The sequence below is a fragment of the Pseudomonas sp. B21-059 genome, assembly GCF_026016285.1.
Classification (GTDB): Bacteria; Pseudomonadota; Gammaproteobacteria; order Pseudomonadales; family Pseudomonadaceae; genus Aquipseudomonas; species Aquipseudomonas danubii.
Window position 1 is genome coordinate 240344 of sequence record NZ_CP087201.1, and the last position, 55575, is coordinate 295918.

Sequence of the window (55575 nt, forward strand, 5' to 3'; positions counted from 1 at the left end):
TTAGCGTCCATGTCTTCTCCATTGTCCTGTGCTGAGTGGGGGACTCGTTGGCGCGGGTGGCGTCGGCGGCCGATCTTAGCCGGTCGAAAAGACGAATGGTTCTGTTGTGACACAAAGAAAGCCGCCTGCTGCGCTGGCAGGCGGTTGGTTTGAGGACCGCTGTCAGGCCGGTTGTGGCGCTGTGTCGAGCTGGGCCCTGGCCTGATAACTGGCCGGGCTGAAGATTCGCGTCAACAGCAGCATCGCCAGGACGCCGACGATCAACACCCACCAGGCGCTGACAAAGCTGCCGGTGACTTGCCGCAGCCAGCCGCTCAGCCACGGCGAGACGGCGTTGATCAGAAAGCCCACGCCCTGGACAAAAGCCGCCAGTTGCCCGGCTTCCCGGGGATCGCGGCGGTGATCCAGGGTCAGGATCAGGCTCAGGGCAAAGCACGCTCCGAGGCCGAAGCCGATCAGCGCTACCCACAGGTGCGGGCTCTGCAAGGGCCACAGCACCAGCCCGAGAAACCCTGCGGCCTGGGCCGCGAGGCTGATGCCCAGCAGCGGTCGGCGGTCGCTGCTGCGCTGGGCCAGGGCCGGCATCAGCAGGGCGGCGGTGACTTGGAAAATCGTCATGAAGGCCAGCAGCGAGCCGCTCTGGGTGGCGCTCCAACCCAGCTGCAGGTAGTAGGCCGGCAGCCACGCCACCATGCTCATGTAGCCGCAGTTCACCAAGCCGAAATACAACGCCAGCAGCCAGGCGCGGCGGTTGTTCCAGAGCCCGGCCCGGGGCGCCGGGGGGCCGTTGCGGCGTCCGGCGCCCAGGGGCAGGCACAGCCACAGCAGCAGGGCGGCCATGGCCGGCAGCACCCAGATGCCCAGCCCCATTTGCCAGTGGGCGAAGTGGCTGGCCACCTGCGGGCTGAGCAGGGCGGCGATGCCGCCACCGCCCATCAGCGAGGCCGAGTAGACGCCCATGGCCAGGGCCACGCGCTGTTGGAACTGGCGCTTGATCAGCGCTGGCACCAGGGCCTGGATCAGGGCCACTCCGGCGCCGCCGAGCAGGGCGGTGGCGAGCAAGGCCGCGGCCTGGCCGAAGAACAGCCGCACCAGGCAGGCCAGCAGCACCAGCACTAAACCCAGGGACACGCCGCGGCGTTCGCCGAGACGGGCTTCGATCCGTACCCCGAGCAAGGCCACCAGGCCCATGCAGATCACCGGCAGGCTGGTGAGCCAGGCGCTGCTCTGGAAGCTCATGCCGGTGGCGCCGCGAATCTCGTTGAGCAACGGGCTGACCGAGCTAAGGATGGGGCGCAGGTTCAGCCCCAGGCACACCAGCAGCGCCCAGCCGGCGACGGTCTTGAAGGCCGATTCAGTTCGCTGCATGGCGCGCCTGCCAGTCCTGGTAGAGGGCGGTCATGGCCGCCTGGGGCAGGTGCAGCAGCGGCAAGCGCTGTGCTTCCAGGGGCTGGCTCAGCTCTTGGTAGATGGCCGCGGTGGACAGGCCGAATGGCTCTGCTTGTTCATTGCTGGCGGCGAACACCGCGCGGGAAACGCCGCACAGGTACATGGCGGCCAGGCACATGGGGCACGGCTGGCCGCTGGCGTAGATCACGCAGTCGTCCAGGCGCGGGCCCAGTTGCTGGCTGGCGGCGCGGATGGCGAGCATTTCGGCGTGGGCGGTGGGGTCCTGGCTGAGGTGGATTTCATTCACCGCCTCGGCCAGCACCCGGCCGTTGCGCACCAGCAGCGCGCCGAACGGACGGCCGCCCTGTTCGACATTGCGCCGGGCCAGTGCCACGGCCTGTTGCAGGTAGTGCTGATCGTCGTGCATGGAGGGCTCCTTCAAAGGGGGGCAGGGTTACGCCGCGCCGGCATCGCGCAGCAGCTTGGCAATGGCGCTCTGGCCACGGCGCTCGGCCTGTTGCAGCGGGCTGATACCGGCACGATCCGGCAGGTTCAGGTCGGCGCCGGCGGCAATCAGCTGGGCGACGATCTGCTGGTGCGCCGGGCCGCCGTCGGACAGCACGATGGCTTCCATCAGGCAGGTCCAGCCCAGGTGGTTGACGTGGTTCAGGTCGACGCCGGCTTCGATCAGCAGACGCACGGTTTCCACGTGGCCGCGTTCGCAGGCCGGGATCAGGGCAGTACCGCCGTAGCGGTTGGTGCTCTTGAGGTCGGCGCCGTGGGCCAGGGTCAGCTTGAGGATTTCGTTGTGGCCGCTGGCGCCGGCCAGCAGGTAGGGGCTGTCCTGGATCAGGTTCTTGCGGTTGACGTCGGCCCCGGCTTCGATCAGCGCGCGGGCGATGTCGATGCGGTTGTCGCGGGTGGCCAGCAGCAGCGGGCTGCTGCCGTCCAGGCCACGATCATCGAAGGCTACGCCTTGCTGGATCAGCTGCTGTACCTGCTGTAACCGACCCTTGCGTACTGCATCCAGCAGCGAGTTGTCGCTGGCCATGACCACCCCCGCCGTTAACAGACTTATGGCCATCAGGCCGCGTTTGAAGGACCGCTTGAGCGGCATGGGAACCTCCCGTTCCTGCTGGTGAAAGGGGAGTATGGTGAAGCCCTTGGGTATTCTGAAATTAAATATAATCATGCCAATCAGTGGCTATCAGAATGGTGATGAGTAATGTTCGATCCCGTGTTGCTACGCAGTTTCGTGGCGGTTGCCGACTGCCAGAACTTCACCCGCGCGGCCGAGCGCCTGCACTTGACCCAGTCCACCGTGAGCCAGCAGGTGCGGCGCCTGGAGGAGAGCCTGGGCTGCCAGTTGCTTGACCGCGATCAGCGCCGGGTGGTGGCCACGGTGGAGGGCGAGCGCCTGCTGGCCTATGCCCGGCGCATCCTGGCTCTGCATGAGGAGGCCAGCGACGTCTTGATCAACCAGCGCGGCGAGGAAGTGCTGCGCCTGGGGGTGCCGGAAGACTTTGCCGCCGAGCGCCTGATGCCGATGCTCTCGCGCTTTGGCCGCGACTATCCGGCGGTGCGCCTGGAGGTCACCAGTGGTCTGGGACCGGAGTTGCTGCGCCAGTTCCGCCGTGGCGAGTTCGACCTGCTGCTGGTCAAGCAGATGGGCCACAGCGACGACTGCGTGGAATCCTGGCCCGAGCCTTTGTGCTGGGTCGACAGTCTGCGCCAGCCGGCCTTGGGCCGCGATCCGCTGCCGCTGGTGGCGTTCCCGGTGGGCGGTTTGTATCGCCAGGAAATGCTTCACCACCTGGAAGTCGGCGGCTGGCCGTGGCGCATCGCCTATTCCAGCGCCAGCCTGGCCAGTGTCTGCTCGGCGGTGGCGGCGGGCCTGGGCATCAGCCTGTTGCCGGTGCGGGTGCTGGGCAAGGGCCATCGGATGCTCGACGCCGCCAGCGGCTTGCCGGATATCCAGGGCGTGCGCCTGGCGCTGTATGCCGGCAGTGGCCTAAGTCGGGCCGGCAAGGCATTACAAGAGCAGTTGCGAGCAGTGGCCAGTGTCAAGCCGCAAGTTGAAAACACCGGGAAGTTATAAGTGCTTTTGTTTCGGTCATAACTTATAGAGAGCCGATTGCAGGCTATAGCTATTTAATTAGTTATTGCGCAAGTTTGTTTTGGACAGAGTTATAAACGCCGACCATGCTGGGTTTGTGAGTTCCAGGAGGAACTTGCTTCATTGGACGAAACATTCAACCGCATAAGGAAACCCGCATTATGTCGAGCATCAATGGAACCTATGTAAACTCCAACGCTGACGCCCGTCTGGTCGTGACCGACGGCAACGACTCCAACGGTTCGTTCAGCGGTGAGTTGACCCAGGCTGGGGTCAAGTACAGCGTCGCTGGGCATTACCACTTCCAGAACAGCACCGGGCAGCCGACCATCATCAATGTATCCGGCTACAACGATGGCTACGGTTACCAGGCCTGGGCGCTGTTCTCACCCGATCACAACTATTCCCGGTTGCGCGCCTCCGGTGCCCGCAGCAACTTCAGCGGCGATGTGGTCGGCCTGAGCGGCGAGTTCGTCAAGCAATAACAAGTTCGATAATAAACAGCCGCTGAATACGCGCTGCCTTATATAAGGTGGCGTGCCGGTTCAGCGGCTTTGTCGTGTCCGCTTGTAAAGTTAATTAAATACATGGGCGCTGAAGTTAGTTTCGAGTGCAATGGGGTTCTATTGTTTTTCTGCACTAACAGGCCTGTTTCGATGCTTTGCAGGAATATTTTCAATGCCTGCAAGGCATGGCGTTTTTCCCTCTTGGCTACAGCCCTTGAATCACGTGGCCTGAGCTGTTCCGGGTGAATTCAATATTCCGTTCCGATCTATCTATAACTTGAAAGATTACTTTAAGAGATAAGCGTGGGGCACTGATCATTGACCCCGCGGCACCGTTGCGTGGGGGGTGTTCAAACGCCGGTGCCGGGTTTTTCAAAAGATCGTAGGGAGTGAATCCATGGGCAATGTCCAGACCGCCGCCAGTGCACACGAGGTGCTGTGGCGCCAGGCACCGAGCGGCGAGTTGGTCGACCTCGGCCGGCCTCACCGCTTGCCGCTGGGCCAACTGCGTCTGCAACGCACGCCCAAGGGAATTTTGCGCCGCCGGGAGGCATTCATCCTTGGCGCGGCGGCGCTGCTGCTGCATGCGGCGGTGATCTACTGGCTGAGCCAGAAGCCGACCCCGGTGCTGCCGATCGTGCCGCCGGAAATCCCGCCCATGACCATCGAGTTCTCGCACCCGGCGCCGCCTGTAGTGGAGCCGCCTCCGCCTGTGCCGGTACAGCCAGTGGTGGAGCCACCACCTCCGGTGGAGGACGAGCTGGCGGTCAAGCCGCCACCGCCCAAGCCGGTGCCTAAACCCAAGCCTAAGCCCGTGCCCAAACCCGAGCCGAAGCCTGCACCCAAACCGGTGCAGCAGACGCCGGCACCGCCGCAGCCGGCCGCCCCGGTAGCCGCTCCGGCGCCACCCGCGCCACCGGCCCCGGCCCCTGTGACGCCGGCTTCGGCCAGTGCCGCGTACCTGAAGAACCCGGCGCCGGAATACCCGTCCCTGGCTCAGCGCCGGGGCTGGGAAGGCACGGTGCTGCTGCGGGTGCATGTGCTGGCCAGCGGCAAGCCGGGGGAGATCCAGATCCAGAAGAGCAGCGGTCGCCAGCAGCTCGACGATGCGGCCCTGGCTGCGGTCAAGCGCTGGAGTTTCGTTCCGGCCAAACAGGGCGACGTGGCCCAGGACGGCTGGGTCAGCGTACCCATCGACTTCAAGATTCATTGAGCCGCAAGGCCGATCAACCAACACGCGCTAAACGCTTACACAGAGGGAACACATCATGACGTTACTGGCATCTCCACTGGAATCCATCGAAAGCGCGGTGATCTGGCTGTTGGTGGTCTTCTCCGTCGCCACCTGGGGCCTGGCCCTGGTCAAGGGCGTGCAGTTCGCCCGCCTCAAGTCCCAGGATCGCAAGTTCCACAATCAGTTCTGGGCGGCGTCCAGCCTCGACTCCGCTGCCTCGTTGAGTGAAACCCAGCCCGGCGCGGCGGCCCGGGTGGCCCAGGCCGGCTATGCGGCGATCCAGGTCGGCGACGCCCCCCATGCAGCGGACCTGAGCCAGGCGATCAACCATCAGGACCGCCTCGAACGGGCCTTGCGCCAGCAGATCGTGCGCGAGCGCCGCTCCCTGGAAAGCGGCCTGGCGGTGGTCGCCAGTATCGGTAGCACCTCGCCCTTTATCGGCCTGTTCGGCACCGTGTGGGGGATCATGGAAGCCTTGAAAGGCATCAGCGCGGCGGGCTCGGCGAGCCTGGAAACCGTGGCCGGTCCCATCGGCGCCGCCCTGGTGGCCACCGGCGTGGGGATCGCCGTCGCAGTGCCGGCGGTGCTGGTCTACAACTACTTCCTGCGGCGCCTGAAGCTCACCGCAGCGGACCTGGACGACTTCGCCCACGACTTCTACAGCCTGGCGCAGAAGAACTCGTTCCGCGTGCTGATCCACCCGAGCGTGCACAAGGCTGCGGCCCAGGGCAGCCTGCAAAAAGTGCAGGAGGCGTCCTGATATGGCCTTCTCCACCCAAGACAGCGATGAGGTGCTGAGCGAGATCAACGTCACGCCATTGGTGGACGTGATGCTGGTACTGCTGGTGGTGTTCATCGTCACCGCGCCGCTGCTGACCAACGCCATCCCGATCAACCTGCCCAAGACCGAGGCCGTGGCCCCGGTGGAACAGAAAGACCCGCTGGTGGTGAGCATCGACGGCGCCGGCAAACTCTTTATCAACAAGGACGAGATCCAGCCGGACCTGCTGGAAACCAACTTGCAAGCGGCCAAGGCCAAGGACCCGCAAGTGCGGGTCCAGCTGCAGGCCGACGATGGCGTCAACTACGGGGAAGTGGCCCGGGCCATGGCGTCCATCGAGCGTGCGGGCATCACCAAGCTGTCGGTGATTACCGCGCGCTGACACCGAGCAACAAAGCCACGACTTTTCAGGCCGTCTCCTTGGCAGGGTGCGGCCTTTTTTTTGCCAGACACTTTTAGCGTCTTCCTGGGCGTGCCTGAGACCTCATGGTTTGCCAGCGATGCGTGTTCTGTCCCTGGTCAGCGTCAGGCTCAGTACCACCGCACTGAGGATGATGCCGCCGACGATGGCCAGCGACCAATGGACCGGCATATGGAACCAGGGCGCGGCCAGCATTTTGCTTCCGATAAACACCAGCACTATGGCCAGTCCGTACTTGAGCAGATGGAACCGCTCAGCCATGTCCGCGAGCAGGAAGTACAAGGCGCGCAGGCCCATGATGGCGAATATGTTGGAGGTGAACACGATGAAGGGATCGGTGGTCACGGCGAAAATCGCCGGGATGCTATCGACCGCAAAAATCAGGTCGCTGGCCTCGATCAGCACCAGCACCAGGAACATCGGCGTCGCCCAGCGCAGGCCATTGTGGATGACAAAAAAACGCTCGCCGTGAAACTCCTGGGTGACGCGCAAGTGCTTGCGCATCCAGCGCAGTATCGGGTTTTTGTCGAGGTCGGGTTGTTGCTCGGCAAAGATCAGCATCTTGATGCCCGTGACGACCAGCAGGACTCCGAAGACGTAGAGCAGCCAGGCGAACTCCTGTACCAGCCAGACGCCGGCGAGAATCATTGCTGCACGCATGACGATGGCACCGAGTACGCCGTACAGCAGCACGCGCCGCTGCAATGGCGGCGGTACGGCGAAATAGCTGAAGATCATCACGAAGACGAACATGTTGTCGATCGACAGTGACTGTTCGATCAGGTAGCCGGTGAGGAACTCAAGGGTTTTGCGCTGGGCGATTTGCGCACCCAGCGTATCGTTCAGATACCACCAGAGCAGACCGGCGAAGACCAATGCCAGGCTGGCCCAGGCTATGACCCAGGCCAGCGCCTCCCGGGCCGAAACCCGATGGGCCTTGCGCCCACCGAAGACAAACAGGTCAAGCGCCAGTACGGCGATGACGAAGACGATGAAAGCAGCCCACATCCAAGGTTCACCGATGTTCATCGCGGCCACGCCTCAAATGAGTTGAGGTTTATCCCCCGTGACAGTCTTGGAATGACGCACCCCGGGGGCGGATGGTTCTCATCCTAGCCAGCCGGTTTGATCAAGAAAAAGTCGTATATTTTTGGCCGATAGTTCGATGCCGACGAATTGTTTGCGCGCAGGCAAAAGGATTGAAGGAGGCAGGCCTTATATTCTTTTGAGGTATTAATAAATAGCTTCTTATTCCTTAACGAATATAAATCCCCTCCCTATACTCGTCCGGGAACAGACACGCAGCAGGAGAGTTCCCCATGCGCAACGAATCCATTCGCTACTTGATTGTGCCGGGCTGGCAAGGATCGCCAGAAGATCATTGGCAAACCCATTGGCAGAACAGCCTGCCCAACAGTGCGCGGGTGGAGCAGGCCGATTGGCTGACGCCGCGTCGTGAAGACTGGGTGGCGGCCCTGGCCGAAGCCATCGCCATCGACGACACCCCGGTGATCCTGATTGCCCACAGTCTGGGTTGCATCACCGTGGCCCATTGGGCGGCGCGCGCGCCCGCGGCAGCGCTGCGCCAGGTGCGCGGTGCGCTGCTGGTGGCGCCGGCGGATGTCGAGCGTGCGGCCTGCGCGCCGGCCCTGCGCAATTTCGCGCCGATTCCCCGGGACCTGCTGCCGTTCCCCAGCCAGGTGGTGAGTTCGGACAACGACAGCGCCGTCAGCGCGCCGCGTGCCCTGGAACTGGCCCGTGACTGGGGCGCCGAAGCCGGGATTCTGGCGGGAGCCGGGCATATCAACGTCAAGTCCGGCCACCAGCGCTGGGAGCAGGGATTCGCCTATCTCTATCGCCTGCAGAACCGCATGGAACAACACGCCTTGCGTCGTGCCTGACCGTATTTTCCCTGTTTAAACGCCCCCGTCCTCAGGCGGTTTTGGGCGGGAGTCTGCCATGAGTCCTCACACCCCTTTCGGCCAGCCGCTGCTGACCTTTCCCGATGCGGAAAAAAGTCCCCTGAGCATCCGCGCCAAGGCGCTGGTGTTCGTCGATCCACGTTCGCGACAACTGCGTGAAGAGCTGGAGCAACTGGCGCCCCGTGCGATCTCGGTGCTGATCCGTGGTGAAACCGGCACCGGCAAGGAGCTGCTGGCCCGACACATCCACCGTGCCAGCGACCGCAGCGGGCTGTTTGTCTCGGTCAACTGCGGCGCCATCAGCCCCACCTACGCCGACGCCGAACTATTCGGCTACGCCGCCGGCAGCTTCAGCGGCTCCGCCAGCAGCCGGGCCGGCTGGTTCGGTTCGGCCAATGGCGGAACCCTGTACCTGGACGAGATCGGCGACTTGCCGCTGCCGATCCAGACCAAGCTGCTGGCAGCCCTGGAGAACCACGAAGTGACCCGGGTCGGCGCCCAGCAACCGAGCCCGGTGGATGTGCGCCTGGTGGCGGCCACCAGCATCGACCTGGCCCAGGCGGTGGCGGCGGGCAAGTTTCATGAGCGCCTGTACCGCTACCTCAGCGAGGGCCAGTTGGAGCTGCCGGCGCTGCGCGAGCGGGTCGGGGATATCGAGTCCCTGGCCGAGTATTTCCTGGGGATCTACAGCCAGCGCCTGGACCTGCCGGTGCCGCTGATCAGCGAAGCCGCGCAACAGGCCCTGGAGCGCCACAGCTGGCCGGGCAATACCCGGGAGCTGGAGAACGTCATTCACTTTGCGCTGCTGGTCAGCAGCGGCGAGGAAATTCTTCCCGAGCACCTCAACCTGCCGCCGACGCGCTCGCCGCTGGAGCAGATCGAGCTGCTGCTGCGGCAGATCGCCGAGAGCGATTCAGACGCGGATCGCCAGGCCCTCAAGCGCCTGCTGGCGGTGTAGCCGCTGCCGCAGGCTGCGACCGGCTGCGCAGCAGACGCAAAGCCGTTCACCACGATCCTGCTGGAGAGCCCCGATGCCCCTGGCGCCGACTGCGTCGTCGTTCGCAGCCTGCGGCAGCGGCTACAGGGGAGTGCTAGGCCCTCAAGCGCCTGCGGCAGCGGCTACAGGGCGCGGTGGTGGGGCGGGATGTATGAACAAAATGGAATATGAACGTGAATAAAAGATATTGTTCGGGAATAAAAAATCTCGGTATTGTCCGCTTCACGCCAGCAGTGGCACATCACTGGCACCCAGATAAGCACCTCATTTGAAGCCGTCGTCGATCCCGACACCTAAGGACCTTGCATGAAAAAAGTTCTGTTGTTCACCGCACTGGCGGCAGCCCTGAGCGCCGGTATTGCCCAGGCCGGCGAGAAGCTGGTGGTTGCCGCGACCCCGGTGCCCCACGCCGAGATTCTCGAGCTGATCAAGCCCACCCTGGCCAAGGAAGGCGTGGACCTGGAAATCAAGGTTTTCACCGACTACGTGCAACCCAACGTACAGGTCGATCAGAAGCGTCTGGACGCCAACTACTTCCAGACCCTGCCGTACCTGAAGAACTTCAACGAGGGCAAGGGCACTCACCTGGAAACCGTGATCGGTGTGCACGTCGAACCCTTCGGCGGCTACTCGAAGAAGGTCAAGTCCCTGGCCGAGCTGAAAGATGGCGCCACCATTGCCATCCCCAACGAAGGAAGCAACAGCGGCCGTGCCCTGATCCTGCTGCACAAGGCCGGTCTGATCGAGCTCAAGGACCCGAAGAACGCCGTGTCCACGCCCAAGGACATCGCCAAGAACCCGCACAACTTCAAGTTCAAGGAGCTTGAGTCGGCCATGCTGCCACGGGTCCTGGATCAGGTTGACCTGGACATGATCAACACCAACTACGCCCTGGAAGCGGGCCTGAACCCGGCCAAGGATGCGCTGGTCATCGAAGGCGCCGATTCGCCTTACGTGAACTACCTGGTGGCGCGTCCGGACAACAAGGACAGCGCGGCGATCCAGAAGCTGGCCAAGGCCCTGACCAGCCCAGAGGTCAAAGCCTTCATCGAGAAGAAATACAGCGGCGCGGTCCTGCCGGCGTTCTGATGAACTAGGCTACTGAAGCGACAAACCCCTTCAAGGTTTGAACGCCGACGGCTATCACAGCGTCGGCGTTTTTTATTGCGTCGGCAAAAGCCGCAGGAGCCGGCCGGGCGGCGTTCTGCTTGCCGGCGAAGAGGTCCTCAGGCCGGGTACAAACCTGAAGGGCGCCTTCGCTGGCAAGCCAGCTCCTACACAAGCCAGCTCCTACACAAGCCAGCGCTTACACAAGTGGAGCGCTTTTGGCGGTGGCTTGGGTGGCGCGGCGCAACGCCGTCAGCCACTTCATCAGTTCATGGGGGGGCAGGGGTTGCGGGGGCTTTGTATCGGCCATGGTGGTCGTCCTTGAGGGGTGTAGCGTCCAGTGGAGGTGCGGGCGCGAAAGCTCCGTTCGACCCGGTTGAAAAGGTAGTAGCCCGGCGCCAGCCCGGCAAATCCGCGGGTTAGGTTTTTGGGTGATATCAATATGCTCTAACGGTATTTAAATTCTGCTTTTTATAGCTATAAAGTCGCGGCAGCCGGGCGGTTACCCACCGCCCCACGGACTGCACCACCGTCGCTGTACCCCAGCGGCGTTCAGGATGATTCATGACCCTCGATTACGCTTTTATCCTCAGCACCCTGCCGGCCTTTCTCAAAGCCGTGGGGGTGACCCTGCAGGTCGGCCTGATCGCCATCGGCACCTCGCTGCTGGTAGCCCTGATCAACGCCACTGTCCTGGTGTTTCGCACCCCTTACCTGCACCGCCTGATCGGCCTGTACGTGGAACTGGCGCGCAACACACCGCTGTTGATCCAGCTGTTCTTCGTCTACTTCGCCTTGCCGGCCCTGGGGATCAAGGTCTCGGGTTTTGCCGCGGCGATCATCACCATGACCTTTCTCGGTGGCGCCTACCTCACCGAAGTGCTGCGCGCCGGGGTGGAAGCCGTGCCCCAGGCGCAGTTGGAATCGGGGCGCTCCATCGGCCTGTCCCAGTGGCAGTTGCTGCGCTACGTGATCCTGCCCCAGGCCGGCATCCTCAGCCTGCCGTCGCTGTTCGCCAATTTCATTTTCCTGCTCAAGGAAACCACCGTGGTCTCGGCGGTGGCGGTGCCGGAGATTCTCTACACCACCAAGAGCTACATCGCCCTGTACTACAAGACCTACGAAATGCTCGCGGTGCTGACGCTGATCTGCGTGCTGTTGTTCTTGCCGCTGTCGCTGTTGCTCAGCCGTCTGGAAAGGAGGTTGCAACATGGCCAGTTCGGGTCTTGAGCTGTTGCTGGTGTCCTTGCCGCAACTGGCCCGGGGCGCTGCGCAGACTTTGTCGATTTCGCTTTTGAGCATTGCCTTCAGCACCCTGGGCGGGGTGCTCTACGGCGTGCTGCGCAGCCTGCAACGCAAGGTGCTGGATGTACCGTTGCGAATCTACCTGGAGCTGTTCCGGGCGATCCCGGTGCTGGTCTGGTTGTACCTGCTGTTCTTCGGCTTTCCGATCTTCTTCGGCCTCAGCATTCCCAGTTTCACCTGCGCGGTGCTGGTGCTGTCGCTGTGGGGCGCCAGCGAAGTCGGCGAGGTGGTGCGCGGGGCCCTGCAATCCCTGCCCCGGGGCCAGCGTGAAGCGGGCTTGTCCATCGGCCTCTCCGGTGCCCAGCTGTACGGCTACGTCTTGCTGCCCCAGGCGCTGAAGCGCATGACGCCGCCGACCATCAACGTCTACACGCGAATCATCAAGACCAGTTCCCTGGCGGTGCTGATCGGCGTGGTGGACGTGATCAAGGTCGGCCAGCAGATCATCGAGCGCACCTACGAATCGGTGCTGATCTACGGCGTTCTGTTCCTGTTTTTCTTCTTTATCTGCTACCCGTTGTCGGCCGCCTCCCGCGTGCTGGAGCGGCGCTGGACGCAAGCATGAGCGCATTGATCGAGTTCCAGGGTTTCAACAAATTCTTTGGCCCGCAGCAGGTGCTCAAGGAGGTCGACCTCAGCGTGGCCGCAGGGGAGGTGATCGTCATCCTAGGTCCCAGCGGCTGCGGCAAGAGCACTCTGCTGCGCTGCCTCAACGGCCTGGAAAGCGCCCACAGCGGCCATCTGCGTTTCGCCGGGCGCGAGCTGCTCAGCCCCGACACCGACTGGCGTCAGGTGCGCCAGCAGATCGGCATGGTGTTCCAGAGCTATCACCTGTTCCCCCACATGAACGTGCTGGACAACCTCCTCCTCGGGCCGCTCAAGGTGCAAAAGCGCGAGCCCCGCGAAGCCCGGGCCCAGGCCGAAGCGCTGCTGGAGCGGGTGGGCCTGCTGGACAAGCGCGAGGCCTTTCCCCGGCAGCTGTCCGGCGGCCAGCAGCAACGCATCGCCATCGTCCGCTCGTTGTGCATGAACCCCCAGGTGATGCTGTTCGATGAGGTCACCGCGGCCCTTGATCCGGAGATGGTCAAGGAAGTGCTGCAGGTGATCCAGGGCCTGGCCCGGGACGGCATGACCCTGTTGATCGTCACCCATGAAATGGCCTTCGCCCGGGCCGTGGCCGACCGCATCGTGTTCATGGATGGCGGGCGCATCGTGGAACAGAACACCCCCGAGGCTTTCTTCACCAACCCGCAGAGCGCACGCGCGCAGCAGTTCCTGGAGAAGTTCTCGTTCGTTGAAGCACTGCCCAAGAAAGCCCCTAAAAAGGAACTGGAGCTCTTATGAAAACTGCCAAGTCTTCGCTGTTGTTACTGCCGCTGTTCGGTCTGGCCCTGCTGGCCGGCTGCGATAAATCCAATGATGCACCCAAGCCTGCGGCCACCGCTGCCAGCGCCGCGCCGGCGGCCGGTTACCTGGACAAGATCAAGGCCCGGGACAAGCTGATCGTCGGGGTGTTCACCGACAAGCCGCCGTTCGGTTTCGTCGATGAAACCGGGCGCTATGTGGGCTTCGATACCGACATCGGCCGCCAGTTCGCCAAGGACCTGTTGGGGGACGAGAACAAAGTGGAGTTCGTCGCCGTGGAACCGGCCAGCCGCATTCCCTTCCTGCAGAGCGACAAGGTCGACCTGATCCTGGCCAACATGACCGTGACCCCGGAGCGCAAGCAAGCGGTGGAATTCACCAACCCCAACCTCAAGGTGGCGGTGCAGGCCCTGGTACCCGAAGGCAGCCCGGTGAAGAGCCTGGATGACCTGGCAAGCCGCACCACCATCGTCACCACCGGCACCACCGCAGACATCTGGCTGACCCAGAATCACCCGGACTGGAAGCTGCTCAAGTTCGAGAAAAACACCGAGTCCCTGCAAGCCCTGGCCAATGGCCGTGGCGACGCCTACGCCCAGGACAACCTGATCCTGTTCAGCTGGTCCAAGCAGAACCCGGGCTACCGCGTATTGCCCCAGACCCTGGGCGAGCAGGCACCGATTGCCCCGGCGGTGAAGAAGGGCAACATCGAATTGCGGGACTGGGTGAATGCCGAACTGGCCAAGCTGGGCGAAGAAAAATACCTGCTCAAGCTGTATGACCAGTACGTGCGCAAAGAGCTGAGCGATGACACCCCGCCTGAGAGCGTGATTGTCGAAGGCGGCAAATGGCAGGGCTGAGGCGTACTGTCGGCTGCTGAATCCACTGTGTAGCCGCTGCCGAAGGCTGCGAACGGCTCCGAAGGAGACGCCGCTCTTGAGGGCCTCGGAAGGTCCTGCGGACCTTATCGCAGCCTTCGGCAGCGGCTACAGGGTGTGGGAGGCGCGATTTTCAGTCGGGCCAGTACCAGGCCGGTTCGTCGAGCATGCGCTGGCCGACGATGCCGGTCTGGCCCAGCTCTTTCTCCAGCACGATGCAGTTGCATTCGGGGTCTTCCTGCAAGGCCGCGATCAGGCGCCGGGCGTGGGACACCACCCACACCTGGCACTGCTCTGAAGCCCTGATGATCAAGCGCGCCAGGGCCGGCAACAGGTCCGGGTGCAGGCTGGTCTCCGGTTCGTTGAGCACCATCAGGCTCGGCGGCCGCGGAGTCAGCAAGGCCGCTACCAGCAACAGGTAGCGCAAGGTGCCGTCCGACAGTTCCGCGGCCGACAGCGGTCGCAACAAGCCTTCCTGATAGAACTCGATGGCGAAGCGTCCACCCTGCAGCGGGGCGATGTTCAGGCGCGCGCCGGGGAAGGCGTCGCTGATGGCCGTCTGCAGCGCCTCGGGGTCGCCGATCTCGCGAATGGTCTGCAACGCCGCCGCCAGGTCGCGGCCATCGTGATGCAGCACCGGCGTGCGGGTGCCCAGTTGCGGCTGGCGCACCGGGGCTTCGCTGTCGCTGCGAAAGTGATCGTAGAAACGCCAGCGACGAATGAACTCGCGCATCTGCAGCACTTCCGGCGAGCCGCGCAGGCTGCCCACTTGATCGAACAGGCTGTCGAAGTCCGGCGTGTGCTGGGCCAGCACGTCCCAGCTGCGACCCTGGCGCGTGCGGATCAACGGGCCGGCACGGTCCACCAGCAGGCTGGCGGGACGGTAGAGCGGCCCGGACCAGATGCATTCCTTCTTGATCTGCGGGTCCAGGGCAAACGCCGAGTGACTGGGCTCCGGCAGACCCAGGGCGATGGCGTAGCTGAAGTCTTCTCCGGCAAAGCCCAGGCGCAGGCGCTTGCTGGAAGAGCGCACGCTGGCCTCGATCGGCACCTCGCCATTGCGCATGCGTCGGCTGAGGTTTTCCGGCCCGGCCCAGAAGGTCGATTCCAACCCGCCTTCCTTGGCCAGGGCATTGACCACGCCGCCCTGGGCGGTCTCTGCCAGCAGGCGCAGGGCCCGGTACAGATTGGACTTGCCGCTGCCATTGGCGCCGGTGATCAGGTTCAGTCGGCCGAGGGGCATCACCAGTTTGTTAATGGAGCGGTAATTGGCCACCGCCAGGGTCTTGAGCATGCCGGGTCTCCTGTTGCGTGGTGCGCAGTGTGCCTGATTTGTAGAGCGGGAGCTTGCTCGCCGCCGCTCCCGAAACCGCTGCTGTGTTTGCCCGGACAGGGTGCGCTGCAAGGCTGGCGACTACGGCGCCCAGGGGCGTCGGTCGGCCGAGCGGGAGCTGGCGTCCTCGCTACGAAAGCCCTGTTTATGAGACCTGCGTGCAAGGGTTGAACCCTGTTCTAAGCTCACAGTCGTAACGTCACTGGCGCGACGATCAAGCACAAGGAGCCTGCATGGCTGGTCTCAAATCGAGGTGGATAGTGGGGCTGAGTCTGCTGGCGCTGCTCGGCGGCTGCGGAGCGGAAAAGCCGACCGAGAAGGAACGCCCGCGGGTGCGTATCCAGCAAGTGCAGAGCAGCGATTTTGCCCCGTCGGTGACCCTCACCGGTGACGTCCAGGCCCGGGTGCAGACCGAGTTGTCGTTCCGCGTTGGCGGCAAGATCATCCAGCGTCTGGTGGATGTCGGCGACCGGGTTTCCGCCCAGCAAGTACTGGCCCGGCTCGATCCCAAGGACTTGCAGACCAACGTCGATTCCGCCGCTGCCGCAGTGTTTGCCGAACAGGCGCGGGTCAAGCAGGCCAGTGCCGCCTTCGTCCGCCAGCAGAAACTCTTGCCCAAGGGCTACACCAGCCAGAGCGAATACGATTCGGCCCAGGCCGCCCTGCGCAGCAGCCAGAGCGCCTTGAGCGCGGCTCAGGCGCAGTTGGCCAATGCCCGCGAGCAGTTGAGCTACACCGAACTGGTGGCCGAGGCGCCGGGGGTGATCACCGCGCGTCAGGCCGAGGTGGGCCAGGTGGTACAGGCCACCATGCCGATCTTCAGCCTGGCCCGGGACGGCGAGCGCGACGCGGTGTTCAACGTCTACGAATCGCTGCTGATGCAGCCGCCGGGCCAGGAAACCATCCACGTCAGCCTGCTGGACAACCCCAAGGTGACCACCACCGGCAAAGTCCGCGAGGTGACCCCGGTGGTCTCGGCCCAGAGCGGTACGGTGCAGGTCAAGGTGGTGCTCGATTCGCTGCCGGCGGGCATGGACCTGGGCTCGGTGGTCAGTGCCACCGCCCGGGCCCACGGCAAGGCCACGGTGGTGCTGCCTTGGTCGGCCTTGACCAAGAACCTCAGCGAACCGGCGGTGTGGCTGGTGGGCGAGGACGGCAAGACCGTGCTGCACAGCGTCAAGGTCGGGCGTTACCTGACCGGCCAGGTGATCATCAGCGACGGCCTCAAGGGCGGCGAGAACGTGGTGGTGGCCGGGGGGCAGTTGTTGCACCCGGGGATGTTGGTCGAGATTGCCGGGCCGACCAAGGAACAGGGAGCACAACCATGAAGCGCCTGCTGCCGTTGTTATGGGCCAGCCTCTTGCTGCTGGGCTGCTCCAAGGAAGAGCCGGCGCCGGAGCCGGTGCGTCCGGTGCTGTCGATCCAGGTGGCGCCGCAATCGGAGGAAAGCCTCGGGCGCTTTGCCGGCAACATCCAGGCCCGTTTTGAAACCAACCTGGGCTTTCGGGTGCCGGGGCGGATTGCCAGCCGCAATGTGGATGTCGGTGCCGAAGTGGGGCCCGGGGACTTGCTGGCGACCCTCGATCCCACCGACCAGCAGAACCAGCTGCGGGCCGCCCAGGGTGACCTGGCCAAGGTCGAGGCGCAGTGGATCAACGCCCAGGCCAACGCCCGGCGCCAGCAGGAACTGTTCGACCGTGGCGTCGGTGCCCAGGCGCAATTGGACATTGCCCAGACCGACCTGAAGACCACCGGCGCTTCCCTGGCTCAGGCCAAGGCGGCCGTGCGCCAGGCCCAGGACCAGCTCAACTACAGCCAACTGCGCAGCGATCACGGCGGCGTGGTCACCGCCTGGAATGCCGAAGCCGGACAGGTGGTGACCGCCGGCCAGCAGGTGGTGACCCTGGCCCGGCCGCAGATCAAGGAGGCGGTGATCGATCTGCCGGCGACCCTGGTGGATCAACTGCCGGCGGACGTGGAGTTCAAGGTCGCGGCCCAGCTCGACCCGAGCATCAGCACCACGGCCACCGTGCGCGAGATCGAGCCCCAGGCCCAGAGCGCGACCCGTACCCGTCGCGCCCGCCTGACCCTCAAGGACACTCCCGAGGCCTTTCGCCTGGGCACCGCCATCAGCGTGACCCTGAGCTCGGCCATCGAGCCGCGCACCGAGTTGCCCCTGACGGCCCTGCAAGAGGTGGATGGCCAGACCCGGATCTGGGTCATCGACCCGCAGAGCCAGACCGTCGCCCCCCGGGAGATCAAAGTGCTCAGCCGCGACAGCGATTCGGCGCTGATCAGCCAGGGGGTCAAGCCCGGCGAGCGCATCGTCAGCGCCGGGGTCAACAGCCTCAAGCCGGGGCAGAAAGTCAAAGTCGATGAGGGCCGCGCACAATGACGCCTGACAGCAAAGGGAGCTTCAACCTGTCCGAGTGGGCGATCAAGCATCAGTCCTTCGTCTGGTACCTGATGTTCGTCGCGCTGCTGATGGGGGTGTTTTCCTACCTGAACCTGGGGCGCGAGGAAGACCCGTCCTTCACCATCAAGACCATGGTCATCCAGACTCGCTGGCCCGGCGCGACCCAGGAAGAAACCCTGAAGCAGGTCACCGACCGCATCGAGAAAAAACTCGAAGAGCTGGACTCGCTCGACTACGTGAAAAGCTACACCCGCCCCGGCGAGTCGACGGTGTTCGTCAACCTGCGCGACACCACCAGTGCCAAGGACATTCCCGAGATTTGGTATCAGGTGCGCAAGAAGATCAACGACATCCGCGGCGATTTCCCCCAGGGCTTGCAGGGCCCGGGTTTCAACGATGAGTTCGGCGATGTGTTCGGTTCGATCTACGCCTTCACCGCCGACGGCCTGAGCATGCGCCAACTGCGTGACTACGTGGAGCAGGTGCGCGCCGAGATCCGCGAAGTGCCGAACCTGGGCAAGGTGGAGATGGTCGGTGAGCAGGACGAAGTCATCTACCTGAACTTTTCCACGCGCAAGCTGGCGGCCCTGGGTATCGACCAGCGCCAGGTCCTGCAAAGCCTGCAAGCGCAGAACGCGGTGACCCCGGCCGGGGTTATCGAGGCCGGGCCGGAGCGGATCTCGGTGCGCACCTCGGGGCAGTTCGCCTCGGAGAAGGACCTGGCCACGGTCAACCTGCGCCTCAACGACCGCTTCTATCGCCTGGCCGACATCGCCGACATCAGTCGCGGCTACGTCGACCCTGCCACACCGCTGTTCCGTTTCAATGGCCAGCCGGCCATCGGCCTGGCCATTGCCATGAAGAAGGGCGGCAACATCCAGGACTTCGGCAAGGCCCTGCATGCGCGCATGAATGAGCTGACCGCCGACCTGCCAATCGGTATCGGCGTGCACAAGGTCTCGGATCAGGCCGAGGTGGTGCAGGAGGCGGTGGGCGGTTTCACCAGCGCCTTGTTCGAGGCGGTGATCATCGTCCTGGTGGTGAGCTTCATCAGCCTTGGGATGCGCGCCGGGCTGGTGGTGGCCTGCTCGATTCCGCTGGTGCTGGCCATGGTCTTCGTGTTCATGGAGTACAGCGGCATCACCATGCAGCGGATCTCCCTGGGGGCCTTGATCATCGCCCTGGGGCTGCTGGTGGACGACGCCATGATCACCGTGGAAATGATGGTCACGCGCCTGGAGAAGGGCGAGAGCAAGGAGCAGGCGGCGACCTTTGCCTACACCTCCACCGCCTTCCCGATGCTCACCGGGACCCTGGTGACCGTGGCCGGCTTCGTACCTATCGGCCTCAACGCCAGCTCCGCTGGTGAGTACACCTTCACCCTGTTCGCGGTGATCGCCGTGGCCATGCTGGTGTCGTGGATCGTCGCGGTGCTGTTTGCCCCGGTGATCGGCATCCACATCCTCAGCACCAACGTCAAACCCCACTCCGAGGAGCCGGGGCGCGTCGGTCGCGCCTTCAATGGCGGCCTGCTGTGGGCCATGCGCAACCGCTGGTGGGCGATTGGCATCACCGTGCTGCTGTTTGTCGCGTCGGTGTTCGGCATGCGTTTTGTGCAGAACCAGTTCTTTCCGTCTTCCGACCGGCCGGAGATCCTGGTGGACCTCAACCTGCCGCAGAACGCCTCGATCGACGAGACCCGCATGGCCGTGGACCGGTTGGAAGCGACCCTCAAGGACGACCCGGACATCGAGCGCTGGAGCACTTACATCGGCGAAGGCGCGATCCGTTTCTACCTGCCCCTGGACCAGCAGTTGCAGAATCCGTATTACGCCCAGCTGGTGATCGTCAGCAAGGGCCTGGAGCAGCGCACGGCCCTGACCGAGCGTTTGCGCAAGCGCCTGCGCGAAGACTTCGTCGGCATCGGCAGCTATGTGCAGGCCCTGGAAATGGGCCCGCCGGTGGGGCGGCCGATCCAGTACCGGGTCAGCGGCAAGGACATCGACCAGGTGCGCAAGCACGCCATCGACCTGGCCACCGAACTGGACCGGAACCCGCACATCGGCGAGATCATCTACGACTGGAACGAGCCCGGCAAAGTGCTGCGCATCGACATCGCCCAGGACAAGGCGCGGCAACTGGGGCTGTCCTCGGAAGATGTGGCGCGACTGATGAACAGCATCGTCAGCGGTTCCACCGTGACCCAAGTGCATGACGACATCTACCTGATCAACGTGGTCGGCCGTGCCGACGACAGTGAGCGTGACTCACCGGAAACCCTGCAGAACCTGCAGATCGTCACCCCCAATGGCACCTCGATTCCGCTGCTGGCCTTCGCCACGGTGGGCTACGAACTGGAGCAGCCGCTGGTGTGGCGCCGCGACCGCAAACCCACCATCACCATCAAGGCGGCGGTGCGCGACGCGATCCAGCCCACCGACCTGGTCAAGCAATTGCAGCCGGACATCGACCAGTTTGCCGCGCAGTTGCCTGCCGGCTACTCGGTGGCCACCGGCGGCACCGTGGAGGAAAGCAGCAAGGCCCAGGGTCCGATTGCCAAGGTGGTGCCGCTGATGCTGTTCCTCATGGCGACCTTCCTGATGATCCAGTTGCACAGCGTGCAGAAGCTGTTCCTGGTGGCCAGCGTCGCGCCCCTGGGGCTGATTGGCGTGGTCCTGGCCCTGGTGCCCACCGGCACGCCCATGGGCTTTGTGGCGATCCTCGGGATTCTCGCGCTGATCGGCATCATCATTCGCAACTCGGTGATCCTGGTGACCCAGATCGACGAATACGAGCGCGAGGGTTATCACCCCTGGGACGCGGTGCTGGAAGCCACCCACCATCGGCGTCGACCTATCCTGCTGACCGCCGCCGCGGCCAGCCTGGGGATGATCCCGATTGCCCGGGAAGTGTTCTGGGGGCCGATGGCCTACGCCATGATTGGCGGCATCATCGTTGCCACCTTGCTGACCTTGCTGTTCCTCCCGGCGCTGTACGTGGCCTGGTACAAAATCAAGGAGCCGAGCCAAGACACTGACCGCACTCGCCCCACGGCCTCGTAGGAGCTGGCTTGCCAGCGAAGGGGCCCGGGAGGCGAGCGCTTGATCCGGAAACGCCTTCGCCGGCAAGCCGGCTCCTACAGGGTATGCGGCGTTGCAAAGGGCGTGGGCATCCCGCTGCCGTAGGAGCTGGCTTGCCAGCGAAGAGGCCCGGGAGGCGGGCGCCTGATCTGTGACTGCTTTCGCCGGCAAGCCGGCTCCTACGGAGGGAGTGTGGCGGGGGGCTCAGGCCTTGCGCCAGACGCTGGCCAGCCAGGGTTGCTGTTCCCGGGGCAGGCCGGCGGGACGGTAGTAATGCTCCAGCTCGACAAAGCCTGCCTCAGTCAGCAACGCCTGCCAGCTTGCGAGGTCGTGGTAGGCGCCATAGCGCGGGCCGTTCCAGCCTTCCTGGTTGTCGCCGCGCGGGTTGGAGCTGAACAGCACGCCGCCGTCCTTGAGGCTCGCATGCAGTTGCTTGAGCACCCGTGGCAGTTCCTGGCGGGGAATGTGGAACAGCACTGCGTTGGCGAAGATGCCGTCGAAGCGGGCCGCGGGCAGATCAAGCTTGAGAAAGTCTTGCTGCCAGACTTCGCAGCCGCTGTCGTCCCGGGCCATCTGGGCAAAGCGCTCGCAGCCGTCGAGGCCGATGGCGATATGGCCGAGGCGGGTGAAGGTTTGCAAGTCGCGCCCCGGGCCGCAGCCAAAATCCAGCACGCTGAAGGGCGCCGGGCCCTGTATATGCCGCAGCAGCGCGTCGATGTTCTGGCTGACGTCGTGGTCGCGGGTGCCTTCACGAAAGTCCTCGGCCACCTGCTGGTAGTGGCCGAGGGTGGTGGCGGTGATGGTGTCTAGGTCGTCTGGAGCAAGTTTCATGGCGGGCTGCATGGCGTGAAGAGGAATCGCCCGAATATACCCCATGCACCCTGTAGCCGCTGCCGAAGGCTGCGAGCGGCTCCGCAGGAGACGCCGCTCTTGAGGGCCTCGGAAGGTCCTGCGGACCTTGTCGCAGCCTGCGGCAGCGGCTACACGGGATGCCGCTAGCGCTTGTTCAGCACCCGCGCCAAACGGTCGCCGCCCAGCTGGATCGCCGCCACCAGGATCACCAGCAGCACGATCACCGTGAGCATGATCTGGCTGTCGAAACGCTGATAACCGTAGCGGTAGGCAATGTCCCCCAGCCCGCCCGCGCCAATCGCCCCGGCCATGGCCGAGGAGTTGATCATGGTCACCAGGGTGATGGTGAAACCGCCGACGATGCCCGGCAGCGCTTCAGGCAGCAGCACGTGCCAGACAATGTGCCAGCGTCGGCAGCCCATGGCCTGGGCGGCTTCGATCAGGCCGTGATCGACCTCCCGCAAGCTCACTTCGGCAATGCGCGCAAAGAACGGCGTGGCGGCGATGGTCAGCGGCACCACCGCCGCCCACACGCCGTAGGTGGTGCCGACGATCAGCCGGGTAAAGGGGATCAGCGCCACCATCAGGATCAGGAACGGAATCGAGCGAAACAGGTTCACAAAGGCCCCCAGCGCCCGGTTCAGGTTCGGCGCTTCATAGATCCCGCCCTTGCCGCTGGTGACCAGGATCACCGCCAGGGGAATCCCCGCCAGCAGGGCAATCAGCGAGGACACGCCGACCATCAGCAGGGTGTCGAGAATGCCCTGCAACAAGCGATCAAACCACATAGCCCAGTACCTCCACTTGTTGTGCCCATTGCCCGGCGCGCTGGCGCAGTTCCTCGGCGCTCAGGGACGAGCCCTGGACCGCCAGCAGCAGTTGTCCCAGGGCGTGGCCCTGGATGCGTTCCACGCCGCCTTGCAGCAGGCGCACGCGACCGCCCAGGGCGCCGAACAGCGCCGCCAGGTCCGGCTCTTCATGCTTGACGCCGGTGAAACGCAGGCTCAGCACCAGCGCCGCGTCGGCCGCCGTCGGCTGGCTGTGCAAACGGCTTTGCAGCTCTGGCGGCAGGCCGTGCTGCAAGGGCGCCAGCAGGGTCTTGCTGACCTCGTGTTGCGGGTGGCCGAAGACTTCCCAGACCGGTCCCTGTTCGACGATGCGTCCATGTTCCAGCACCACCACCCGGTCGCAGATCTCGCGAATCACCGCCATCTCGTGGGTGATGAGGATGATGGTCAGGCCCAGACGCTGATTGATCTCTTTCAGCAGGCCAAGGATCGACTGGGTGGTTTCCGGGTCCAGGGCCGAAGTGGCTTCGTCGCACAGCAGGATCTCGGGATCGTGGACCAGGGCCCGGGCGATCCCCACCCGTTGTTTCTGGCCGCCGGACAACTGCGCCGGGTAGGCCTGGTGCTTGTCCTTGAGCCCCACCAGTTCCAGCAGCTCGCGGACCTTGCGCTCGCGCTCGGCCTTGGGCACCCCGGCGACCTTCAGCGGCAGCTCGACGTTGTGCCACACGGTCTTGGCCGACATCAGGTTGAAGTGCTGGAAGATCATGCCGATGCGTCGGCGCAGGGCCACCAGGCGGTCTTCGTCGAAGTCGCCGATGTCCACCTGATCAATCAGCACCCGGCCGCTGCTGGGTTGCTCCAGGCGGTTGATGGTGCGGATCAGTGACGACTTGCCGGCGCCGCTGCGGCCGATGATGCCAAACACCTCACCGCGCTGGATCGAAAGGTCGATGCCGTGCAGGGCCTGCACCGGGCCCTGCTGGCCCTGGTAGGTCTTGCCCAGGCCGATAAAGCGCACCTGGGCGCGGTTCAGTTCGGGGTGCAGCTCGGTCTGCTCGGCGCTGTGGGGCGCGGGGTCGGCTAGCTTGCGCTGTAGCGTCGCGACACTCATTTCAACCTTCCCAGCCGGCTTGGTAGAGCTTGCCGTGGGCTTTATCCAGGGCAGCCCGAACGGCTGGCGAGTGCTGGTAGATATCGACGAACTTGATCAGCCGCGGGTCGTTCTTGCTTTTGGGCTGGATCACGAACTGGATCACGTACTCCTTGTGGTCCAGGCCGTCGAACAGCAGCGCCGAGCCGGCATCGAAGGTCTTGGCCAGACGGATGTAGGCCGGATAGCCCTGGACCAGATCGGCGTCGTCATAGGCGCGCACCAGTTGCACGGCTTCGACCTGGAGGATCTTGATCTTCTTTGGATTGCTGACGATGTCTTCTTCGGTGGCCTTGTAGCCCACGCCCGGCTTGAGGGTGATCAGCCCGGCCTTGGCCAGCAGTTGCAGGCCACGGCCGCTGTTGATCGGGTCGTTGGCGATGGCCACGCTGGCGCCTTGTGGCAGTTCGTCGAAGCTTTTGTATTTTTTCGAGTACAGGCCGACGTTGTTGATGATGCCCGGTGCGAAGGGCACCAGATCGAAACCGGCGGCGGCCTTGGCGTTTTCCAGGAACGGGATGTGCTGGAAGTAGTTCACGTCGATATCGCCGGCGGCGAGACTAACGTTGGGCGCGATCCAGTCGGTGAATTCCACCAGTTCGACTTTCAGGCCCTGCTTGCCGGCTTCGGCAACGGCCGCTTCCAGGGGAATGGCAAAGGCGGCGGTGGTGCCGACCTTGAGCGGTGCGTCGGCGGCGAAGACGGCGCTGCTGAACAGGCCGAGGGCGAGGGCCAGGGCTTTGACCGGGTGGCGCAGGAGCGTGGTTTTCATGATGGTTACTTCCAGTCAATCCGAATGAGGAGGTTGAACAATTGCGTTTGGGTGTGGCGAAGACCGCTGTCTGTGGCGAGGGAGCAAGCGCCCTCGCCACAAGAGTTCCAGCCACGGCGGCTCGGCAGAGCCACCTCGTCTCAGCGGCGGTAGGCCGCGCCGGTGTGTCGTTGCGGCAGTTTGCGGCCTTCGTGGAACAGTTTTTCCCGCAGGGTGCCGTCGTCGTAGGCGGTCTTGTAGGAACCGCGCCGTTGCAGCTCGGGGATCACCAGATCGATGAAGTCGACGTAGCTTTCCGGGGTGACGATGCGGGTCAGGTTGAAGCCGTCCAGGCCGGTTTCGGCGATCCAGGATTCCAGCTCGTCGGCCACCTGCTGCGGTGAGCCGACCACGGTGAAGTAGCGGCCGCCCAGGGCGTGCTGCTCCAGTAGCTTGCGCCGGGTCCAGTCGTTGTTTTGCAGGTGCTTGGTGGCCGACTGGATGGCGTTGCTCTTCACGTACTGGATGGGCTCGTCGATCTCGTACTGGGAAAAATCGATCCCGGTGGACGCGGAAAAATGCGCCACTCCGGCTTCGGCGCTGGCATGGCTGCGGTATTCGGCGTGCTTCTTCCAGGCCAGTTCCTCGGTCTCGCCGACGATCACGTTGAGGCCCATGAACACCTTGATGTCTTCAGGGTTGCGCCCGGCGGCCACGGCGCTGGCGCGGACCTTGTCCACCTGGGCCTTGGTCGCGGCCTTGTTCTGCCCACTGATGAACACGCACTCGGCGTGGCGCCCGGCGAACAGCAGGCCGCGATCCGAGCTGCCGGCCTGGAACAGCACCGGGGTGCGCTGCGGTGATGGCTCGCACAGGTGATAACCGCTGACCTGATAGAACTCGCCCTGGTGCTCGACCTTGTGCACTTTGTCCGGCTGGGCATAGATGCGCTGCTCGCGGTCGTTGAGGACCGCGTCGTCTTCCCAACTGCCTTCCCAGAGTTTGTACAGCACCTCCAGGTACTCGTCGGCCTGGTCGTAGCGACGGTCGTGCTCGATCTGCTCCTTCAGGCCCATGGCCTGGGCGGCGCTGTCCAGGTAGCCGGTGACGATGTTCCAGCCGACCCGGCCACGGCTCAGGTGGTCGAGGGTAGAAAGGCGCCGGGCGAACAGGTAGGGCGCCTCGTAGGTGAGGTTGGCGGTGAGGCCGAAGCCCAGGTTCTTGGTCACTGCCGCCATGGCCGAAACCAGCAGCAACGGGTCGTTGACCGGCAGCTGGATCGACTCCTTGAGGGGCACGTCCACCGAGTTCTGGTAGACGTCGTAGACCCCGACGATGTCGGCGATGAACAGCCCGTCGAACAGCCCACGCTCCAGCAACTGAGCCAGTTCGGTCCAGTACTCGAGGGTCTTGTACTGGGTCGAATTATCCCGCGGGTGGGTCCACAGGCCGTGGTTGATGTGCCCCACGCAGTTCATGTTGAAGGCGTTGAGCAGGATCTTTTTCTTGGCGGTTTCAGGTGCGGCCATCAGATGGTCCCCCGCAGCGGCGGGTTCTGCTGGTTGAGGTAGTAGTTGCCCACTGCGTGGTACTTCCAGCGCACCGGGTCGTGCAGGGTGTGCACCCGGGCGTTGCGCCAGTGGCGGTCCAGGCCGTGCTCGGCCAGGGTCGCCTGGCTGCCCGCCAGTTCGAACAGGGTGCTGCCGGCGGCCAGGGAGATTTCCGTGCTCAGGGCGCGGACCTCGGCCACGGCGATGGAGGCGGCGGCCACGGTATCGGCATTGGTCTCGGCCTGGGCCCGGTCGAGGAATTCCCCGGCGCGCTCCAGCAGCGCCTCGGTGGCGTGCAGACGGATGCTCAGGTGGCCGAAGCTCTTGAGGGTCAGCGGGTCTTGCGTGGCCTGGTCGTTGCCGGAATCGATCCAGGGCCGGGTCTTGGTCCGCACGAAGCGCAGGGCGTCTTCATAGGCGGCGCGGGCGATGCCGGTGTCGATGGCGGCGTGGAGGATCTGCGCCAGGGGACCGACCGGGGTCGGGCGTTCGAAGGCGCTCTGGAACGGCACCACATCGGCTTCGTCCACCGCGACGTTTTCAAAAAGCACCGAGCCGCTGCCGGTGGTGCGCTGGCCGAAGCCGCTCCAGTCGTCGATCACGCTCAGGCCCTCGGCGTCGGCGGGGACGAAGGCCAGTTGCTGCACGCCATGTTCATCCACCACCGAGGTGGGAATGCGCTGGGCGTAGATGGCGCCCGTGGCGTAGAACTTGCGCCCGTCGATGCGGTAGCCCTGGCCGCTGCTGTCGCGGCTCAGGCGGGTGGTGCGGTCGTGGGCGGTCTTGGTGCCCAGCTCGGCCAGGGCATTGCCGAAGCGGCGGCCGGCCAGGACTTCGGCGTACAACCGCTGCTTCTGCGGCTCGCTGCCGTTCACCCGCAGCACTTCCAGGGCGTAGAAATGGTTCTGCGGGATCTGCCCCAGGGAGGCGTCGGCCTCGGCGATCAGGGCGATGACCTTGGCCAGGGTGACGTTGGACACCCCGGCGCCGCCGTATTCCTTGGGCACGCTGATGCCCCACAGGCCGGAGCGGGTGAAGGCTTCCAGCTCGGGATGGGGCAGGCGCCGTTCACGGTCGCGCAGGGCGCTGTCGCGTTTGAAATCTTCCGCCAGGTCGCTGGCGACAATCAGGGCTTGTTCGTCGCTGGTGATGACCGCGACGTGTTGAGCAAGAGACATGTGTTTCTCCAGAGATCTGGTCAAAAGCGTTCTGGGCGGTTAAATCCAGGAATGCCGGGCCGGCAGCGTGCCGTTCAGGTGGTAGGCGCCGACGGCGTGGTACTTCCAGCGCACCGGGTCGTGCAGGGTGTGCACCCGGGCATTGCGCCAGTGACGATCGAGGTTGAATTCGGCGAGGGTGGCGCGGCTGCCAGCCAGCTCGAAGAGCTTTTCGCTGGCCAGCAGCGAGATCTCGGTGGTCAGCACCTTGGCTTCGGCCACGGCGATGGAAGCGCGGGCGGCGGACTCGGCGGTGATCGGCGCCGCGCTGACCTGATCCAGCACCTGGCCGGCCTTGCGCAGCAGAGCCTCGGCGGCGTGCAGTTCGATCTGCAGCTTGCCGATCTCGGCGATCACATACAGGTCGTCGCTGGCCCGCTCGACGTTGGCGTCGATCCACGGGCGGGCCCGTTCACGGACAAAGGCGATGGCGTCGGCCAAGGCTTCCCGGGCGATGCCGGCGTCGATGGCGGCCTGGATCAGTTGCGACACGGCGCCCTGGATATTCGGCGATTCGTTGATCCGCCAGTTGTCCAGCACCAGCTCGGACTCGACCCGCACATCGTTGAGCAGGATGGTGCCGCTGGCGGTGGTGCGTTGGCCGAAGCCGGACCAGTCGTCGACGATGCGCAAGCCTGGGGTGCCGCGGCGGACGAAGGCCAGCACCTGGCGGCCTTCCTCGTTGAGTGCCTTGACCGCTACCCAGTGGGCGAACAGGGCGCCGGTGGAGTAGAACTTCTGGCCGTTGATGACATGGCCGTCGGCGTCTTTGGTGATCCGCGCCTTGAGTTCCAGGGTGTTCTTGGTGCCGCGTTCCGGGCCGGCATTGCCGATGCGCCAGCCTTCCAGGACGCTCTGCAGCAGCTGTTTCTTCTGCCGCTCGCTGCCGCAGCCGAGAATCAGGCCGAGGATGCCGAACTGGTTCTGCGGGATCTGCCCCAGGGCCGGGTCGGCCGCGGAAATGATCGCGAAGACTTCGGCCAGGGTGACGAAGGACACCTGTGGCCCGCCGTAGGCGCGGGGGATGGAAATACTGCCCAGGCCGCTGCGGGTGAATTGTTCGATCTGCGCCCAGGGCAGCTTGCGCTGGCGGTCGCGTTGAGCGGCCTGCTGGCGGGCCGCGTCGGCCAGTTCATGGGCGGCTTGCAGGGCTTCGGCGTCGTTGCGCAGAACCCGTGCGGGCAACAAAAGGGGGGCAATATCCAGATCGCTCTGGACCTGTGCTTCAACCAGACTGGACATCAGCGCCACTCCTTGGCTGCACGCAATGCCCTGGCGATCTGCACTGGGGTGATTGTGTTCCGGACCATACCTACCTCACATCTTTTGGATAGGCCGCGTCATGCGGCGAAATCAGAATCAAGAATGTCCGGTGGTCCGGTGCATATACCCTAAGCGCGTATAAAAATTAAATAAACTAACTTTTAGGAATATGAATAGAAGGGTTGAATCCTGGCGGCGGTGCGCTTCTGTAGCCGCTGCCGAGCCTGCGAGGCTGCGAACGACCGCAGCGCGGGCGCAGGTTCTGAAGACCGCTGAAGGCCTGGCGGCCTTGTCGCAGCCTCGCAAGCTCGGCAGCGGCTACAGGGGGAGGTTTTGGGCGGGCAGTTTGGGCGCCTCAGGTCGAGGTGCCGAGAAACTTGCTGAGAAACTGTCGGGTGCGTTCTTGCTGAGGGTTGGCGAACAGCGCCTTGGCTTCGCCTTGTTCGACGATCACGCCCTTGTCGAAGAAGATCACCCGGTTGGCCACGTCCCGGGCGAAGCCCATTTCGTGGGTGACGATGACCATGGTGCGCTTCTCTTCGGCCAGGCTGCGGATGGTAGCGAGGACTTCGCCCACCAGTTCCGGGTCCAGGGCCGAGGTCGGTTCGTCGAACAGGATCACCCGGGGTTCCATGGCCAGGGCCCGGGCAATCGCCACGCGTTGCTGCTGGCCACCGGACAGGCGCCTGGGGTAGCTGTCTTCCTTGCCCGCCAGGCCGACCTTGGCCAGCAGCGCGCGACCCAGGGCGACGGCTTGCTCCCGTGGGGTTTTCTTCACCACCAGCGGGCCTTCGATGACGTTCTCCAGGGCGGTGCGGTGGGGGAACAGGTTGAAGTTCTGGAACACGAAACCCACTTGCTGGCGCAATTGGCGTATCCGGCTTTGTTGCTGGCTCAGTGGGATGCTGCTGTCGATGGCAATGTCGCCGATGCGGATGCGTCCGCTGGTCGGTTCTTCAAGAAAGTTCAGGCAGCGCAGGAAGGTGGTCTTGCCCGAACCGCTGGGGCCGATGATGGCAATCACTTCGCCTTCCTTGACCTGCAGGTCGATGCCATTGAGTACGGTCTGGCCCTTGAACTGCTTGGTCAGTTTTTCCACCACGATCATGGTTTCAAGACTCCTGGTCGTGCCGATTGACCCGCTGTTCCAGACGGTTCTGCAGGTGCGCGAGCACGCTGGCGAGAATCCAGTAGATCAGCGCGGCGGCAAGATACATGGTGAAAATTTCGAAGGTGCGGGCGGTGATCAGCTGCGCCTGGCGGAACAGTTCCGGCACCTGGATGGTGGCGGCCAGGGCCGTGTCCTTGACCAGGGAGATGAAGCTGTTGCCCAGCGGCGGTAAGGCGGTGCGCATGGCTTGCGGCAGGATCGCCCGGCGCAGGGTCTGGGCCCGGGTCATGCCGATGCTGGCGGCGGCTTCCCACTGGCCGCGTTCGATGGAGCCGATGGCGGCCCTGAGGATTTCACAGGCGTAGGCCGCCATGTTCAGGGAAAAGCCGATCAGCGCGGCGGGCAACGGGTCCAGTTCCAGCCCCAGTTGCGGCAGGCCGTAATAGATCACGAACAGTTGCACCAGCAGCGGCGTGCCGCGAAAGAACGACACGTAGACCCGGGCAATCCAGCTCACCAGCTTGAAGCGCGACAGCCGCATCAAGGCCAGGCCAAAGCCCAGCAGCAGTCCGAAGAACATGCCGCCGAGGCTGAGGATGACCGTGTAATACGCGCCCTTGAGGAGAAATGGCGCTGAATCCAGCGCCAGTTGCAGACCTGCTTCCATTATTGGGTGACGTCAGCGTTGAAGTATTTCTCCGAGAGTTTTTTCAGCGTGCCATCGGCCCGCAGTTCCTCGATGGCCTTGTTCACCGCGGCCAGCAGCTCGGGTTCGCCTTTGCGCAGGGCCACACCGGCTTCCTGGCGGGAGAAGGGTTCGCCGGAGACCACCAGGGTGTCCTTGGTTTTCTTGATCAGCTCGAAGGCGGCCAGACGGTCCACCAGGATGGCGTCGATACGGCCTACACGCAGGTCCTGGTACTTGGTCGGGTCATCGTCGTAGGTCTTGATGATGGCGGTCGGGACGTTGTCCTTGAGCCATTGCTCGTAGTTGGTGCCCAGGCCCACGCCGACCTTGTGGCCACCCAGGTCGGCGGCGGACTTGAACTTGCCGTCATCCTTTTTCTGGGTCAGGGCCTGGATCCCGGAGACGGTGTAGGGGGTGGAGAAATCGTATTTTTTCTTGCGCTCTTCAGAGATGGTCACCTGGTTGATCACCGCGTCCAGGCGCTTGGATTCCAGGGCCGCGAGGATGCCGTCCCACTTGGTTGGCTGCAGCTTGACCTTGACCCCGAGCTTGTTCGCCAGAGCTTCGGAGAATTCCACTTCGAAGCCGGCCAGCTTGCCGTTTTCGTCGACGAAGCTGAAAGGTGGATACGTGCCTTCCAGGCCAACGTTGATCACTCCCGCATCCTTGATTTTCTGCAGTTGCTCGCCGGCAACCGCTTGTCCCATCAGTCCGGCACCGAGGGCCAGGCCCAGTGTGCCGATCAGCAGATTGCGACGCAGTACGGAAAAATTCATGACAAGCCCCTGTGAGTTTTCTTATGCACGATGCGGGTGGGAGATGCAGGCCAATCGGTGAGCCGAGCGTGACGCTTTATCCTGCCTTAATGCAGCGTATGCGTCTTTGGGCAAATCAGCCTGCGGCGCGACTATAAAGCGGCGTTTATAGTTTTAAAAATAATATAAATTCACTTTGTTATTCTTTTTTGTTTGGTTGTCCACGAGCAATCTCCTCCCTCGTAGGAACTGGCTTGCCAGCGAAGGCGCCGTCGAGGACGGCGCAAGGCTTGTGGGCCTCTTCGCCGGCAAGCCGGCTCCTAGACAAAACTTCACTTCCTACGCGAAGGCCCCGGGGTAGGCGAACAGGGCCGGGGCGCCACCGGTGTGCAGGAAGATGATCGGGCCATCGTTGAAACGCTGGCGACCGACGCCGTCCAGCAGGCCGGCCATGGCCTTGCCGGTGTACACCGGGTCGAGCAACAGGCCTTCCTGGCTGGCCAGCAACTTGACCGCGGCCAGGGTGCCGGCATTGGGTTCGCCGTAGCGAGGGGCGAAGTATTCGTCCCACAGTTGCACGTTGAACGCCGCCGGCAGGTTCACCCCCAGCAGTTCGGCGGTGCGTTCGGCCAGGCCCTGGACCTTGGGCCGCTGATCCTCGTCGCTGCGCGAGACGGTCACGCCGATCACCGGCAACTGTGGCAGCACTTCGCTCAAGGCCAGGGCCAGGCCGCTGTGGGTGCCGGCGCTGCCGGAGGCCAGCACCACCGCGGCGAATTCCAGGCCGCTGTCCTCGATCTGCTGCGCCAGCTCCAGGCCGGCCCGCACGTAACCCAAGGCACCCAGGGCATTGGAGCCGCCGATGGGCACCAGGTAGGGGGTCTTGCCGTTGCTGCGCAGGCGCGCGGCCAGGGCGTGCAACTGTTCATCGGCCTGGTCGAGGTTCTCCACCAACTCGACCTTGGCGTCGAATAGATCCAGCAGCAGGCGGTTGCCGTTGCCCAGGTAGTTGGGGTCTTCGGTGCCGATGGGGTTTTCCAGCAGGGCCACGCAACCCAGCCCCAGCTTGGCGGCCAGGGCCGCGGTCTGGCGCACGTGGTTGGACTGGATGGCCCCGGCGGTGATCAGGGTGTCGGCGCCCTGGGCCAGGGCGTCGGCGGCCAGGTATTCGAGCTTGCGCAGCTTGTTGCCGCCCATGGCCAGAGGCGTGGTGTCGTCGCGTTTGACGTAGATATCGCGCCCGATCCAGGCCGACAGGCGTTCGAGTTTTTCCAGGGCGGTGGTAGACCCGAGCAGGTCCAGACGATTAAAGCGGGCAAGCTGTTGTTTGATCATGAGTCCGCACGGAACAGGGAAGGTGCAGGGACTATAGGCAGCGATATTTGCCCGGGCAACCGTCAATCGCTTATGCGAAAAAGTGCTGTGAGTCGAACAATTAGTTCTTAAACCTCGCCCTGGTGGGGCGTAAAGTGATCGCCGTTTGCGCGGCCCGATTGTCCGGCCGCCCGAGTAAGGAGTCTTATCGTGAGCGAGCGTTCCAGCCATTGGCAATTGCAGACCATCGTTGGCCAACTGCGTGATGCCCGTGATCAGTGGCGTAGCCGCAACGGTCGGGTCAGTGGTGAGCAGGGCGGGCGCGAACTGCCGTCGCGAGCGGCCATGGCAGAGATCCTTGAAGCCCTGTGCGGTGCGCTGTTCCCCATGCGCCTGGGGCCGGTGGATTTGCGCGAAGAGAGTGAAGACTTTTACGTCGGCCACACCCTGGACGCTGCACTCAACTCGTTGCTGGCCCAGGCGCGTCTTGAACTGCGTTATGTGGCCCGGCAGAACGGTGAGGCGGACGCCGAGGTCAACGCCAAGGCGATCCGCCTGATCCAGGATTTCGCCCTGGCCCTGCCGGGCCTGCGGGTGTTGCTGGACACCGACGTGCTGGCGGCCTACCACGGTGATCCGGCGGCCCGTAGCGTGGATGAAGTGCTGCTGTGCTACCCCGGCATCCTGGCGGTGATCCACCACCGCCTGGCGCACCATCTGTACCGTGCAGGTTTGCCGTTGCTGGCGCGGATCAGTTCGGAAATCGCCCACTCGGCCACCGGCATCGACATTCACCCCGGGGCGCAGATCGGCCGCAGCTTCTTCATCGACCACGGCACGGGTGTAGTGATCGGCGAGACCGCGATCATCGGCGAGCGGGTGCGCATCTACCAGGCGGTGACCCTGGGGGCCAAGCGCTTCCCGGCAGACGAAGACGGCCAGTTGCAGAAGGGCCACCCGCGTCACCCGATCGTCGAGGACGACGTGGTGATCTATGCCGGCGCGACCATCCTGGGGCGCATCACCATCGGCAAGGGCTCGACCATTGGCGGCAACGTCTGGCTGACCCGCAGCGTGCCGGCCGGTTGCAACCTGACCCAGGCCAACCTGCAGCACGACGACGGCTCGCAAAAGTAAGACAGGCCTTCTGTAGCCGCTGCCGAAGGCGGCGAACGAGCCGCAGCCTCGCCGGCGATTCCACCACCGCCGAGGCCCCTGCGGTGCCTGGCGCAGCCTGCGGCAGCGGCTACAGAGGCGCCCATGCCTCCCGCTGCACCAGCTTCTTGTAGCCGCTGCCGAGCCTGCGAGGCTGCGAAAAGGTCCGCAGGACCTTGCTTGTCGATGAGCCGCCGAATTTCAGCGGCTTCAATCTCTCCGCGCCGGTATGCCGCCCAAACCCCGCGCAGCCTGCGGCAGCGGCACCGCGTGCGGGCAGCGTTTTTTCTGCTGAACGATTTGCGTCCGACATACGTCATACCCTTCCCTGAGCTAGCGTACTGAACAGTACCGCTGAGCCCTGCGATTAGTCCTCGACCGCCTATCCATGTTTAACTTGAACGCTCGTTCAAGTTAAACCGGTGGTTCGCTGCCCGCTCACAACAGGAGGCTTGCCTTTGCTGAGTCCGTACATTTCAGCCGTGTTTCATCCCTTCGAGGTGCACCCTTCATGAGTGCGCCATCCAGCTCCGCGAATACTCTGATTCGCATGAACCCTCCGGTGTTCTACTTCGCCGCGAGCTTTATCCTGATCTTCGGCGTGGTGGTGATTTCCATGCCCGAGCAGGCCGGCGCCTGGCTCCTGGCGGCGCAAAACTGGGCGGCCAACACGGTCGGCTGGTACTACATGCTGGCGATGACCCTGTACCTGGTCTTCGTGGTGGTCACCGCCTTGTCCGGCTACGGCAAGATCAAGCTCGGTGCCGACCACGACGAACCCGAGTTCAGTTACCTGTCCTGGGCCGGCATGCTGTTCGCCGCCGGGATCAGCATCACCCTGTTCTTCTTCTGCGTCTCCGAGCCCCTGACCCACATGCTGCAACCGCCCCAGGGTGAGGCCGGCACTGCCGAGGCGGCGCGTCAGGGCATGCAGTTGCTGTTCCTGCACTGGGGCCTGCACGGCTGGGGGGTGTTCGCCTTCGTCGGCATGGCCCTGGCCTACTTCGCCTACCGGCATAACCTGCCGCTGGCCCTGCGTTCGGCGCTGTATCCGCTGATCGGCAAGCGCATCAACGGCCCCATCGGCTATGCGGTGGACGGCTTCGGCATCATCGCCACGGTGTTCGGCCTGGGTGCCGACATGGGCTTTGGCGTGCTGCACCTGAACTCCGGCCTCGACTACCTGTTCGGCATCGCTCACACCCAGTGGATTCAGGTCGGCCTGATCACCTTGATGATGGGCGCGGCGATCATTGTTGCGGTGTCGGGAGTCGACAAGGGCGTGCGGGTGATGTCCGACATCAACATGCTGCTGGCGGTGGCGCTGCTGCTGTTCGTGCTGTTCGCCGGCCCTACCCAGCACCTGCTCAACACCCTGATCCAGAACCTGGGGGACTACCTGGGCGCCTTGCCGACCAAGAGTTTCGACGTTTACGCCTACAACAAACCCAGCGACTGGCTAGGCGGTTGGACGGTGTTCTACTGGGCCTGGTGGATTGCCTGGTCGCCCTTCGTGGGGCTGTTCATCGCACGGATTTCCCGGGGCCGGACCATTCGTGAGTTCGTCTTCGGCGTGCTGCTGATTCCCCTGGGCTTCACCCTGGCGTGGATGTCGATCTTCGGTAACAGCGCCATCGACCAGGTGCTCAACCACGGCATGAGTGCCCTGGGCATGTCGGCCATCGACAACCCGTCGATGACCCTCTACCTGCTGCTGGAAACCTACCCCTGGAGCAAGACCGTGATCGCGGTCACGGTGTTCATCAGCTTCGTGTTCTTCGTCACCTCGGCGGACTCCGGCACCGTGGTGCTCTCGACCCTGTCGGCCAAGGGCGGCAACGCCGATGAAGACGGGCCGAAATGGCTGCGGGTGTTCTGGGGCGCGATGACCGCGCTGGTCACCAGTGCGTTGCTGTTCGCTGGCAGCATCGACTCGCTGAAGTCGGCGGTGGTGCTGACCTCGCTGCCGTTCTCGCTGATTCTGCTGTTGATGATGTGGGGGCTGCACAAGGCGTTCTACCTGGAATCGCAGCGGCGCATCGCCCAGCTGCATTCCCTGGCCCCGGTGGCGCCTTCGCGACGCGGTAAGGGTGGCTGGCGTCAGCGCTTGAGCCAGGCGGTGCATTTCCCGTCCCGGGACGAGGTGTATCGCTTCCTTGATCAGACGGTGCGCCCGGCCATTGAAGAGGTGACCGCGGTATTCGTCGAGAAAGGCCTGAACGTGGTGACCCAGCCCGACCCGGCCAACGACAGCGTGAGCCTGGAAATCGGCCATGGCGACCAGCATCCGTTCATCTATCAGGTGCAGATGCGTGGGTACTTCACCCCGTCCTTCGCCCGTGGTGGCATGGGCCCCAAAGAGCTGCGCAACCGCCGTTACTACCGGGCCGAGGTGCATCTGGCCGAGGGCAGTCAGGATTACGATCTGATGGGTTACACCAAGGAGCAGATCATCAACGACATCCTCGACCAGTACGAACGCCACATGCAGTTCCTGCATCTGGTGCGCTGAGCCAGACGCTCAGGCCCTGGTGAACAGCAAGTAGAGCACCAGGGCCAGCACTGGCACGGCAAACACCAGGCTGCCGACCATCAGTTCCGATCTCAGGGACTGATGGGCGGTGACCATCCCCACCGCGCCGTTGATCACCGTCAACGCCAGCCACAACCCAGTAAATCCATAGCCCAAGGTCTGTCGGGCAAAGCCCAGTCGTTCGCCGATAAACAGCACCAGCGCCAGCAGGATCAGGCCGAAGGTGATGATGATGGTGGTGTGCATGATGGGCATCTCCTTGCAGGAGCGGCCAGGCGGCGTACCGCTTGCCGGTGAATGGATTTACGGGCTTGTGTTTCGAGCATAGGCGTCAAACCCGCCCGCCATTGGCCTGCAGAATCTGTCCGTTGACCCAGGCCGCCGCCGGGCTTGCCAGGAAGCTGATGATGTCGGCGATATCCTCCGGCTGGCCGAGGCGCTCCAGGGGCGGCATTTTGGCGAAACTCGCCATTTGTTCCTCGCTCTAGCCCTTTACGAACAGCTCGCTAGCCACCGGCCCTGGCGCTACGGCATTGACCGTGATCTGGCGTCCGCGCAGTTCCTTGGCGAACACCTGGGCCAGGGATTCCACTGCAGCCTTGCTGGCGATGTACGGCGCATAGCCCGGCAGGTTGAGGCCCATGGTGCTGCTGGAAAAGTTGGCGATGCGGCCGCCCTCGCTGATTGCCCCGACGGGTGGCGAATTTGCAACAGGTGACTTGCGCCAGCCCGAGCTATTTGGCGCATCACGGTGAGCCGCGCAGCCTGGACGAGCTCGGAGCGCTTTGACCGGCTCCTACGGCGGGCTTTGGGTTGTCCCTTTTGCAGCATGAGCATGGAGTCATCCGTGCTCAGTTCCCCCCGCCATAACAAGTTCGGGACCTGTCTTATGGCTGTCGGTCAGCACCTTGCTGCCTGGCGTCATGCGTATATGCCGGCCCAGGCAAGACTGGGTTTTGCGGTCTATAAAGAACTGGCGCAGATCGCCGGAGCCATGTCGCTTCGATGCGCTGTTTGTCGCCGACAGCCTGGCAAGCGCCACAGACTCCATTGCCGAGCGCATGGCCCGCTCCACCTTCTTCGAACCCTTGGTTGTGCGCTGGGCCTTGGCGGCCGTGATCGAGAGAACGGGGCGTATTGCCACTAGTGCTAAGAACTATAACGTACCGTGCTACGTAGTACGTATATTGGTCTGAAGATCCTTCTTTCAGGGGGCGGAAGGGGTGGATCGGGAGAACTCCGACAATGCCGTCGAAGCGCGAATTTCGGTCGTGAGCAACATGTCGCACCTTATCGTCGGGCACGGAAGTTCTATCAGTCAGTGACCGGGTTTTGGGGCAATTGGCAGGGCGATGCCTGTGTCCGGGATAAGACGAGTGGTCACTGCGATAACCCGCAGTTACCGCATTTACTGGACGGTTTCGCGGCAATCTTCCCAATCAAAGGGCCGTTGAATGTGGCGCGGCCATCCCAGGGTTATCCCGTGATTGTCCAGTCCGGGTCTTCGAGAGCGGGCGCGATCTGGCGGTGCAAACCGCTGAGGTGGTGTTCACTGTGCGGTCCTCCCTGGTCTGCGCCCAGGACTTTTACGTCGACCTGAAAGGGTGTCTCGGGTAGTACGAATTTAGTATGTAATCCATGAAAGTCATGCCTGGCACGCTCGTTGTCATGGCTGACCGCAAGCGTCGTGCCCGGGAAAAATTTGAGTCCTCCGGCAGTGGGTATCGCATCGTCCGGCAGGGTTGCAGGATTTTGCGGCGCAGGAGATTCCGGAACTGCAGTGGCGCGGATTGTTCAGAGCAGAGTATGAAGGGCCGTACCCACGGTGGTGTGCCGGTGAGTAAGGCCGGCAATGTGTGTGCCGAGGTTAACCCTTCCAGATTGACCCCAACCCAAAGAGGATTCGATGACTTATCTAGCTGCCGAAAATCGCTACGACTCCATTCCCTATCGCCGTGTCGGACGCAGTGGCCTGGTGCTGCCGGCGCTGTCCCTGGGGCTTTGGCACAACTTTGGCGACAGCACGCCCATCGATACCCAACGCGCCTTGCTGCGCACGGCTTTCGACCTGGGCATCAATCACTTCGACCTGGCCAACAACTATGGCCCGCCCTATGGCAGTGCCGAGATCAATTTCGGCCGGCTGCTGCGGGAAGACTTCAAGGCCTATCGCGATGAGTTGATCATCTCCAGCAAGGCCGGTTGGGACATGTGGCCAGGGCCTTACGGCCAGGGCGGAGGCTCGCGCAAGTATGTGCTGGCCAGCCTGGACCAGAGCCTGCAGCGCCTGGGCCTGGACTATGTGGATATCTTTTATTCCCATCGTTTCGACCCGGATACCCCGCTGGAGGAAACCGCCAGCGCCCTGGCCAGCGCGGTGCAGCAGGGCAAGGCGCTGTACATCGGCATTTCTTCCTACTCCGGGGTGAAAACCCGGGAAATCGCCGCGCTGCTCAAGGAGTGGAAGGTGCCGTTGCTGATCCATCAGCCGGCCTACAACATGCTCAACCGCTGGGTGGAGAAGGACTTGCTGGATACCACCGACGAGCTTGGGGTCGGGGTCATCGCCTTTACGCCGCTGGCCCAGGGGCTGCTAACCGACAAATACCTCAATGGCATTCCCGAGGATGCGCGAGTCAATCGTCCGGGCGGTGGTTCGTTGCAGGCCGCTCATTTGTCCGAGGCCAATATCGCCCATGTGCGGGCCCTCAACGAGATCGCCAGGAATCGCGGCCAGAGCCTGGCGCAGTTGGCCCTGGCGTGGACCCTGCGCGACCCGCGGGTGACGTCGGCGCTGATTGGCGCGAGCCGACCGGAGCAGATCATCGAGAATGTCGGGGCGTTGCAGAACTTGAGTTTTACCGTAGAGGAGCTGGCGGAAATCGATCATTTCGCCAAAGAGGGGCGGATCAATCTGTGGGAAAGGCCATCGACGGCAGAGTAGGTCCTTCAGGCTCTGCACTGAGCAAACAGCCCCCAACAGAGTTATCTGTCGGGGGCTGTCTGGGCGCCTGGAGCGGGGCGCTGGGCGAAGCTGTTGCCGGCCCTGTCAGTGCGCCGGGGCGGCTGTGTTGGTGCTGACTTTCAGCGAGGTCTGGGTGCTGGCCACTGCGCGTTCCTGAGAGTCTCCCAGATCGACTTTGGCGGTCACCGACAGACCCGGCCGCAGGCGCTCGAGGCCCGGTTGGTCGGCGTTGAAGCGAATGCGCACCGGCACCCGCTGCACGATCTTGGTGAAGTTGCCGGTTCCCGGTTCAAAGGGCAGCAGGGCGAAGGTCGAACCTGAACCCGGCGCCAGGCTTTCCACGGTGCCGACGATACTCACGCCCGGCAAGGCATCGACCTTGATACGGGTGGATTGGCCTGGGTACATGTGCTGAGTCTGGGTTTCCTTGAAGTTGGCCAATACATAAAGGTCATGCAGCGGCACCAGGGTCAGCAGGCGTGAGCCCGGTTGCACATAGTCCCCCACTTGAATCTGCCGATTGCCCACGGTGCCATCCATCGGCGCATAGATAGTGGTGTGTCGCAGGTCCTGTTGCGCCAGTTCCAGTCGGGCTTTCGCCGTCACCACCTTGGCCTTGGCCATTTGCAACTGCGCCTGCAAGCGTTCGCGTTGGGCTGAAGTGACAGCAAGGTCGTTTTCCGCCACTTGCAGCATGGCTTGGGCATAGGCGAGACCTTGCTCTGCCGAGATCGCCTGAGTGCTGTATTTCTCGACTTCGTTGCGCGCCACAGCACCGGTAGTGACCAGGGTGTCGAAACGGTTACGTTCCGCCCCTGCGCGCTTGGACTCGGCCTGGTTGGTGCGGATTGAGGTGCGCGCCGCCAGCACCCGAGCGTTGGCCAGGCGCTGTTCGGCATCCTGGATCGTCAGGGCTGCTTCAGCCAGGGCGACCTGGGCTTGATTGTCGGCGAGATCGCCTTCGGCCAGGGCGACTCGGCTATCGAACTCTTCGCTGTTGATGCGCACCAGGGGTTGTCCGGCAGTGACGGTCTGGTGGTCCTTGACCAGGACTTCGGTCACCAGGCCATGAACCCGTGGTGCGACGGAGGTGGCATCGGCGGCGATGTAGGCGTCGTCGGTGGCTTCAGTTGAAGGCGCCATCAGCACCCAGGCCACTCCGACCGCCACCAAGGTCATGGCAATGGCACCCGCGATCAGAGGCCGTTTGGAGCGCTTGCGCGGCTTTTCCGTCTCTTGCGTGGCTTGCAGGATGGCGTTCTGAGTCTGGGTGCTCTGCTCCATGTTGAAGCTCCATGCTGTTTTGAATTACGATCATAATATTCATATGGTGGTCGCAATACTACAGGGAAGTACCTACCGTGACGACAAGCGTATCCGACCTCCCTGACGCGGGCGCCCAGCCTGGTCAACAGTCCACTCGACGCAAGTTTCTGGTCTTCACCATCATGGCCTTTGGCATGTTCATGGCGTTGATCGATATCCAGATCGTGGCGGCATCCCTGAACGATGTGCAGGCCGGACTCAGTGCCGGCCCTGATGAAGTGAGCTGGGTGCAGACCGCCTATCTGATCGCCGAACTGATCATGATTCCCTTCTCGGCATTCCTCGCCCAGGCGATTTCCACCCGCTGGCTGTTCTCTGTCAGTGCGGCATTTTTTACCTTGTTCAGCATTGGCTGCGGGATGGCCTGGAACATCGAGTCGATGATTGTATTGCGGGCCCTGCAAGGCTTCGCCGGCGGGGCCATGGTGCCTACGGTGTTTGCCGTGGGTTTCGTGCTATTCGAGGGCAAGCAGCGGGCGATGGTCCCGGCCATCCTCGGCATGACAGCGGTGCTGGCGCCGACGCTGGGCCCCACGGTGGGCGGGCTGGTGACCTTCTACCTGGACTGGCGCTGGATCTTCTTTATCAACGTGCTGCCGGGGCTGCTGATCTGCGTTGGTGCGGCGCTGCTGATCGATGTGGATCGCCCCGATCTGTCGATGTTGCGGCGAATCGACTGGCTGCACTTCGTGGCCATGGCCCTGGCACTGGGATGCTTCGAGTACGTGCTGGAAGAGGGGCCGCGCAAGGACTGGTTCAGCGATAGCGGGATTGTCATTGCCGCCTGGGTTTCCATTGTCTCCTTTGGTTTGTTTATCGAGCGTTCGCTGTATTCGAATAACCCGATTGTGTCGTTGGTGCCCTTTCGGGATCGGACCTTTTCCATCGCCTGCCTGCTGAACCTGGTGATTGGCTTTGGCCTGTATTCCTCGACTTATCTGGTCCCGGTGTTTCTCGGACGAGTGCGGGGTTTCGACAGCCTGGAAATCGGCACCACCGTTTTCGTCGTGGGAATCGGGCAACTGGTGAGTACGATTATTGCCGCCCGGGCTTCGGAGAAGGTTGATCGACGCTTGATCATTTCGGTGGGCTTTCTGGGCCTGGCGCTGAGCTTGTGGCTGACCTCCCGGGTCACGTCCAACTGGGGATTCGATGAGCTGCTGGTTCCTCAAGTTGCCCGCGGCCTGTTCCTGATGCTGTGCATCGTTCCCAGTGTGAACATGGCCTTGAGTTCATTCCAGGGCGTGGAATTGCGTCAGGCCTCCGGCCTGTTCAACCTGATGCGCAACCTGGGGGGCGCCATTGGCATTGCAACGGTCAACACCTGGCTGCAGGACGACGCCCGAACCCAGGGGCTGCGTCTGTCGGAATCCTTGGGTGCCAAGGCGGTTGCGGCCCAGGAACTGATGGGGCAGTTGGCCCTGAAGATCGCCGCCGATACGCCTGACTCCAGCCACGCATTCCTCATGGCCCAGGGCATTCTTGGCAGATTGGTGGGGCGTGAAGCCTTGACCCTGGCGTTTGGCGATGTATTCCGCCTGATGTCGATGATGTTCGTGGTGGCGCTGCTGCTGGTGCCGCTGTGCAAGGTTCCCCCGGCTGCGCCAGGCACGGCCGAGGATGACAAGTGATGGCTCCAGTGCGCGCTGATCAGATGATCGGCGGGCCGGACCTGGCCTTGCGCAACTGGCTCGGCGTGCAGCCCATGTTTTTCCACATCAATCGACGTAGTGCCGTCGCGTCGGAATAGCCTACTTTGAAGGCAACTTCTTCAATGCTCATGTTGGTAGTTTCCAATAAGCTTTGAACATGTTGCAGGCGAACTTTCTGAATGAAGGCCATGGGCGGCTTACCCGTGGCGCTACGGATTCTGCGCGATAAGGTCTTCTCGGTGATGCGCAAGTGCTCGGCAATGGTGCTCAATGGAGGAACGTTGGGCAGGCAGTCCTCGATGAACTTTTCCAGCATCAGCACTTCGCGATTTTCTGTTTGTAAGTTGGATAGGGCCATGTAGTGATATTGCGCAGGCCGACCATCTATCAGCAGATAGCGCATGGTCAGCTCGGCAATTTGATTACCCATCTTATTGCGCAGTACATAAAGCATCAGATCCATTTGCGACATGCCTGCGCCAGCAGTAATCATATTTCCGTCATGAATAAGCATGCGCTTTGTGTCGAGTATCGCCTCGGGATAACGCTGCTTGAAGGTCTCGTACAGTTGCCAGTGGGTGGTGACGGTGCGGCCCTCGAGAATCCCTGCCTCCCCCAGGACGAAAACCGCCGAGCAGGACGCCGCAGTCTGTCGCCCGCGCAGGTGGTGTTCTTGCACCAGCTTGCTCAGCTTGCGGATGTCGTTGTGCCCGAGCCGGGCTATGAGCTCGGTGGACTGACTGAGGCCCGGCTGCCGCTTTTCCCGGCGACAGCCAAAGAAATCCAGCTCCTGGGTGTTTTCCAGCCCCAGCCCCGGGATGACCAGCATGCTGCCTTCAATGGTCTGGGCGCTGTCCAGTGGCAGTGCATCCAGGCGCATGCCATTGCGCATTCGTACGGATTCACTGCTGCCGATGATCTTCCAGGTAATGGTGGGGCGTCCCATGACTTCGGCGATCTGGTTGGCAGTACGCAGCACATCCAAGGTGATCGCCACACTTGACCCCATGGCTCCTTCCAGCGCGATCAGCGTGAGCACATCCATGTCCATTTTCTCCCTGTAAGTGTCCATTTGTGCATTAGCAAAATATACAAGCTGGTGGCAGACTTCTCAACGCGTCCAAATCTAACTTTCTCTGCCCACGCTATTCCCAGTGGGACATATAAGAAAATAGGCATTCATTAAGTGAATGCTTCGCCCTGTCAATAAAATGACATCTTGTCTACTGCCTAGTAAGAGCTCCCCTCGTTAGGGGTGTTTGTTCGGTTCCTTAGTGCTGAAAATAATAAACGACCATTAGGTCAATATATGGCTCTCCATTTAAAAAGGATTTTGAATGAACTACGCCGTGCCTCGTGATTATCTAAATGATGTTAATCAGACCTTCTCAGCGCACTTAGCAGTTGATGATTTGTCGCTGGCCGGCACCCTGGGAATCGAATGTTTAAGTTCGGTTACCGAAGTACTGGCTTATCGCGCCTGGCTTCAACCTGATGCAACCGCCTTCATCCACTTGCTCGATGGCGAGCAAGAGGAGGCGGCCATCAGCTACGCCGAACTGTGGCAGCGTAGTCAACGATTGGCCGCGGCGCTGCAGATTTTCGAGCCCCGGGGAAAACGGGTGCTGATGCTGTTCGAGACCGGTATCGACTACATCGTTTCCCTGTTCGGTCTGTTCCTGGCCGGTGCGGTGGCGATTCCCGCTTTCCCGCCAGTGGGGACCCGAGGCCTGGAGCGCCTGGCGTTGATCTGCGCCGATGCCCATCCGCAAATCGTGCTGACCAGCTCGCGTTTCATGCGCTCCCAGGAACGGGTCAACGCCTTGTTGCAGGATGATGTACCCGCGCCGCAATGGGTCGATCCGCAAGAGCTGGCCACGGAGAATGCACCTTGGCAGGCGCAGGCTGTGACCCCCGGTCAATTGGCCCTGCTGCAATACACCTCAGGTTCTACCTCCGCGCCCAAGGGCGTGATGCTGACCCACGCCAACCTCTATAGCAATTGCCGCAGCGCCAGCCAGTGGATGGGCAAGGCCCAGGATCGCGTGGGTTGCAGCTGGCTGCCGCCCTATCACGACATGGGCCTGATGGGCGGCATATTGCAGCCGATCTACGACGCCTTTCCGACCGTGCTCATCAGCCCCGGGCATTTTGTCCAGCGGCCATTGCGCTGGCTGGATGCGGTGTCCAGGTATGGCGCCGACGTCACCATCGCGCCGAACTTCGCCTTTGATCTGTGTGTTGAAAACATCACCGATGACGAGCTGGCAGCCTTAGATCTGAGCAAGCTCAAGGCCATCTACTGCGGGGCCGAACCGGTCCGGCAAAGCACCCTGGCGCGCTTCTCCGAGCGCTTCGCTGCCGCCGGCTTCAACCCTGCGGCCCTGGGCCCCTGCTATGGACTGGCCGAGGCGACGGTGCTGGTCTCGGGCAAACCCCATGACCAACCGGCATTCAACACCCAGGTGGATCGGGACCAGCTCGCCATCGGAACCTTGGCCATTGTCGACGCCGAAGATGGGTTCGCGTTGCCATTGGTCAGCAGCGGGCGGGTGGCCCCGGGCTTGCGCCTGGCGATTGTCGATCCCGTCAGCCTGCAGCCGGTCGCCGACGGCCAGATCGGTGAGATCTGGGTCCAGGGCGATAACGTGGGTGCTGGTTACTGGGGCAAGGAGGCGCTGAGCGAGCAAGTGTTCCGCGCCCAGTTGCCGGGCGTCGACGGACATTTCATGCGCACCGGCGACCTGGGGGCCTTGTATCGGGATGAGCTGTTCGTCACCGGCCGCCTCAAGGATCTGATCATCATTGCCGGTCGCAACCTGTATCCCCAGGACCTGGAACTGGCGGTCGAGAGCGCGGACCCGCGCATCCGCAGCAATGGTTGCGTGGCGGTGGGCGTGGATAACGGCCAGCAGGAGCAGTTGGCGGTCGTGGTCGAGATCAAGCGCAGCGAAAAACTCGACGAAGCCCAGCAGGAACAACTGCGCCAGCTGATCACCAGCACCCTGGTCAGCCAGTTTGGCGTGTCCCCGGCGCGTATTCATCTGGCGCCCATGGGCGGCATCCCGCTGACCACCAGTGGCAAGGTCCAGCGCCAGGCCACCCGGCAGGCCCTGCTCAACGACAGCCTGGCGCGCTACGGCGCCGGACGTTCGGCCGCTGCGGCCTCGGCACAACCTCTTAAAACCCCTACGGATGCTCTGTCATGACGGCCATGAATCCTCATATCGACCGTACCGGTCATCGCGAGCGTCAACTGGCCTGGCTGACCGTCGGTGTGCCGGCGGTGGGCACCCTGGTCGCACTGGTCCTGGCCTGGCAGCAGGGCATTGGCTGGCTGGAGTTTGGTGCACTGGCCAGCATGTACCTGCTGACCGCCCTGGGGGTGGAAGTGGGGATGCACCGCTTCTTTTCCCACCATGCGTTCAAGGCCGGCCCGGTGGTCACTGCGTTTTTCGGTATCGCCGGTTCGATGGCAGCCCAGGGCCCGATCCTGTTCTGGGCGGCCACCCACCGCCAGCATCACGCCTTCACTGACAAGGAAGGCGACCCGCACTCGCCGCGTCCGCTCAAGGAAGGCTTTGTCGGCAATATCCAAGGCTGGTGGCACGCCCACCTGGGCTGGCTGTTCAGCCTGAGAAAGCAGAACTGGAGCCAGTTCGTTCCCGACCTGATTCGCGACCGGCTGATCATGCAGATCAACCAGCGCTACTACCTGTGGATCATCCTCGGCCTGCTGCTTCCGACCCTGGTGTGCGGGTTGATTGCCCGCAGTTGGGAAGGCGCCCTGAGTGGCCTGCTGTGGGGCGGCTTTGTGCGGATCTTCCTGGTGGACCACGCCACCTGGTGCATCAACTCCTTCGCCCATCGGGTCGGTGGCCGTGACCACCCGACCCGGGACACCAGCCGCAACGTGTTCTGGCTGGCGATTCCAACGGTCGGTGGCGGCTGGCACAACAACCACCACGCCTTTCCGGCGCTGGCCCACGCCGGGCTCAAGCCCTGGCAGCTGGATATCGGTGGCTGGTTCATCGAGTTGCTGGCCTTGTGCGGCCTGGCTTGGGACGTGAAGCGTCCTGGTGCGCCGGTTGCTGCAGAACCTACAGAAAGCTGATTGCCGGTCCTTACCTCACAGGAAGCTATTCATGGACGAGATCCTCACAACCACGGCGACTCCAGAGATCAGCGGTGTCGCGCAGCTGAGTCCGGCAGCCGCCAGAACCAAGGCCCGCATTGCGCTGGCGGTGATGCTGGTGCCCCTGTTCGGTGCCTTCGAGGCGATCCGCTTGTGGGTCACCGGTCAGGTGCACGCCCTGGACTTCATCCTCTTCGGGGTGTTCTACGCGATCCAGATGTTCGGCGTCTCCATGGGCTATCACCGCTACCTGGCCCATCGCGCGTTCAAGACCTCGCGTCTGATGAGCAGCCTGATGCTGATCGCCGGCTCCATGGCGGCCCAGGGGCCGATCCTGTTCTGGGTCACCACCCATCGCCGGCATCACACCTACAGCGACCAGCACGGTGATCCGCATTCGCCGAACCTGATGGGTCAGAGCCGCCTGGAGCGCGCCAAGGGCCTGTGGCATGCGCACATGCCGTGGATGCTGGCGCCGGACATGTCGAGCTGGAACTTCTTTGCCCCCGACATCCTGCGTGACCGTCGGCTGTTCTTCTACAACCAGACCTACCTGTTCTGGGTCGCCCTGGGCGTGGTGTTGCCGGGGATCATCGGCGGCCTGGTCACCCAGAGCTGGTCCGGTGCCTGGAGCGGCCTGATCTTCGGCGGCCTGGCGCGGATCTTCGTGGCCAACCAGGCGGCCTGGTGCGTGGGTTCCATCTGCCACCGCTATGGCGCCCGGCCGTTCGTGACCCACGACCAGAGCACCAACAACTGGATTGTCGCGTTCCTCACCTTTGGCGAGGGGCTGCAAAACAATCACCACGCATTCCCTGCCTGGTACCGGCATGGCGTGCATTGGTGGGAGCCCGACTTGTCGGGCTGGACACTGGCGTTAATGGGCAAGCTGAGACTGGTCTCAGACCTGCGTTCACCGTCCCAGGCAATGATCGACAAAGTCCGTAAGCGTCAGGCCGCATCCTGAACAACGGGATCGTCTGATCTGTAAACCACCCTACTCATCAAGGAAGATCCTATGTCCAACTTCATTTCCAATTTGCTGAGCACTCTGAGCTTCTCGGAGAAAAAACAGGCGGCGGTCGAACTCAACGAAGAGAGCATCAAGCATTGGCTGGTGCAGAAGATGGGCACGCTGCTGAAGATCGACCCGTCCCAGGTCGATACCGCCCGCAGCTTCGAGTCCTATGGCCTTGACTCGCTGGTGGCGGTGAAAGTGGCGGGCGACCTGGAGAAATTCATGGAGCAGCGCCTGTCCCCGGCCTTGCTGTTCGAATACTCCAGCATCGATGACTTGTCCAAATACCTGGCCAACGAACTGACCACATCCGAAGTTTGACTTCGCAGGAGCTTGGCCATGGCCATTGCACAGATGCCTTCGCAAAAAAACGATAAATTCAATGACCTGCTTCGACGCTCACAGGAGATCGAAGGCCTGCGCCTGACGGACGCAATCCCCAAGCACCTGTATCAGCCACGGGTCTGGCGCGGGATGCTCAGCTTCGTCGTCAGCTACATGCTCTACATCGGCGCGATAGTGGCGGTCGCCCACGTGCACTGGATGTTCTACCTGCCGCTGTGGCTGGTGGCCGGCTTGGGCGGCTGGGGCCTGTTCTGTGTGGCCCACGATTGCGGGCACAACTCGTTCTCGCGCAATCGCAGCTTCAACCACATTCTCGGGCATATCGCCTTGCTGCCGTTGCTGTACCCGTTCCACGGCTGGCGCCATATGCACAACATGCACCACGCCAACACCAACAACCTGGAAATGGACGTCGACTGGCGCCCGGTACTGCGCGTGCAGTACGACGCCATGCCCTGGTGGGACAAGCTGGTCTACAGCAGCACCCGCACCTGGCTGTTCTGGCTGGGCACGGTCAACTACCAGCGCCACTCTGGCTTCCGTCCGTCCATGTTCCACAAGCTCGAAGCGCGCAACGAAGTGCGTCGTTCGATCCTGTTCATGGTGGTGGCTGCGCTGATCTACCTGCCGACCCTGGTGTACTTCACCGGCTTCACCGGGCTGTTCCTGTACTTCGTTGCCCCGTGGCTGGCGACCCATGCCTGGTTCAGCCTGACCACCATGATGCACCACATCAGCGATGAGACTCCGTTCCTGACCAAGGAGCACTGGAGCTTCAACAGCAGCCGACTGCTGCTGACCACTGACTACATGTACCCCAAGTGGCTGCTGTTCCTGACCCACTACATTTCGGTGCACACCGCGCACCACGTGGCGCCGATCATTCCCCACTACAACCTGCCCGAAGCCCAGGCAGCGTTGAAGAACGCCTTCCCAGGGATGGTCAGGGAAAAACCCATGACCGTGCAGGATGTCTGGCACGTGGCGCGCAACTGTCACCTGTACGACCCGGTCAATGGCTTCTATGAGTCCTTTGACCGGCCGGCCCAGGCCGCCGAGGGGCAGAACACGCCGGGCGCCAAGGCGGCCAACAGTCCTCTGACCCTGAAGCAGCAGCTGCTGCGCAGCTACATGGGCATTCTGGGGTCGCTCTCGGTGGACAGCGCCGGTGCCAAGGCCACGGATCTGTTCGGCTACACCCGGGAATACATCAAGCAACCTGACAAGGAAATGAGCCCCCTGGGCGCCCAGCGTTTCCATATCAAGGGCATCGCCGGCGTTCCTCACGGCTATCAATGGGGCACGGGCGACCAGACCATCCTCCTGGTCCATGGCTGGGGCGCAGACAGTCGCAGCCTGTACTCCTTCACTCGCGTCCTGCAGCGCCAAGGCTTCAAGGTCGCGACCTTCGATGCACCGGCCCACGGCATCTCGCCGGGCTCCTTGAGCACCATGACCGAGTTCAAGGACGCGGTGAAAGCGGCCATCGTCGCCCTGGGTGACGTGGTGGGAATCGTCGCCCACTCCCTGGGCGGTATCGCCGCCACCGGGGCCCTGGCGGAGCTGGCCGAGACCCACCGGATCAAGGCCCTGTGCCTGCTGGGCTCGCCGGCCAACCTGCCGGTGGTGATCCAGCGCTGGGCCAACGGTTACCTCAAGCTCAAGCCGGCGGTGGTCCAGGCCATGCACCGTGAACTGTGGAAGCGCAACGGCGTGCCGGTCCAGCACTGGGACATCCCGGCCCTGGGCAACGGCCTGCAGTTGCCGACCCTGGTGCTGCACGACCTCAACGACCCGATCGTGCCGTTCTGCGAAGCGCAGCAGATCACCACGCTGATGCCTTGGGCGAAGCTGGAGCCAGTGTCCGGGCTCGGCCATGTGCGCATTCTCTCCGATGCCGCGGTGCTGGAGCAGGTGGCGCAGTTCCTTGTACAGAACATCAAGGTGGCCGAAGTGGCTCAGGCCAGCGCATGAGCACAACGCACAACCTTTTGACGATGGTTAACCACCCATGACGACCTATGCTGAAAGCGCCGTGACCGAGTCCGGCCTGTGGATGTGCCTGATCTGCGGCTGGATCTACGATCAACGGCTGGGCGATCCCGATTCGGGGGTGCCTCCGGGCACTGCCTGGGATGACATTGCCGAAGACTGGACCTGTCCGGAATGCGGCGTGAGCAAGTTGGATTTCAACATGGTGAAGCTGTAATCCAGCGCTGAACCCTGTAGTCGATGAGGAAGCAAGATGGCGACCCAAGAGCAAGCGTCGGCACCCGCCAAGGGCCGGCGTAGCAGCTTCAAGAAAATGCTCTTCAAGGGCATTTACAACGGGGTTCTGGGGCTGCTGCGTTGCAGCTTCTGGATGGAGTCGCGGCTGCTCCCTCGGCGTGCTGCAACGCGAGCGCTGAAGCTGTTCACCACGCCACAACGGCTGCGCCAGCATTTTCCGCTGACGCTGCCCAGCGCCACGGTGCAGGACCTGGAAACCGAGGAAGGGCGGCTGCGTTGTTTCCGCTGGACCCCGCAGCAGGTCCGGCGCCGGGTGGTGCTGGTGCATGGCTGGAGTGGCGCCAGTACCCAGTGGCAGTACCTGATTCCGCTGTTGCTGGAGGAGGGCTGTGAAGTGCTGTCCTTCGACTGCATCGGCCATGGCGGCAGCGGCGGTCGGCAAGCGTCGCTGCCGACCTTCGTCAGCATGCTGGATCAGGTGCAGCAACAGCTGGGGCCGTTCGACACGGTGATCGGGCACTCCCTGGGCGGGGCTGCCGCCGGGTATGCCTTGAGCACCCCGGTCGGCAAGGGTTTCGAGCGGGCGGTGCTGGTGGCTGCGCCGGCCGACATCGAAAACGTCGTTCGGCGTTTTGCGGCATTTCTGTGGATCAACGATGACGTCAGACAACGCATGCAACTTCTGGTTGAGCAACGCTATCAGAAGGACATGCGCAGCCTGGCGGTCAGTCGTTATGGCCACCAGGTGGATATCCCGGTGCTGCTGGTGCATGACCAGCAGGATCAGGAAGTCCCGGCAGATGACCTGCAATCCTTCGCTGAAGGCTTGCGTCACCGGCAAGTCCTGCAAACCCGCGGGCTTGGCCACCTGAAAATTCTCAAGGACAGGGCGACCATGGGAGCTGTGGTCGAGTTTGTCTGTGCAAAGGACGGCAATCTATGAGTGAACAATACGATGTGATCGTGATCGGCGCGGGTCCTGGCGGCTATGTCGCGGCGATCCGGGCGGCGCAGCTGGGACTGAAGACGGTCTGTATCGAGCGCTACAAGGGCAAGGACGGCAAGACCGCCCTGGGTGGCACCTGCCTCAATGTGGGCTGCATTCCTTCCAAGGCATTGCTGGACAGCTCTCATCACTATTACGAGGCGCGCAACGGTTTTGAAGTGCACGGCATTGGCATCCGCAATCCGCAGATGGATGTGCCGGCCATGCTGGCGCGCAAGGACAACGTGGTGCGCAATTTCAACGGCGGCATCGCCTCGTTGTTCAAGGCCAATGGCGTGGCCCTGCTGGAAGGTCACGGTAAGTTGCTGGCCAACAAGGAAGTGGAAGTCACCGCGGCCGACGGCAGCACCCAGCGCATCAGTGCCCCCAGCATCATCCTCGCCCCCGGCTCCCGCCCCATCGACATCGCCGCCGCACCGCTGACCGACAAGGTGATCGTCGACTCCACCGGAGCCCTGGAATTCACCCGCGTGCCCAAGCGCCTCGGGGTGATCGGCGCCGGCGTCATAGGCCTGGAACTGGGCTCGGTCTGGGCCCGCCTGGGCGCCGAAGTGACGGTACTCGAAGCCCTCGACAGCTTCCTGCCGGCAGTGGACGTGCAGATCGCCAAGGAGGCGCAGAAGATCTTTGGCAAGCAAGGCCTGGATATCCGCCTGGGGGCCCGGGTGACGGCATCCGAAGTGCAAGGCGACAGCGTCAAGGTCAGCCTCAGCGAGGGCGGCGAGGACAAGCAGCAGACCTTCGACCGCCTGATTGTCGCCGTGGGGCGCCGGCCCCTGACCACCGATCTGTTGGCGCCTGACAGCGGCGTACAGCTGGATGAGCGTGGCTTTATCCACGTCGACGGCCAGTGCCTGACCAGCGTGCCTGGGGTGTTCGCCATTGGCGACGTGGTACGCGGCCCGATGCTGGCGCACAAGGCTTCGGAAGAGGGGGTGATGGTGGCCGAGAGCCTTGCCGGGCATCACCATCCGCTCAATTACGACCTGATCCCGTCAGTGATCTACACCCACCCGGAAATCGCCTGGGTCGGCCAGACCGAGCAGGCCCTCAAGGCCCAGGGCATCGAGCTGAACATCGGCACCTTCCCGTTCTCCGCCAGCAGCCGCGCCATGGCGGCCAACGACACCGCCGGGTTGGTCAAGGTCATTGCCGATGCCGGCACCGACCGGGTACTTGGGGTGCATGTGATCGGCCCGGGCGCTGCGGAACTGGTCCAGGAAGGCGCGATCGGCATGGAGTTCGGCACCAGCGCCGAAGACCTGGGAATGATGGTGTTCTCCCACCCGACCCTGTCCGAAGCCCTGCATGAAGCCGCCTTGTCGGTGAATGGCCAGGCGATTCATATCGGCAATCGCAAGAAGAAAGCTCCCTCCAGCGTCAAATAGCCCGCTGTCCCCGGCTTCGCTCATTCAGCGGGGCCGGGGCCTGCTGCATCTCCCCGCGTTTCAGCGAAAGAACGGCACATCCCCCAGAATGGTCGCGCGCTGCATCACCCGGCGCTGTGGACGGTAGTCGTCCACGGCATAGTGCTGGGTCACGCGGTTGTCCCAGAACGCCACGTCGTTTTCCTGCCAGCGCCAGCGGATGGTGAACTCCGGGCGGGTGGCGTGGGCAAACAGCAGCTTGAGGATGGCCGCGCTTTCGCTCTCCGATAGTTCGTTGATCTTGGTGGTGAAGCCGTCGTTGACGAACAGCGACTGGCGGCCGCTCACCGGATGGGTACGGATCACCGGGTGCGACAGCGGCGGGTTCTTGCGCCGGGCTTCCTCCCAGCGCGCCAGGTCTTCGGGGGTGTTGCCGAAGCGTTCCAGAGGGAAGGACTTGATGAACTCGTGAGTGGCAGTCAGGCCCTGCAGCAGGTTCTTCAGCGGCTCGGACAAGGCTTCGTAGGCGGCGATGCCGCTGGCCCACAACGTGTCGCCGCCGAACGGCGGCAGCAGCTTGGCGCTGAGCACCGCGCCCAGGGCCGGGGTTGGCAGGAAGGTCACGTCGGTGTGCCAGATGGCGTTGTCGCGCACGTCGGTTTCAGCGGTGTCGAGGATCAGTATTTCCGGCTGTTCCGGCACATTGGGGTAGATCGGGTGAATGTGCAGGTCACCGAAGTGGGCGGCGAAGCGTGCTTGCTGCTGTGGGGTGATCGGCTGGTCGCGGAAGAACAGCACTTGATGCCTGAGCAGCGCCTGCTCGATGGCGTCGCGCTGTTCGACGCTGAGCGGTTGGCTGATATCGACGCCACTGATCTGGGCGCCGAGGGCGGAGCTTAAAGGGGTGATGGTCAGGCTCATGGTCGTTCTCTTGTTCGGCGCCCATTTGTTGGCGTGGTCGGATTCGGTTTATCTGCATCAAACTAAAAAACGGTTGCGCTGGCGGTGTCGTGACCCTGTAGCCGCTGTCGAGCCTTGGCGAGGCTGCGAACGGCGGCGCAGTAGATGCAAACCCATGCAACGAGGCCTTCCTCATCGATTGCTGCGAGCGCTACGCGCTCGGTCGCAGCCTCGCGAGGGCTCGGCAGCGGCTACAGGTGAACCGCGTGCGGGGCAGGCGGCGCACGCAGGTCAGTGGGATTGGCCGTGCCAGGGCACCAGCTTGCGTTGCAGGGCGCGCAGGCCCATCTCCATGGCGAAGGCGATCAGGGCAATCACCAGTATCCCCAGCAGCACCACATCGGTGACCAGGAACTGCGCCGCGGATTGCACCATGAAGCCCAGGCCGCTGGTGGCGGCAATCAGCTCCGCCGCCACCAGGGTCGACCAGCCCACGCCCAGGCCGATGCGCACGCCGGTGAGAATGTCCGGCAGGGCGCTGGGCAGGATCACGTGGCGAATCAGTTGCGCCCGGGTCGCGCCCAGGGACTGGGCGGCGCGCAGCTTGGCCGGGTCGACGGTGCGCACGCCGGTGGCGGTGGCGATGGCAATCGGGGCGAAGATCGCCAGATAAATCAGCAGCACCTTGGACAGCTCGCCAATGCCGCACCAGATGACGATCAGCGGCAGATAGGCCAGTGGCGGAATCGGCCGGTAGAACTCGATCAAAGGGTCGAGCACGCCCCGGGCGATGCGGTTGGCGCCAATGGCGATGCCCACCGGAATCGCCGTCAGCACGGCAAAGCCCAGGGCCAGGCCGATGCGCTGCAGGCTGGCTGCCAGGTGCTGCCAGAGGGTGGAGTCCATGTAGCCGCTGGTGGCCAGCAACCAGCCCTTTTGCAATACGGCGGCAGGGGGCGGCAGGAACAGCGGTTCGATCAGGCCGCTGGCAGTGACCGCCCACCACAGGGCCAGCAGGGCGATCAGAGTCAGCACGCTGATCCAGCGGGTGCTCAGGCTACGACGCACCGGCAGGGGCGCTTTCGGGTTGGCATCGCGGGTCGTGGTGGCGGGAATCTCGTAGCTGCTCATGGGCGCTCCTGCTGCTGGGTGGCGCTGCGTTGGGAGAACACCCGGGACAGCACGTGCTCGCGGGTTTCGATGAACAGCGGGTCGGACTTGATCGCCCGCGCCGACTCGCCGGCGGCGTAGCGCTGGCCGAAGTCCAGGTTCAGGCGCTCGACGATCTGCCCTGGGTTGGGCGCCAGGAGGATCAGGTCGGTGGCCAGGAACACTGCTTCCTCGATGTCGTGGGTGATCAGGAACACCGGCTTGGCGGTGCGCCGCCAGACTTGCAGCAACAGCTCCTGCATCTGCTCGCGGGTGAAGGCATCCAGGGCGCCGAAGGGTTCATCCATCAGCAGCACGCGCGGGTCGGCAGCCAGGGCGCGGGCCAGGCCCACGCGCTGTTTCTGTCCACCGGAGAGTTGCCAGATGCGGCGTTTGTCGAAGCCGGCCAGGTCCACCAGGGCGAGCATCTCCCGCGCCCGGGCTTCGCGTTGATCCCGGGCGATGCCGGCCAGTTCCAGGCCGAAGGCGACGTTGCCCAGCACGTCCTGCCAGGGCAGCAGGGCGTCGTCCTGGAACACCACGCCACGCTCGGCGCTGGGGCCCTTGACCGGCACGCCGTCGAGGCTGATGCGCCCGGCGCTGGGATCGACGAACCCGGCAATCAGGTTCAGCAGCGAGGTCTTGCCACTGCCGGAAGGCCCCAGGGCGACCAGCAGTTGCTGTGGCCCCAGGGTCAGGGAAATATCCGCCAGCACCGGTTCGGCGGCGCCGGGGTACTGTGCGCTGATGCGCTCCAGTTGTAGCAAGGCCATGACGGCTATCTCCTGTCCGGTCGCGGGTTATTCAGGGATGAACTTGGCGCTGACGTAGGGGGCGTAGTCCGGCAGTACCGCGTCGACCTTGCCTTGTTCCTTGAGGAACACCGCGGTGTCGGTGATGGCCTTGGTGGTCGGGGCGCCGAGGCTGAGCACCTGGTCGGCGGCCAGTGGGTAGACGTTGCCTTGCAGCAGCAGCGGGATATCGCTGGCCTTGGCCCCGGAGAGCTTGACCAGCTTGTCGACGTTGCCCTGGTTGGCCAGCCAGGCTTGTGGGTCCTTGCGGTACTGGGTGTAGGCCTCCAGGGTCACCTTGGCGAAGGCGCTGACGATTTGTGGGTGCTTCTCGGCAAAATCCTTGCGCACGATCCAGGCGTCGAAAGTCGGTGCGCCGAACTTGGCCAGTTCACCGGAGGTGATCAGCACCTTGCCGTTTTCCTTGGCCACGCCCAGGGCCGGGTCCCAGACGTAGGTGGCATCGATATCGCCGCGCTTCCAGGCAGCGATGATCGCCGGTGGCGCGAGGTTGAGGATCTGCACTTTCGAGGGGTCGATGTTCCAGTGCTTCAGCGCCGCCAGCAGGCTGTAGTGGCCGGTGGAAACGAAGGGCACGGCGACTTTTTTACCGATCAGGTCCTGAGGGCTGTTGATCGCGGAACCGTCGCGGGCCACCAGGGCTTCAGCGGCGCCGATCTGGGTGGCGATGAGGAAGGTTTGCACCGGCACC

At 63.4% G+C, this 55575-nt stretch carries 51 protein-coding genes and 2 pseudogenes (2 of these 53 only partly in view); 28 read left to right on the forward strand and 25 right to left on the reverse strand.

The window, feature by feature from the left end; translation table 11 throughout:
* From LOY69_RS01090 to LOY69_RS01105, 4 genes are all read right to left on the reverse strand, one after another.
* Window positions 1-11: the 5' end (the start) of a DUF6392 family protein gene (locus tag LOY69_RS01090; RefSeq protein ID WP_265074022.1), read on the reverse strand. The gene continues 466 nt to the left of window position 1, outside the view; only the first 11 of its 477 coding nucleotides appear in the window; it begins with the start codon at window positions 9-11; its stop codon lies beyond the left edge, outside the window.
* Between the two features lie 151 nt (window positions 12-162).
* Entirely contained in the window at window positions 163-1368 is a 1206-nt protein-coding gene (locus LOY69_RS01095) for a CynX/NimT family MFS transporter (RefSeq protein ID WP_265074023.1), read from the reverse strand.
* A complete protein-coding gene (locus LOY69_RS01100; protein ID WP_265074024.1) occupies window positions 1355-1816 on the reverse strand; it encodes a nucleoside deaminase in 462 nt (153 codons plus the stop codon). Before LOY69_RS01100 ends, LOY69_RS01095 begins: the two co-directional genes overlap by 14 nt.
* Window positions 1817-1843: 27 nt before the next feature.
* A complete protein-coding gene (locus LOY69_RS01105) occupies window positions 1844-2506 on the reverse strand; it encodes an ankyrin repeat domain-containing protein (protein ID WP_372840122.1) in 663 nt (220 codons plus the stop codon).
* A gap of 108 nt (window positions 2507-2614) precedes the next feature.
* Between LOY69_RS01105 and LOY69_RS01110 the strand changes: the two genes are divergently transcribed.
* The 5 genes from LOY69_RS01110 to LOY69_RS01130 all read left to right on the forward strand — a co-directional run bounded on the left by LOY69_RS01110 (window position 2615) and on the right by LOY69_RS01130 (window position 6408).
* Window positions 2615-3487, forward strand: a complete 873-nt coding sequence (locus LOY69_RS01110; RefSeq protein ID WP_265074025.1) for a LysR family transcriptional regulator — start codon at window positions 2615-2617, stop codon at window positions 3485-3487.
* A gap of 179 nt (window positions 3488-3666) precedes the next feature.
* A complete protein-coding gene (locus tag LOY69_RS01115; RefSeq protein WP_016963092.1) occupies window positions 3667-3990 on the forward strand; it encodes a hypothetical protein in 324 nt (107 codons plus the stop codon).
* Between the two features lie 418 nt (window positions 3991-4408).
* Window positions 4409-5224 (forward strand): energy transducer TonB, encoded by an 816-nt coding sequence (locus tag LOY69_RS01120; RefSeq protein WP_110651186.1) that lies wholly within the window; start codon window positions 4409-4411, stop codon window positions 5222-5224.
* Window positions 5225-5279: 55 nt separating this feature from the next.
* Complete coding sequence (locus tag LOY69_RS01125; protein ID WP_265074026.1) at window positions 5280-6005, forward strand: MotA/TolQ/ExbB proton channel family protein; 726 nt, start codon at window positions 5280-5282, stop codon at window positions 6003-6005.
* Window position 6006: 1 nt separating this feature from the next.
* Window positions 6007-6408: an ExbD/TolR family protein gene (locus tag LOY69_RS01130; RefSeq protein WP_011058607.1), complete on the forward strand. Its 402-nt coding sequence runs from the start codon at window positions 6007-6009 to the stop codon at window positions 6406-6408.
* A 102-nt stretch (window positions 6409-6510) separates the two neighbouring features.
* Here LOY69_RS01130 and LOY69_RS01135 read toward each other — a convergent pair whose 3' ends face one another.
* Entirely contained in the window at window positions 6511-7476 is a 966-nt protein-coding gene (locus tag LOY69_RS01135) for a TerC family protein (protein ID WP_265074027.1), read from the reverse strand.
* A 290-nt stretch (window positions 7477-7766) separates the two neighbouring features.
* Here LOY69_RS01135 and LOY69_RS01140 point away from each other — a divergent pair, with 290 nt between their 5' ends.
* The 7 genes from LOY69_RS01140 (at window position 7767) to LOY69_RS01170 (ending at window position 14003) form a co-directional block, all read left to right on the forward strand.
* Complete coding sequence (locus LOY69_RS01140) at window positions 7767-8348, forward strand: alpha/beta hydrolase (RefSeq protein ID WP_102862617.1); 582 nt, start codon at window positions 7767-7769, stop codon at window positions 8346-8348.
* Window positions 8349-8406: 58 nt separating this feature from the next.
* A complete protein-coding gene (locus tag LOY69_RS01145; RefSeq protein WP_102862618.1) occupies window positions 8407-9327 on the forward strand; it encodes a sigma 54-interacting transcriptional regulator in 921 nt (306 codons plus the stop codon).
* A 345-nt stretch (window positions 9328-9672) separates the two neighbouring features.
* On the forward strand, window positions 9673-10455 hold the full coding sequence (locus LOY69_RS01150; RefSeq protein WP_102882719.1) for a MetQ/NlpA family ABC transporter substrate-binding protein: 783 nt from the start codon (window positions 9673-9675) through the stop codon (window positions 10453-10455).
* A gap of 582 nt (window positions 10456-11037) precedes the next feature.
* On the forward strand, window positions 11038-11703 hold the full coding sequence (locus LOY69_RS01155) for an amino acid ABC transporter permease (protein WP_102862620.1): 666 nt from the start codon (window positions 11038-11040) through the stop codon (window positions 11701-11703).
* Window positions 11684-12343 (forward strand): amino acid ABC transporter permease, encoded by a 660-nt coding sequence (locus tag LOY69_RS01160; protein WP_011058612.1) that lies wholly within the window; start codon window positions 11684-11686, stop codon window positions 12341-12343. Before LOY69_RS01155 ends, LOY69_RS01160 begins: the two co-directional genes overlap by 20 nt.
* Window positions 12340-13122, forward strand: coding sequence for an amino acid ABC transporter ATP-binding protein (locus LOY69_RS01165; RefSeq protein ID WP_102882721.1), 783 nt, complete (start codon window positions 12340-12342; stop codon window positions 13120-13122). Before LOY69_RS01160 ends, LOY69_RS01165 begins: the two co-directional genes overlap by 4 nt.
* The gene (locus LOY69_RS01170; protein WP_102882722.1) at window positions 13119-14003 is read left to right on the forward strand and encodes a transporter substrate-binding domain-containing protein; all 885 of its coding nucleotides are present in this window, start codon (window positions 13119-13121) and stop codon (window positions 14001-14003) included. Before LOY69_RS01165 ends, LOY69_RS01170 begins: the two co-directional genes overlap by 4 nt.
* A gap of 151 nt (window positions 14004-14154) precedes the next feature.
* On the opposite strand, the gene LOY69_RS01175 is transcribed toward LOY69_RS01170, so the two are convergent.
* Window positions 14155-15315, reverse strand: coding sequence for an AAA family ATPase (locus LOY69_RS01175; protein WP_265074028.1), 1161 nt, complete (start codon window positions 15313-15315; stop codon window positions 14155-14157).
* 272 nt (window positions 15316-15587) lie between these two features.
* Between LOY69_RS01175 and LOY69_RS01180 the strand changes: the two genes are divergently transcribed.
* From LOY69_RS01180 to LOY69_RS01190, 3 genes are read left to right on the forward strand one after another with little or no spacing between them, the layout of a single operon-like run.
* Window positions 15588-16682 (forward strand): efflux RND transporter periplasmic adaptor subunit, encoded by a 1095-nt coding sequence (locus LOY69_RS01180; RefSeq protein WP_102882724.1) that lies wholly within the window; start codon window positions 15588-15590, stop codon window positions 16680-16682.
* A complete protein-coding gene (locus LOY69_RS01185) occupies window positions 16679-17749 on the forward strand; it encodes an efflux RND transporter periplasmic adaptor subunit (RefSeq protein WP_102862624.1) in 1071 nt (356 codons plus the stop codon). The genes LOY69_RS01180 and LOY69_RS01185 overlap by 4 nt, the downstream gene beginning before the upstream one ends.
* Window positions 17746-20832, forward strand: a complete 3087-nt coding sequence (locus LOY69_RS01190) for an efflux RND transporter permease subunit (RefSeq protein WP_265074029.1) — start codon at window positions 17746-17748, stop codon at window positions 20830-20832. Before LOY69_RS01185 ends, LOY69_RS01190 begins: the two co-directional genes overlap by 4 nt.
* Before the next feature lie 222 nt (window positions 20833-21054).
* On the opposite strand, the gene LOY69_RS01195 is transcribed toward LOY69_RS01190, so the two are convergent.
* From LOY69_RS01195 to LOY69_RS01245, 11 genes are all read right to left on the reverse strand, one after another.
* Window positions 21055-21681 (reverse strand): class I SAM-dependent methyltransferase, encoded by a 627-nt coding sequence (locus LOY69_RS01195; protein WP_102882726.1) that lies wholly within the window; start codon window positions 21679-21681, stop codon window positions 21055-21057.
* 164 nt (window positions 21682-21845) lie between these two features.
* Window positions 21846-22490 (reverse strand): methionine ABC transporter permease, encoded by a 645-nt coding sequence (locus LOY69_RS01200; RefSeq protein ID WP_011058620.1) that lies wholly within the window; start codon window positions 22488-22490, stop codon window positions 21846-21848.
* Window positions 22480-23604, reverse strand: coding sequence for a methionine ABC transporter ATP-binding protein (locus LOY69_RS01205; RefSeq protein WP_265074030.1), 1125 nt, complete (start codon window positions 23602-23604; stop codon window positions 22480-22482). Before LOY69_RS01205 ends, LOY69_RS01200 begins: the two co-directional genes overlap by 11 nt.
* Before the next feature lies 1 nt (window position 23605).
* The gene (locus LOY69_RS01210) at window positions 23606-24415 is read right to left on the reverse strand and encodes a MetQ/NlpA family ABC transporter substrate-binding protein (protein WP_110595303.1); all 810 of its coding nucleotides are present in this window, start codon (window positions 24413-24415) and stop codon (window positions 23606-23608) included.
* A 140-nt stretch (window positions 24416-24555) separates the two neighbouring features.
* Complete coding sequence (locus LOY69_RS01215) at window positions 24556-25923, reverse strand: LLM class flavin-dependent oxidoreductase (RefSeq protein ID WP_265074031.1); 1368 nt, start codon at window positions 25921-25923, stop codon at window positions 24556-24558.
* On the reverse strand, window positions 25923-27122 hold the full coding sequence (locus LOY69_RS01220; protein WP_265074032.1) for an SfnB family sulfur acquisition oxidoreductase: 1200 nt from the start codon (window positions 27120-27122) through the stop codon (window positions 25923-25925). The genes LOY69_RS01215 and LOY69_RS01220 overlap by 1 nt, the downstream gene beginning before the upstream one ends.
* A 39-nt stretch (window positions 27123-27161) precedes the next feature.
* Window positions 27162-28403 carry an SfnB family sulfur acquisition oxidoreductase gene (locus tag LOY69_RS01225; protein WP_213664548.1) on the reverse strand — a complete coding sequence of 414 codons (1242 nt, stop codon included), beginning with the start codon at window positions 28401-28403 and terminating at the stop codon, window positions 27162-27164.
* Window positions 28404-28779: 376 nt separating this feature from the next.
* Complete coding sequence (gene tcyN, locus LOY69_RS01230) at window positions 28780-29532, reverse strand: L-cystine ABC transporter ATP-binding protein TcyN (protein WP_110595307.1); 753 nt, start codon at window positions 29530-29532, stop codon at window positions 28780-28782.
* A 4-nt stretch (window positions 29533-29536) separates the two neighbouring features.
* Window positions 29537-30202: a cystine ABC transporter permease gene (gene tcyL / locus LOY69_RS01235; RefSeq protein WP_092318582.1), complete on the reverse strand. Its 666-nt coding sequence runs from the start codon at window positions 30200-30202 to the stop codon at window positions 29537-29539.
* Window positions 30202-30999: a cystine ABC transporter substrate-binding protein gene (tcyJ, locus tag LOY69_RS01240; RefSeq protein WP_110651173.1), complete on the reverse strand. Its 798-nt coding sequence runs from the start codon at window positions 30997-30999 to the stop codon at window positions 30202-30204. Before tcyJ ends, tcyL begins: the two co-directional genes overlap by 1 nt.
* Window positions 31000-31317: 318 nt before the next feature.
* Entirely contained in the window at window positions 31318-32313 is a 996-nt protein-coding gene (locus LOY69_RS01245) for a D-cysteine desulfhydrase (protein WP_265074033.1), read from the reverse strand.
* Between the two features lie 189 nt (window positions 32314-32502).
* Between LOY69_RS01245 and epsC the strand changes: the two genes are divergently transcribed.
* Complete coding sequence (gene epsC, locus LOY69_RS01250) at window positions 32503-33429, forward strand: serine O-acetyltransferase EpsC (RefSeq protein WP_265074034.1); 927 nt, start codon at window positions 32503-32505, stop codon at window positions 33427-33429.
* Window positions 33430-33997: 568 nt separating this feature from the next.
* Complete coding sequence (betT, locus tag LOY69_RS01255) at window positions 33998-35959, forward strand: choline transporter BetT (RefSeq protein ID WP_161466434.1); 1962 nt, start codon at window positions 33998-34000, stop codon at window positions 35957-35959.
* Between the two features lie 9 nt (window positions 35960-35968).
* Here betT and LOY69_RS01260 read toward each other — a convergent pair whose 3' ends face one another.
* Window positions 35969-36226, reverse strand: coding sequence for a hypothetical protein (locus LOY69_RS01260; protein ID WP_253084392.1), 258 nt, complete (start codon window positions 36224-36226; stop codon window positions 35969-35971).
* Window positions 36227-36311: 85 nt separating this feature from the next.
* A pseudogene (locus LOY69_RS01265) lies at window positions 36312-36665 on the reverse strand (SDR family oxidoreductase); the annotation flags it as partial.
* 5 nt (window positions 36666-36670) lie between these two features.
* Here LOY69_RS01265 and LOY69_RS01270 point away from each other — a divergent pair.
* Together LOY69_RS01270 and mgrA are read left to right on the forward strand one after the other, a co-directional pair.
* Window positions 36671-36757 (forward strand): annotated as a pseudogene (locus LOY69_RS01270) (LysR family transcriptional regulator); the annotation flags it as partial.
* Window positions 36758-37886: 1129 nt separating this feature from the next.
* Window positions 37887-38924, forward strand: coding sequence for an L-glyceraldehyde 3-phosphate reductase (gene mgrA / locus LOY69_RS01275; protein WP_102862639.1), 1038 nt, complete (start codon window positions 37887-37889; stop codon window positions 38922-38924).
* A gap of 105 nt (window positions 38925-39029) precedes the next feature.
* Here the strand turns inward: mgrA and LOY69_RS01280 are convergent, their stop codons facing one another.
* A complete protein-coding gene (locus LOY69_RS01280; RefSeq protein WP_265074035.1) occupies window positions 39030-40229 on the reverse strand; it encodes an HlyD family secretion protein in 1200 nt (399 codons plus the stop codon).
* Between the two features lie 77 nt (window positions 40230-40306).
* Here LOY69_RS01280 and LOY69_RS01285 point away from each other — a divergent pair, with 77 nt between their 5' ends.
* The gene (locus LOY69_RS01285; protein ID WP_265074036.1) at window positions 40307-41902 is read left to right on the forward strand and encodes a DHA2 family efflux MFS transporter permease subunit; all 1596 of its coding nucleotides are present in this window, start codon (window positions 40307-40309) and stop codon (window positions 41900-41902) included.
* A gap of 19 nt (window positions 41903-41921) precedes the next feature.
* Here the strand turns inward: LOY69_RS01285 and LOY69_RS01290 are convergent, their stop codons facing one another.
* Complete coding sequence (locus tag LOY69_RS01290; protein WP_249735458.1) at window positions 41922-42968, reverse strand: GlxA family transcriptional regulator; 1047 nt, start codon at window positions 42966-42968, stop codon at window positions 41922-41924.
* Window positions 42969-43335: 367 nt separating this feature from the next.
* Between LOY69_RS01290 and LOY69_RS01295 the strand changes: the two genes are divergently transcribed.
* The 8 genes from LOY69_RS01295 to lpdA are packed head-to-tail and all read left to right on the forward strand — an operon-like array spanning window position 43336 to window position 52044.
* On the forward strand, window positions 43336-45132 hold the full coding sequence (locus LOY69_RS01295) for a fatty acyl-AMP ligase (RefSeq protein WP_265074037.1): 1797 nt from the start codon (window positions 43336-43338) through the stop codon (window positions 45130-45132).
* The gene (locus tag LOY69_RS01300) at window positions 45129-46037 is read left to right on the forward strand and encodes an acyl-CoA desaturase (protein WP_265074038.1); all 909 of its coding nucleotides are present in this window, start codon (window positions 45129-45131) and stop codon (window positions 46035-46037) included. Before LOY69_RS01295 ends, LOY69_RS01300 begins: the two co-directional genes overlap by 4 nt.
* A gap of 31 nt (window positions 46038-46068) precedes the next feature.
* Complete coding sequence (locus LOY69_RS01305; protein WP_102862645.1) at window positions 46069-47025, forward strand: acyl-CoA desaturase; 957 nt, start codon at window positions 46069-46071, stop codon at window positions 47023-47025.
* A 51-nt stretch (window positions 47026-47076) separates the two neighbouring features.
* Window positions 47077-47397: an acyl carrier protein gene (locus LOY69_RS01310; RefSeq protein WP_102862646.1), complete on the forward strand. Its 321-nt coding sequence runs from the start codon at window positions 47077-47079 to the stop codon at window positions 47395-47397.
* Window positions 47398-47415: 18 nt separating this feature from the next.
* Window positions 47416-49395 carry an alpha/beta fold hydrolase gene (locus LOY69_RS01315; protein ID WP_170001983.1) on the forward strand — a complete coding sequence of 660 codons (1980 nt, stop codon included), beginning with the start codon at window positions 47416-47418 and terminating at the stop codon, window positions 49393-49395.
* Window positions 49396-49432: 37 nt separating this feature from the next.
* Window positions 49433-49630 (forward strand): rubredoxin, encoded by a 198-nt coding sequence (locus LOY69_RS01320; protein ID WP_102862648.1) that lies wholly within the window; start codon window positions 49433-49435, stop codon window positions 49628-49630.
* Window positions 49631-49666: 36 nt separating this feature from the next.
* A complete protein-coding gene (locus tag LOY69_RS01325; protein WP_170001985.1) occupies window positions 49667-50593 on the forward strand; it encodes an alpha/beta hydrolase in 927 nt (308 codons plus the stop codon).
* Window positions 50590-52044, forward strand: a complete 1455-nt coding sequence (lpdA, locus tag LOY69_RS01330) for a dihydrolipoyl dehydrogenase (protein ID WP_265074039.1) — start codon at window positions 50590-50592, stop codon at window positions 52042-52044. The genes LOY69_RS01325 and lpdA overlap by 4 nt, the downstream gene beginning before the upstream one ends.
* A 60-nt stretch (window positions 52045-52104) precedes the next feature.
* Here lpdA and tauD read toward each other — a convergent pair whose 3' ends face one another.
* The 4 genes from tauD to tauA form a co-directional block, all read right to left on the reverse strand.
* Window positions 52105-52944, reverse strand: a complete 840-nt coding sequence (gene tauD / locus LOY69_RS01335) for a taurine dioxygenase (RefSeq protein WP_102882186.1) — start codon at window positions 52942-52944, stop codon at window positions 52105-52107.
* 270 nt (window positions 52945-53214) lie between these two features.
* Complete coding sequence (gene tauC, locus LOY69_RS01340; RefSeq protein WP_102882185.1) at window positions 53215-54054, reverse strand: taurine ABC transporter permease TauC; 840 nt, start codon at window positions 54052-54054, stop codon at window positions 53215-53217.
* Window positions 54051-54845, reverse strand: a complete 795-nt coding sequence (tauB, locus tag LOY69_RS01345; protein WP_110595315.1) for a taurine ABC transporter ATP-binding subunit — start codon at window positions 54843-54845, stop codon at window positions 54051-54053. The genes tauC and tauB overlap by 4 nt, the downstream gene beginning before the upstream one ends.
* 27 nt (window positions 54846-54872) lie before the next feature.
* Window positions 54873-55575: the 3' portion of a taurine ABC transporter substrate-binding protein gene (gene tauA / locus LOY69_RS01350; RefSeq protein ID WP_123391789.1), read on the reverse strand. Its footprint extends 275 nt past the window's final position; the window shows 703 of its 978 coding nt (coding positions 276-978); the start codon falls outside the window, past its right edge; it ends in the stop codon at window positions 54873-54875.

Excerpts from the sequence above, each read along its gene's own strand:
- LOY69_RS01300 (WP_265074038.1), top strand. The coding sequence starts at position 45,129 with ATGACGGCCATGAATCCTCATATCGACCGTACCGGTCATCGCGAGCGT.
- LOY69_RS01325 (WP_170001985.1), top strand. The coding sequence starts at position 49,667 with ATGGCGACCCAAGAGCAAGCGTCGGCACCCGCCAAGGGCCGGCGTAGC.
- tauC (WP_102882185.1), bottom strand. The coding sequence starts at position 54,054 with ATGAGCAGCTACGAGATTCCCGCCACCACGACCCGCGATGCCAACCCG.
- LOY69_RS01205 (WP_265074030.1), bottom strand. The coding sequence starts at position 23,604 with ATGAGTGTCGCGACGCTACAGCGCAAGCTAGCCGACCCCGCGCCCCAC.
- LOY69_RS01245 (WP_265074033.1), bottom strand. The coding sequence starts at position 32,313 with ATGATCAAACAACAGCTTGCCCGCTTTAATCGTCTGGACCTGCTCGGG.
- LOY69_RS01170 (WP_102882722.1), top strand. The coding sequence starts at position 13,119 with ATGAAAACTGCCAAGTCTTCGCTGTTGTTACTGCCGCTGTTCGGTCTG.
- LOY69_RS01315 (WP_170001983.1), top strand. The coding sequence starts at position 47,416 with ATGGCCATTGCACAGATGCCTTCGCAAAAAAACGATAAATTCAATGAC.
- tcyJ (WP_110651173.1), bottom strand. The coding sequence starts at position 30,999 with ATGAATTTTTCCGTACTGCGTCGCAATCTGCTGATCGGCACACTGGGC.
- LOY69_RS01210 (WP_110595303.1), bottom strand. The coding sequence starts at position 24,415 with ATGAAAACCACGCTCCTGCGCCACCCGGTCAAAGCCCTGGCCCTCGCC.
- LOY69_RS01150 (WP_102882719.1), top strand. The coding sequence starts at position 9,673 with ATGAAAAAAGTTCTGTTGTTCACCGCACTGGCGGCAGCCCTGAGCGCC.
- LOY69_RS01165 (WP_102882721.1), top strand. The coding sequence starts at position 12,340 with ATGAGCGCATTGATCGAGTTCCAGGGTTTCAACAAATTCTTTGGCCCG.
- LOY69_RS01305 (WP_102862645.1), top strand. The coding sequence starts at position 46,069 with ATGGACGAGATCCTCACAACCACGGCGACTCCAGAGATCAGCGGTGTC.
- LOY69_RS01260 (WP_253084392.1), bottom strand. The coding sequence starts at position 36,226 with ATGCACACCACCATCATCATCACCTTCGGCCTGATCCTGCTGGCGCTG.
- LOY69_RS01105 (WP_372840122.1), bottom strand. The coding sequence starts at position 2,506 with ATGCCGCTCAAGCGGTCCTTCAAACGCGGCCTGATGGCCATAAGTCTG.
- LOY69_RS01095 (WP_265074023.1), bottom strand. The coding sequence starts at position 1,368 with ATGCAGCGAACTGAATCGGCCTTCAAGACCGTCGCCGGCTGGGCGCTG.
- LOY69_RS01310 (WP_102862646.1), top strand. The coding sequence starts at position 47,077 with ATGTCCAACTTCATTTCCAATTTGCTGAGCACTCTGAGCTTCTCGGAG.
- betT (WP_161466434.1), top strand. The coding sequence starts at position 33,998 with ATGAACCCTCCGGTGTTCTACTTCGCCGCGAGCTTTATCCTGATCTTC.
- LOY69_RS01155 (WP_102862620.1), top strand. The coding sequence starts at position 11,038 with ATGACCCTCGATTACGCTTTTATCCTCAGCACCCTGCCGGCCTTTCTC.
- LOY69_RS01320 (WP_102862648.1), top strand. The coding sequence starts at position 49,433 with ATGACGACCTATGCTGAAAGCGCCGTGACCGAGTCCGGCCTGTGGATG.
- LOY69_RS01160 (WP_011058612.1), top strand. The coding sequence starts at position 11,684 with ATGGCCAGTTCGGGTCTTGAGCTGTTGCTGGTGTCCTTGCCGCAACTG.
- LOY69_RS01220 (WP_265074032.1), bottom strand. The coding sequence starts at position 27,122 with ATGTCTCTTGCTCAACACGTCGCGGTCATCACCAGCGACGAACAAGCC.
- LOY69_RS01135 (WP_265074027.1), bottom strand. The coding sequence starts at position 7,476 with ATGAACATCGGTGAACCTTGGATGTGGGCTGCTTTCATCGTCTTCGTC.
- LOY69_RS01145 (WP_102862618.1), top strand. The coding sequence starts at position 8,407 with ATGAGTCCTCACACCCCTTTCGGCCAGCCGCTGCTGACCTTTCCCGAT.
- LOY69_RS01180 (WP_102882724.1), top strand. The coding sequence starts at position 15,588 with ATGGCTGGTCTCAAATCGAGGTGGATAGTGGGGCTGAGTCTGCTGGCG.
- mgrA (WP_102862639.1), top strand. The coding sequence starts at position 37,887 with ATGACTTATCTAGCTGCCGAAAATCGCTACGACTCCATTCCCTATCGC.
- LOY69_RS01110 (WP_265074025.1), top strand. The coding sequence starts at position 2,615 with ATGTTCGATCCCGTGTTGCTACGCAGTTTCGTGGCGGTTGCCGACTGC.
- LOY69_RS01120 (WP_110651186.1), top strand. The coding sequence starts at position 4,409 with ATGGGCAATGTCCAGACCGCCGCCAGTGCACACGAGGTGCTGTGGCGC.
- LOY69_RS01130 (WP_011058607.1), top strand. The coding sequence starts at position 6,007 with ATGGCCTTCTCCACCCAAGACAGCGATGAGGTGCTGAGCGAGATCAAC.
- lpdA (WP_265074039.1), top strand. The coding sequence starts at position 50,590 with ATGAGTGAACAATACGATGTGATCGTGATCGGCGCGGGTCCTGGCGGC.
- LOY69_RS01125 (WP_265074026.1), top strand. The coding sequence starts at position 5,280 with ATGACGTTACTGGCATCTCCACTGGAATCCATCGAAAGCGCGGTGATC.
- LOY69_RS01140 (WP_102862617.1), top strand. The coding sequence starts at position 7,767 with ATGCGCAACGAATCCATTCGCTACTTGATTGTGCCGGGCTGGCAAGGA.
- LOY69_RS01280 (WP_265074035.1), bottom strand. The coding sequence starts at position 40,229 with ATGGAGCAGAGCACCCAGACTCAGAACGCCATCCTGCAAGCCACGCAA.
- LOY69_RS01195 (WP_102882726.1), bottom strand. The coding sequence starts at position 21,681 with ATGAAACTTGCTCCAGACGACCTAGACACCATCACCGCCACCACCCTC.
- LOY69_RS01290 (WP_249735458.1), bottom strand. The coding sequence starts at position 42,968 with ATGGATGTGCTCACGCTGATCGCGCTGGAAGGAGCCATGGGGTCAAGT.
- tauD (WP_102882186.1), bottom strand. The coding sequence starts at position 52,944 with ATGAGCCTGACCATCACCCCTTTAAGCTCCGCCCTCGGCGCCCAGATC.
- LOY69_RS01215 (WP_265074031.1), bottom strand. The coding sequence starts at position 25,923 with ATGGCCGCACCTGAAACCGCCAAGAAAAAGATCCTGCTCAACGCCTTC.
- LOY69_RS01100 (WP_265074024.1), bottom strand. The coding sequence starts at position 1,816 with ATGCACGACGATCAGCACTACCTGCAACAGGCCGTGGCACTGGCCCGG.
- tauB (WP_110595315.1), bottom strand. The coding sequence starts at position 54,845 with ATGGCCTTGCTACAACTGGAGCGCATCAGCGCACAGTACCCCGGCGCC.
- LOY69_RS01175 (WP_265074028.1), bottom strand. The coding sequence starts at position 15,315 with ATGCTCAAGACCCTGGCGGTGGCCAATTACCGCTCCATTAACAAACTG.
- LOY69_RS01115 (WP_016963092.1), top strand. The coding sequence starts at position 3,667 with ATGTCGAGCATCAATGGAACCTATGTAAACTCCAACGCTGACGCCCGT.
- LOY69_RS01185 (WP_102862624.1), top strand. The coding sequence starts at position 16,679 with ATGAAGCGCCTGCTGCCGTTGTTATGGGCCAGCCTCTTGCTGCTGGGC.
- tcyL (WP_092318582.1), bottom strand. The coding sequence starts at position 30,202 with ATGGAAGCAGGTCTGCAACTGGCGCTGGATTCAGCGCCATTTCTCCTC.
- LOY69_RS01225 (WP_213664548.1), bottom strand. The coding sequence starts at position 28,403 with ATGTCCAGTCTGGTTGAAGCACAGGTCCAGAGCGATCTGGATATTGCC.
- tcyN (WP_110595307.1), bottom strand. The coding sequence starts at position 29,532 with ATGATCGTGGTGGAAAAACTGACCAAGCAGTTCAAGGGCCAGACCGTA.
- LOY69_RS01190 (WP_265074029.1), top strand. The coding sequence starts at position 17,746 with ATGACGCCTGACAGCAAAGGGAGCTTCAACCTGTCCGAGTGGGCGATC.
- LOY69_RS01200 (WP_011058620.1), bottom strand. The coding sequence starts at position 22,490 with ATGTGGTTTGATCGCTTGTTGCAGGGCATTCTCGACACCCTGCTGATG.